General features: G+C 61.7%; 51 protein-coding genes. 27 read left to right on the top strand and 24 right to left on the bottom strand.

Annotated features, from left to right (window positions below):
* Positions 1–306: 306 nt before the first annotated feature.
* From CHU95_RS01940 to CHU95_RS01930, 3 genes are all read right to left on the bottom strand, one after another.
* Complete coding sequence (locus tag CHU95_RS01940; protein WP_094453195.1) at positions 307–732, bottom strand: DUF1489 family protein; 426 nt, start codon at positions 730–732, stop codon at positions 307–309.
* A gap of 105 nt (positions 733–837) precedes the next feature.
* A complete protein-coding gene (locus tag CHU95_RS01935) occupies positions 838–1179 on the bottom strand; it encodes an acyl carrier protein (protein ID WP_094453193.1) in 342 nt (113 codons plus the stop codon).
* A 135-nt stretch (positions 1180–1314) separates the two neighbouring features.
* The gene (locus CHU95_RS01930; protein WP_133065380.1) at positions 1315–3048 is read right to left on the bottom strand and encodes a monovalent cation:proton antiporter-2 (CPA2) family protein; all 1734 of its coding nucleotides are present in this window, start codon (positions 3046–3048) and stop codon (positions 1315–1317) included.
* A gap of 111 nt (positions 3049–3159) precedes the next feature.
* Here CHU95_RS01930 and CHU95_RS01925 point away from each other — a divergent pair, with 111 nt between their 5' ends.
* The gene (locus CHU95_RS01925) at positions 3160–3363 is read left to right on the top strand and encodes a hypothetical protein (protein ID WP_133065379.1); all 204 of its coding nucleotides are present in this window, start codon (positions 3160–3162) and stop codon (positions 3361–3363) included.
* Between the two features lie 3 nt (positions 3364–3366).
* On the opposite strand, the gene CHU95_RS01920 is transcribed toward CHU95_RS01925, so the two are convergent.
* A complete protein-coding gene (locus CHU95_RS01920) occupies positions 3367–4512 on the bottom strand; it encodes a helix-turn-helix domain-containing protein (RefSeq protein ID WP_094453187.1) in 1146 nt (381 codons plus the stop codon).
* Positions 4513–4681: 169 nt separating this feature from the next.
* Here CHU95_RS01920 and CHU95_RS01915 point away from each other — a divergent pair, with 169 nt between their 5' ends.
* Positions 4682–6649, top strand: a complete 1968-nt coding sequence (locus CHU95_RS01915; RefSeq protein ID WP_094453185.1) for an SGNH/GDSL hydrolase family protein — start codon at positions 4682–4684, stop codon at positions 6647–6649.
* A gap of 29 nt (positions 6650–6678) precedes the next feature.
* Here the strand turns inward: CHU95_RS01915 and CHU95_RS01910 are convergent, their stop codons facing one another.
* Entirely contained in the window at positions 6679–6861 is a 183-nt protein-coding gene (locus tag CHU95_RS01910; protein ID WP_133065378.1) for a hypothetical protein, read from the bottom strand.
* A 147-nt stretch (positions 6862–7008) separates the two neighbouring features.
* Here CHU95_RS01910 and CHU95_RS01905 point away from each other — a divergent pair, with 147 nt between their 5' ends.
* From CHU95_RS01905 to CHU95_RS01890, 4 genes are all read left to right on the top strand, one after another.
* Positions 7009–7362 carry a YciI family protein gene (locus tag CHU95_RS01905; RefSeq protein ID WP_094453181.1) on the top strand — a complete coding sequence of 118 codons (354 nt, stop codon included), beginning with the start codon at positions 7009–7011 and terminating at the stop codon, positions 7360–7362.
* Positions 7355–8626 (top strand): RNA polymerase sigma factor, encoded by a 1272-nt coding sequence (locus CHU95_RS01900; RefSeq protein ID WP_165771953.1) that lies wholly within the window; start codon positions 7355–7357, stop codon positions 8624–8626. The genes CHU95_RS01905 and CHU95_RS01900 overlap by 8 nt, the downstream gene beginning before the upstream one ends.
* A gap of 81 nt (positions 8627–8707) precedes the next feature.
* The gene (locus CHU95_RS01895; RefSeq protein ID WP_094453177.1) at positions 8708–9142 is read left to right on the top strand and encodes a CBS domain-containing protein; all 435 of its coding nucleotides are present in this window, start codon (positions 8708–8710) and stop codon (positions 9140–9142) included.
* A gap of 56 nt (positions 9143–9198) precedes the next feature.
* The gene (locus tag CHU95_RS01890; RefSeq protein WP_094453175.1) at positions 9199–9777 is read left to right on the top strand and encodes a universal stress protein; all 579 of its coding nucleotides are present in this window, start codon (positions 9199–9201) and stop codon (positions 9775–9777) included.
* Between the two features lie 19 nt (positions 9778–9796).
* Here the strand turns inward: CHU95_RS01890 and CHU95_RS01885 are convergent, their stop codons facing one another.
* Positions 9797–10759: a fused DSP-PTPase phosphatase/NAD kinase-like protein gene (locus CHU95_RS01885; RefSeq protein WP_245837812.1), complete on the bottom strand. Its 963-nt coding sequence runs from the start codon at positions 10757–10759 to the stop codon at positions 9797–9799.
* An 82-nt stretch (positions 10760–10841) separates the two neighbouring features.
* On the opposite strand from CHU95_RS01885, the gene CHU95_RS01880 reads away from it, so the two are divergent.
* From CHU95_RS01880 to CHU95_RS01870, 3 genes are all read left to right on the top strand, one after another.
* Positions 10842–12149, top strand: a complete 1308-nt coding sequence (locus tag CHU95_RS01880; RefSeq protein WP_133065377.1) for a hypothetical protein — start codon at positions 10842–10844, stop codon at positions 12147–12149.
* Between the two features lie 239 nt (positions 12150–12388).
* A complete protein-coding gene (locus CHU95_RS01875) occupies positions 12389–13444 on the top strand; it encodes a retroviral-like aspartic protease family protein (protein WP_165771952.1) in 1056 nt (351 codons plus the stop codon).
* A 148-nt stretch (positions 13445–13592) separates the two neighbouring features.
* Positions 13593–14225, top strand: coding sequence for an outer membrane protein (locus CHU95_RS01870; RefSeq protein ID WP_094453169.1), 633 nt, complete (start codon positions 13593–13595; stop codon positions 14223–14225).
* Here CHU95_RS01870 and CHU95_RS01865 read toward each other — a convergent pair whose 3' ends face one another.
* A complete protein-coding gene (locus tag CHU95_RS01865; RefSeq protein WP_094453167.1) occupies positions 14226–15557 on the bottom strand; it encodes a DNA polymerase IV in 1332 nt (443 codons plus the stop codon).
* Between the two features lie 135 nt (positions 15558–15692).
* Here CHU95_RS01865 and CHU95_RS01860 point away from each other — a divergent pair, with 135 nt between their 5' ends.
* Complete coding sequence (locus CHU95_RS01860; RefSeq protein WP_094453165.1) at positions 15693–16097, top strand: response regulator; 405 nt, start codon at positions 15693–15695, stop codon at positions 16095–16097.
* A 36-nt stretch (positions 16098–16133) separates the two neighbouring features.
* Complete coding sequence (locus tag CHU95_RS01855) at positions 16134–17534, top strand: PleD family two-component system response regulator (protein ID WP_094453163.1); 1401 nt, start codon at positions 16134–16136, stop codon at positions 17532–17534.
* Positions 17535–17555: 21 nt separating this feature from the next.
* Here the strand turns inward: CHU95_RS01855 and CHU95_RS01850 are convergent, their stop codons facing one another.
* Both CHU95_RS01850 and CHU95_RS01845 read right to left on the bottom strand, forming a co-directional pair.
* Positions 17556–18026 carry a protease complex subunit PrcB family protein gene (locus CHU95_RS01850; RefSeq protein ID WP_165771951.1) on the bottom strand — a complete coding sequence of 157 codons (471 nt, stop codon included), beginning with the start codon at positions 18024–18026 and terminating at the stop codon, positions 17556–17558.
* 61 nt (positions 18027–18087) lie between these two features.
* Positions 18088–19269 (bottom strand): M20 aminoacylase family protein, encoded by a 1182-nt coding sequence (locus CHU95_RS01845; RefSeq protein ID WP_094453159.1) that lies wholly within the window; start codon positions 19267–19269, stop codon positions 18088–18090.
* Positions 19270–19691: 422 nt separating this feature from the next.
* Between CHU95_RS01845 and CHU95_RS01840 the strand changes: the two genes are divergently transcribed.
* Complete coding sequence (locus tag CHU95_RS01840) at positions 19692–20504, top strand: MipA/OmpV family protein (RefSeq protein WP_165771950.1); 813 nt, start codon at positions 19692–19694, stop codon at positions 20502–20504.
* Positions 20505–20548: 44 nt separating this feature from the next.
* Here the strand turns inward: CHU95_RS01840 and CHU95_RS01835 are convergent, their stop codons facing one another.
* Both CHU95_RS01835 and CHU95_RS01830 read right to left on the bottom strand, forming a co-directional pair.
* The gene (locus tag CHU95_RS01835) at positions 20549–21868 is read right to left on the bottom strand and encodes an ATP-binding protein (RefSeq protein WP_245837810.1); all 1320 of its coding nucleotides are present in this window, start codon (positions 21866–21868) and stop codon (positions 20549–20551) included.
* On the bottom strand, positions 21865–22584 hold the full coding sequence (locus CHU95_RS01830) for a response regulator (RefSeq protein WP_094453155.1): 720 nt from the start codon (positions 22582–22584) through the stop codon (positions 21865–21867). The genes CHU95_RS01835 and CHU95_RS01830 overlap by 4 nt, the downstream gene beginning before the upstream one ends.
* A 197-nt stretch (positions 22585–22781) precedes the next feature.
* Here CHU95_RS01830 and CHU95_RS01825 point away from each other — a divergent pair, with 197 nt between their 5' ends.
* Both CHU95_RS01825 and pdxR read left to right on the top strand, forming a co-directional pair.
* Positions 22782–23084: a hypothetical protein gene (locus CHU95_RS01825; RefSeq protein ID WP_094453153.1), complete on the top strand. Its 303-nt coding sequence runs from the start codon at positions 22782–22784 to the stop codon at positions 23082–23084.
* Positions 23085–23314: 230 nt separating this feature from the next.
* Positions 23315–24844, top strand: a complete 1530-nt coding sequence (gene pdxR, locus CHU95_RS01820) for a MocR-like pyridoxine biosynthesis transcription factor PdxR (protein WP_094453151.1) — start codon at positions 23315–23317, stop codon at positions 24842–24844.
* 241 nt (positions 24845–25085) lie between these two features.
* Here pdxR and CHU95_RS01815 read toward each other — a convergent pair whose 3' ends face one another.
* The 4 genes from CHU95_RS01815 to CHU95_RS01800 form a co-directional block, all read right to left on the bottom strand.
* Positions 25086–25580, bottom strand: coding sequence for a YbaK/EbsC family protein (locus CHU95_RS01815; RefSeq protein WP_094453149.1), 495 nt, complete (start codon positions 25578–25580; stop codon positions 25086–25088).
* Positions 25581–25602: 22 nt separating this feature from the next.
* Positions 25603–26409, bottom strand: coding sequence for a pyrroline-5-carboxylate reductase (gene proC / locus CHU95_RS01810; protein ID WP_094453147.1), 807 nt, complete (start codon positions 26407–26409; stop codon positions 25603–25605).
* A 73-nt stretch (positions 26410–26482) separates the two neighbouring features.
* Positions 26483–26986 carry a type III secretion system chaperone family protein gene (locus CHU95_RS01805; protein WP_094453145.1) on the bottom strand — a complete coding sequence of 168 codons (504 nt, stop codon included), beginning with the start codon at positions 26984–26986 and terminating at the stop codon, positions 26483–26485.
* Positions 26987–27201: 215 nt separating this feature from the next.
* Positions 27202–27462, bottom strand: a complete 261-nt coding sequence (locus CHU95_RS01800) for an accessory factor UbiK family protein (protein WP_094453143.1) — start codon at positions 27460–27462, stop codon at positions 27202–27204.
* A 159-nt stretch (positions 27463–27621) separates the two neighbouring features.
* Between CHU95_RS01800 and lgt the strand changes: the two genes are divergently transcribed.
* Genes lgt through pgeF form a run of 3 tightly spaced genes read left to right on the top strand, consistent with a single transcriptional unit; the run spans position 27622 to position 30325 of the window.
* Positions 27622–28452, top strand: coding sequence for a prolipoprotein diacylglyceryl transferase (gene lgt / locus CHU95_RS01795; RefSeq protein WP_094453141.1), 831 nt, complete (start codon positions 27622–27624; stop codon positions 28450–28452).
* Positions 28449–29564, top strand: coding sequence for a class I SAM-dependent methyltransferase (locus tag CHU95_RS01790; protein ID WP_094453139.1), 1116 nt, complete (start codon positions 28449–28451; stop codon positions 29562–29564). The genes lgt and CHU95_RS01790 overlap by 4 nt, the downstream gene beginning before the upstream one ends.
* On the top strand, positions 29561–30325 hold the full coding sequence (gene pgeF / locus CHU95_RS01785; RefSeq protein ID WP_094453137.1) for a peptidoglycan editing factor PgeF: 765 nt from the start codon (positions 29561–29563) through the stop codon (positions 30323–30325). The genes CHU95_RS01790 and pgeF overlap by 4 nt, the downstream gene beginning before the upstream one ends.
* On the opposite strand, the gene ftsE is transcribed toward pgeF, so the two are convergent.
* The 4 genes from ftsE to CHU95_RS01765 all read right to left on the bottom strand — a co-directional run bounded on the left by ftsE (position 30326) and on the right by CHU95_RS01765 (position 33711).
* Positions 30326–31024: a cell division ATP-binding protein FtsE gene (gene ftsE, locus CHU95_RS01780; RefSeq protein WP_094453135.1), complete on the bottom strand. Its 699-nt coding sequence runs from the start codon at positions 31022–31024 to the stop codon at positions 30326–30328. It lies immediately after the preceding gene.
* A gap of 174 nt (positions 31025–31198) precedes the next feature.
* Positions 31199–32044, bottom strand: coding sequence for a hypothetical protein (locus CHU95_RS01775; RefSeq protein ID WP_094453133.1), 846 nt, complete (start codon positions 32042–32044; stop codon positions 31199–31201).
* A gap of 186 nt (positions 32045–32230) precedes the next feature.
* Positions 32231–32761: a molybdenum cofactor biosynthesis protein B gene (gene moaB / locus CHU95_RS01770; RefSeq protein ID WP_094453131.1), complete on the bottom strand. Its 531-nt coding sequence runs from the start codon at positions 32759–32761 to the stop codon at positions 32231–32233.
* A gap of 26 nt (positions 32762–32787) precedes the next feature.
* Positions 32788–33711, bottom strand: a complete 924-nt coding sequence (locus CHU95_RS01765; protein ID WP_094453129.1) for a 4-(cytidine 5'-diphospho)-2-C-methyl-D-erythritol kinase — start codon at positions 33709–33711, stop codon at positions 32788–32790.
* Between the two features lie 166 nt (positions 33712–33877).
* On the opposite strand from CHU95_RS01765, the gene pepF reads away from it, so the two are divergent.
* Entirely contained in the window at positions 33878–35791 is a 1914-nt protein-coding gene (gene pepF / locus CHU95_RS01760) for an oligoendopeptidase F (RefSeq protein WP_094453127.1), read from the top strand.
* Positions 35792–35855: 64 nt separating this feature from the next.
* Here pepF and CHU95_RS01755 read toward each other — a convergent pair whose 3' ends face one another.
* On the bottom strand, positions 35856–36950 hold the full coding sequence (locus CHU95_RS01755; protein WP_094453125.1) for a branched-chain amino acid aminotransferase: 1095 nt from the start codon (positions 36948–36950) through the stop codon (positions 35856–35858).
* A gap of 283 nt (positions 36951–37233) precedes the next feature.
* Here CHU95_RS01755 and CHU95_RS01750 point away from each other — a divergent pair, with 283 nt between their 5' ends.
* The gene (locus CHU95_RS01750; RefSeq protein ID WP_207762339.1) at positions 37234–40770 is read left to right on the top strand and encodes a glycosyl hydrolase 2 galactose-binding domain-containing protein; all 3537 of its coding nucleotides are present in this window, start codon (positions 37234–37236) and stop codon (positions 40768–40770) included.
* Positions 40771–40846: 76 nt separating this feature from the next.
* On the opposite strand, the gene CHU95_RS01745 is transcribed toward CHU95_RS01750, so the two are convergent.
* Positions 40847–44344 carry an indolepyruvate ferredoxin oxidoreductase family protein gene (locus CHU95_RS01745; protein WP_094453123.1) on the bottom strand — a complete coding sequence of 1166 codons (3498 nt, stop codon included), beginning with the start codon at positions 44342–44344 and terminating at the stop codon, positions 40847–40849.
* A gap of 353 nt (positions 44345–44697) precedes the next feature.
* Between CHU95_RS01745 and CHU95_RS01740 the strand changes: the two genes are divergently transcribed.
* From CHU95_RS01740 to CHU95_RS01730, 3 genes are all read left to right on the top strand, one after another.
* A complete protein-coding gene (locus CHU95_RS01740) occupies positions 44698–45948 on the top strand; it encodes a pentapeptide repeat-containing protein (RefSeq protein WP_094453121.1) in 1251 nt (416 codons plus the stop codon).
* An 81-nt stretch (positions 45949–46029) separates the two neighbouring features.
* On the top strand, positions 46030–46518 hold the full coding sequence (locus CHU95_RS01735; protein WP_094453119.1) for an RNA pyrophosphohydrolase: 489 nt from the start codon (positions 46030–46032) through the stop codon (positions 46516–46518).
* A gap of 11 nt (positions 46519–46529) precedes the next feature.
* Positions 46530–48350, top strand: coding sequence for a tetratricopeptide repeat protein (locus tag CHU95_RS01730; protein WP_094453117.1), 1821 nt, complete (start codon positions 46530–46532; stop codon positions 48348–48350).
* 5 nt (positions 48351–48355) lie between these two features.
* On the opposite strand, the gene CHU95_RS22010 is transcribed toward CHU95_RS01730, so the two are convergent.
* The 3 genes from CHU95_RS22010 to CHU95_RS01715 all read right to left on the bottom strand — a co-directional run bounded on the left by CHU95_RS22010 (position 48356) and on the right by CHU95_RS01715 (position 53360).
* On the bottom strand, positions 48356–48667 hold the full coding sequence (locus CHU95_RS22010; protein ID WP_133065376.1) for a hypothetical protein: 312 nt from the start codon (positions 48665–48667) through the stop codon (positions 48356–48358).
* A gap of 181 nt (positions 48668–48848) precedes the next feature.
* Positions 48849–51776 (bottom strand): TonB-dependent receptor domain-containing protein, encoded by a 2928-nt coding sequence (locus CHU95_RS01720; RefSeq protein WP_094453113.1) that lies wholly within the window; start codon positions 51774–51776, stop codon positions 48849–48851.
* A gap of 321 nt (positions 51777–52097) precedes the next feature.
* Positions 52098–53360 (bottom strand): YihY family inner membrane protein, encoded by a 1263-nt coding sequence (locus tag CHU95_RS01715; RefSeq protein ID WP_165771949.1) that lies wholly within the window; start codon positions 53358–53360, stop codon positions 52098–52100.
* Positions 53361–53468: 108 nt separating this feature from the next.
* On the opposite strand from CHU95_RS01715, the gene fabI reads away from it, so the two are divergent.
* The 5 genes from fabI (at position 53469) to CHU95_RS01690 (ending at position 57248) form a co-directional block, all read left to right on the top strand.
* The gene (gene fabI / locus CHU95_RS01710) at positions 53469–54323 is read left to right on the top strand and encodes an enoyl-ACP reductase FabI (RefSeq protein ID WP_245837807.1); all 855 of its coding nucleotides are present in this window, start codon (positions 53469–53471) and stop codon (positions 54321–54323) included.
* A 7-nt stretch (positions 54324–54330) separates the two neighbouring features.
* Positions 54331–55419, top strand: a complete 1089-nt coding sequence (aroC, locus tag CHU95_RS01705) for a chorismate synthase (protein ID WP_094453109.1) — start codon at positions 54331–54333, stop codon at positions 55417–55419.
* Between the two features lie 2 nt (positions 55420–55421).
* The gene (locus CHU95_RS01700) at positions 55422–56279 is read left to right on the top strand and encodes a phytanoyl-CoA dioxygenase family protein (RefSeq protein ID WP_094453107.1); all 858 of its coding nucleotides are present in this window, start codon (positions 55422–55424) and stop codon (positions 56277–56279) included.
* A gap of 75 nt (positions 56280–56354) precedes the next feature.
* Positions 56355–56702: an ArsR/SmtB family transcription factor gene (locus CHU95_RS01695; RefSeq protein WP_094453105.1), complete on the top strand. Its 348-nt coding sequence runs from the start codon at positions 56355–56357 to the stop codon at positions 56700–56702.
* A gap of 12 nt (positions 56703–56714) precedes the next feature.
* Entirely contained in the window at positions 56715–57248 is a 534-nt protein-coding gene (locus tag CHU95_RS01690; protein ID WP_094453103.1) for an SRPBCC domain-containing protein, read from the top strand.
* Positions 57249–57327 lie beyond the last annotated feature (79 nt).

Below are 57327 nucleotides of genomic sequence, written 5' to 3'. Positions count from 1 at the left end.
CTTTTTTTGGTTTTTTTCGCTGCTATCAAGAGCCCCGAAAATCATCATCAAAAGCTACCGACGAAGTCGATGGTCGCACCGCAGTCATTAAGAACTGCTTAACAAGCACCAACAGCCAATGGCCAACTGTACGTTAACTTGTATCACCAGTCATACTGGCTCAAGAACCGTTGGATACTGGGAAAACCCACCATCCAGGCCTCATTTGTCCCAACACCCAAAGGCGCCGCTTCAAACGGGAGCCGGGGTATAGACCCGTCGACTTGGCGCTGCAACAACTATTTTCGCACCTACCGCATTTTCTGTTCACACCAACCCTAACGCCCGCAGTTCGGCCAGGAGGTGTTCGGGCAGAGGATCGCCCCCCTGCCCTTCTCCCAGATCCGCCGGCGCGTCTTCTGGCTTCAGATAGCGCCAGCCCTGGAAAGGGCGCTTGGGCATGGACACGGTTTCGATCAGTTCCGGGTCCATCAGCATGCGACAATAGTCGATGCCATCACCATCACGGACCATGTCAAAGCCGACAAAGCGCTGTCGGCACTGCACGAAGCCCTTGACCACCCAATAAATGCATCCACCATCTAGCAGTTCCGCTGCCCGGGTCGGCGCCCGCCTTGTGTGGGTGGGCACGACGGGGCGCCCTCGCCAAGTGATCTGGTGATCACGGCGCCAGTCGCGCATTGACTGAAGGCTTTCGGCCCCAACTGCCAAACGCAGGAGATGGATCGTCATATCGGCATACGCCCGGATGAGTAGTCGGGTTGGTCGTGTGATCAGCGTTTCAAATGAGGGCATTTGACGCGACGACACGCATGGACGCCTGATATGGACCGAGGTTCAGGCCCCGGCAAGCGGGTTTGAAGCACGACAGCGGCCTTCGAAATCCGCAGAAATGAATTCCGGCTTTTTGAACAGACCGCGCAGCCACGCCGCCAGCATGCACAGTTCTTCGAGCTTCAGCACTTCATCCAGCGTGCCGGAGGGAAAACGCACTTCGAAGCTTTCGGCAATGATCTCCAGCACCTCTTCCACCTGCTCGATGGCGAGGCCACAATCTGTTTCCAGCATGGCAGTGCGGGTCAGTATCTTCTCGTCCACACCATATTCATCGCGGATCAGCTTCACGATCCAGCGGAACATATGCATCCAGTTCGATACGCCTTCGATGGACCGGCTCACGATCCCGCTCCCGTCAGTATATGGCCGAACCCGGCTAGACCTTTCGGGTGCCGTGCGTCCGCGCGAACCATCGCACTATCTGACAAGAGCGTTAATCTTTTTTTGTGGCGCGGAAGGATAGGCCCAAAAACCTGTTCAGGTCTGGCCATCGCTGGCCCTGGTCATGCCATGGTCGGTTTCGCGATAGAGCGTCACCAACTCATCAACCGCAGCAGACGGCACGCCCAGTGATTCGAGCGCGCCCCGCGCCAGGACCAGACTGCTCTCGAAGGTTTCCGGCACAACCGCCTCCACGCCCAGGGCCAGTAGGGCCGCAGCATGCACGCGGTCACGGGCGCGGGCAAACAGGCGCAGGCTTGGCCAATGATCACGGAAAGCTGCAACGGTGCGGGCGGCGGCCTGGGGGTCATCCAGCGTGATGATGGCCGCCACGGCGTGTTCGGCGCCCAGCCGTTTCAAGGTTTCATGTCGGGCACTATCCCCATAAAGAACAGGCATACCTTTGATCGCATGCTGGCGAACCAGATCGGCATTCATGTCGATGCCGACAAAGGGAACCTGCTGGCGCGCCATCAGGGCGGCAACCGTCTGACCCACCCGGCCGAAGCCGCAGATGATGACATGGTTATGGGGTTCCGCCTCGTCACCTCCCCCCATAGCAGCCGGGGCCGAAGGCGGAACGAACCGGGCGACAAGCCGGTCAGCCAGAGCCGGCAGAAACGGCGTGACGGCGATAGAAAGACCCACCGTGGCCGCCAAGGTCTGCCCCCAGCCATTATCGATCAACCGGCCGGCAACAGCGGTTGTGATAATGACAAAGGCGAACTCGCCTGCCTCGCCCAGCAACAGGCCGGTCCGGATGGCGACATCCCGTGGTGCGCCAAAGGCCCGCGCCAGCAGACCCGCGGTCAGCGCCTTAACGGTGATCAGGCCTAGAACGCCCAGGAATATCCAATGCGCCCGATCGGCGATGGCGGCGACATCGATACCCAGGCCCACCGACAGGAAGAACAGACCCAGCAAGAGACCCTTGAAGGGTTGCATATCTGATTCGGCCTGATGCCGGAACTCTGTCCCCGCCAGCACCAGCCCGGCCAAAAAGGCACCCAATGCCGACGACAGGCCGCCCAAGCCCGTCGCCCAGCCGGTACCCAGCACGATGAGCAGGGCGGTGGCGGTGAACAGTTCGGTACTGCGGGTTGCTGCTACTGCCCTTAGCAACGGCCCCAGGGTGAAGCGACCGAGCAGGAGGATCAGGGCTACGGCCAGCGCTGCCTTACCCATCGCGATGGACAGCGCCAACGGCACTGACTGCGCAGGCGGCCCCGACAGAGTGGTGGCCAGCAGCAACAGCGGGACGACGGCGAGATCCTGTAACAGCAGTACGGCGAAAGTTACCCGACCGGTCGGCGACGCCACCTGCCCGCGCTCAATCAACAACTGCACAACCACCGCCGTGGAGGAGAGAGCAAGCCCACCGCCCAGCACGGCCGCAACCGGGAAATCAAGCCCCAACGCCATGCCAACAAAAGCCAGCAGTACCCCGGTCACCAGAAACTGCGCCAGCCCAAGCCCGAATACCCAACGACGTAAGGCACGCAGACGCTCGCCCGACAGTTCCAGACCGATCAGGAAAAGCAGGAAGACCACACCCAGCTCAGCCACCGCCCGGACATCTTCCTCCAGGCTCACCACACCGAAGCCCGAAGGACCGAGAATCAGCCCGCCCGCCAGATAACCCAAAACAGGGCTGATTCTGAAACGATGAAGGAGTAAAATGCAGGCGACGGCGACGGACAGGAACATCAGCGTCTCTTCCACGATGGAAAGGCCGTGAGCCGCATGCCCTGCGATAACCGTTCCTTCCAAGACCGTCCCTCCCCTGCAGGGTCAATACCGGAGACATGGGTAGCAGGGGATGGTTGATTTGCCGAGAGTGGAACCAGCGCAGCCCCGCTTTTCACAGAAATGGAGGCGATCATGCCGATGCCGAACAGCACCTCTCCCCGTCTGGCCGACAGCGAATGGCGTCAGGCGCGGATGAAGCCCGGTCCGATGCAACACCCCGCCGCCCGTCAATCCCATGCCAATGCCGCCGGGGACGCCGATCTGCGCATGCGAGAATGGAAGGCGGTGCGGCCGACCGACCATGTGCGCCGCATGGCCCAGGTCGGGCAGGCCTGACTGTCAAGCCCTGGCGCGAAAGGCGCTCGGGGTTTGTCCAGTCCGTTTCTTGAAGGCAGCATTGAAGGCCGATTTACTGTTGAAACCGGCCTCCAGCGCCAGATCGAGCACTGGCCGATCCTGCAAGGCGGGGTCGGCCAGCGCCTGCTTCACGGCGTCCACACGGAATCCGTTCACAAAGTCGAAGAAGTTTATCCCCCGCCCTTCGTTCAAGGCCTGGGACAGGTCGTTGACGCTGGCACCGACATGCCGGGCCAGATACGGCAGTGTCAGGCCGCTTTCTCGCCACAGCCCGTCCTGCTGCATGGCATAATCAGCCTTGGCCAGAAGGCGGGTAATATCCGTCTCCGTCAGAGCCGATTTGCGGTATTTGGCGACGGGCGCCGTCAGAAGAGCCATCACCCGCTCACCCACCTCCCGCGGCGGCACAAATGCATCGGCCCGACCCAGCGCCAGCAATGATAGCCCATAGGTAGCCAGCAGATACGCAATGCCCGCCGCCAGCTCCACCACCTGCTCCCCCCCGAACAGGGTAAGGATAAGTGACAGGGTCAGCACCGCCCACATCAACAGCAGACCCCGTGACAGCAAGGACAGCCAGGCCAGATGGACCGCACCGGCACCATTCGGCGCCGCCTTTACGGCGTCCACCCGCCTGATTGCGCCCCAAAGACAGGCCCCCAGAAATAGTATCAAGGACGGCAAAAGGACGAGCGCTCCGGCGCCCGCCAGCAGTACCAACCAAGCTGACGCCCCCCCGCCCGACAGGGCTGTCTCCAGGCTTGCCGGGGACAGGAACAGCCATGGAACCATCAACAGGGCCATCAACAGAACAGGCAACCACAGACGCACAGGTGCTTCGACACGGCCGCCCGGCAAGGCGGTGACGATATGGCAGAAAGCCAAAGGCCCCATCGGCGCAACCAGCCAGATATTGATGGCGATGAAGGCAGGGTGATCGCCCAGGGAAGACAAGCCCCCGGCGATATCCAGGATATTGTTCAGCGCAAACAGGCCGAGCAACGCCGCCAGCCAACGGTTCGACAAGGTGCGACGTTCGGGCCGGGCGAGAAGCAGCGGCACCATAAAAATGACCTGTGCCGCGATCAGCAGCGACAGGGCCGCATTGGCGATCTGGAACGGCTGCACTGCCCCCTCCCGTCTGGTCGTGCGGACGCTACCGCGAGCCTTGGGCGGTCGTCAAACCTCTGGAGAGAGGTCCTGGCCTACAGGATCGGACGACGGACGAGGCGCAAAAGGGCAGGTAACGGACCACCGGCGCAGTGGCCGGCCCCGACAATAGCCAACGACCGAGATCATGATCCGTGTGACAGCCACCCACCGTTTCGACCGCCCCACCCTGTCTGTTCGGGCCCTTCTGGCCTGCGGGACGGCGTTGATCACCCTGGCGCTGACCGCTGATGCCACCGAGCAGCACCCCAGCACCCTTCCCGCCGGCCGCGGCGCCTATGTGTTTGGCGACAGTTCGTCGGAGATGGGCAATCTCTACCTGACGCCGGGTCTGGTCGGCGCAGCGTTCCCCACCAGCTATATTGCCAATGGCTGGACGCGGGAAAGCAACGGGCCTATCTGGAACGAACTGCTGGCCCCCGGCATGCGGCCGGTGAATGCCGGCGGGCCCTATGGCAACCGCGTTAACTTTGCCCATTCCAATGCCACAACGGGGATGGGCAACATCACCGTCACCGACCTGAACGAATATGATTATGGTGTGCTACGGCAGTTGGGACGGTTCCAGGGATTGCTGGCCGCACGACAGATCTCCGTACAGCCGGGCGACCTGTTCTTCATCAATGCCGGCCCTAACGACCTGATGAACGCCCTGTTCGCGGAGGAGGGCGACCCAGCCGCCACCGTGGCGTCTCTGGTATCCAACCTGACGGGCACCTCCCGCAACTTGTTCCAGGCCGGTGCCAAGCATGTCTTCGTCTGGGACATCCCCCACATCGAACAAGCACCGCAGTTCAATTCAAGCACGATCCCCCCACAGGCCCAGGCCGGACTGGCGCAGATAAGGGGCGCAATGAAGGCCCTGTCGGACACAGCGCGGACCGCGCTGGACACCGGCTTGTCGCAAGTTGCCGTGCCCGCCGATGCCAGTCTGGTCACGGTTCGCCTATCGAAATTGCAAGAACATCTTTCGAGCAATGCCAAGCAACTGGGCTTCACCCGGCCGGCGACGGAGGGATGCATCGATATCTATGCCGAAACGGTCTGTTCCAGTGACCGGGCCGTGCAGAATCAGTTCCTGTTCATTGACAATCTGCACCTGACCGCTCCAGCCCAGGCCTATGAGGCTGCGTATTATGCGACCCTGGTGGATCAGGTCCTGGGTGGGGTCAATCGGCGCGCAGCGCGACTGTCGGATATCGGTATCGATGCCGGGCGATTGGCCGCCGACCTGGGGCAGGCGGGCATGGCCGGAGCGGATGGTAAGCGGCAGGGGTTTGGCCTGTTCGCTGATAGCGGTTGGCGCCGCCGCGATGCTGGAGGTGATGGCGCCTTGGCGCAGCAGACGGTGAAGGCCGCCATTGCCGGTATGTCCTATGCGGATCACGATGGCTGGCGCATTGCGTTGGGCGGCGGGCCGTTGGAAGGTACAGGCCGGTTCCAGGCAGGCGGCGGCTTTGATCTGACGGGTGCCATCGCCAGCGTGCAAGTGACCAACAATATTGGCCGTTTACAGCTGCGCTCCAGCCTGGGGCATGCATGGTTCGATCTGGACAGAATCACACGCCCTGGCGGCATTCCCACGCTGACCCCACGTGGCGACAGCCAGGGTGAGGCCAGCAGTTACGCCTTCACTGCCGCTTGGCACGTTGATATGGGCGATCTGTTCATTGAACCTGGCCTGGGATTCGGGCTGGATGAGGCTTCGGTCAAATCCTATGCCGAGCGGAACGGGGCCGGGTTGGAGATGAAGATTGACCGGATGAAGCGCAGTGACTGGACCGCGACAGCCAGTCTGAAAGCAGGTTTCAGGCCAGTGAACCTGTCACCGAATATCCGCCTGTCGGGTCAGGTGGAAGCCTCCTATACCCGTCATCTGGACCGGCCCGGCACCGCGACCCTGGCCGACCTGATCGACAACACAGCCCGGCCGGTGAGCCTGTTTGTCGGCGACGGTCCCCGCGACCGAGTGTCGGTAGCACCAACGCTCTCCCTGTCAGGGGGCGACAGCACTACCTTATCCGTAAGCTATGCCACCCAAATAAGGGGGGACAAAGGCGATGCCGTGCGCGCTGGCCTTGCCTGGCGATTCTGAGTAGAAAATGGGGCGGCGGGATGCCGCCCCTAACCCTGCCTGTCCTGGAGATATTGCTGTTCGAAATCCGACAGCATTTCCTTCACATCCGCCAAAAGTCCTTTAACCAGCCGGCGGTCGGGTTCGGTGCACAAGGTTTCGTTCATGGCCTTGCCTAACTGCACCGACGCCAACGCCAGCAGCTTTACCGCCATACGGTCTTCAAGTTTCATCACCATCCCCGAGAGCGACCCTGATCCCTCACCCATAGTGGGGTGTGAAAAATTTTTCGACAATCCTGTCGAAACGCGGAAATCTCAGCCGTCAGGAGGATCAGACACAGCGATTGGCGCTGCGTCTGGCCGATAAGGGAGTGTTCCATGGCCAAATTCATGCTGATCCTACGTGAAAACCCCGCCACATTTGCCAGCCTGTCCCCTGACGATCTGCAGGCGATCATTCAGGAATACAGCGCCTGGGCCCAGAAACTGGGGATGGAAGGCCGGATGGCAGGCGGAGAGAAGCTGCGCGATGAAGGTGGACGTCATCTCACGGCCCGGTCGGGCAGCTTGGTGGCCATCGATGGCCCCTATGCCGAAGCCAAGGAAGTGATCGGCGGTTTCTTTATCATTGAGGCAGCGGACTATGCCGATGCCGAGGCATTGGCGACCGACTGCCCACATGTAAAATATGGCGTGGTCGAAATTCGGCAGGTCGATAACATCGATGGCTAATCCGGCGGGGGGGCTGATTGAAGGTCTGTTCCGCACAGAAGCCGGGCACCTGACGGCCCGGTTGGCCCGATTGCTGGGTCCGGGCAAGCTGGATGAAGCCGAAGAGATCGTACAGTCAGTTCTGACCAAGGCCCTGCATGTTTGGCCCCGCACCAGCATTCCCGATAATCCCATGGGTTGGCTGTGGCGGGCGGCGCGGAACGAAGCGGTGGATGGCCTGCGCCGCCGCCGCTTCACAGCCCCCATCACACCGGAAGATCTGGCTGACAGCCTGCCCGACCCCACGACAGGTGGTGATGATCCACGCTTTGTCGCCGAATTGTCGAATGAAAAGCTGGGCCTGATATTCGCCTGCTGTCACCCGGTGCTGGCGGTGGAGGCACGGGTGGCGCTGACGTTGAAAGCCGTTTGCGGCCTGGGTACCGGACAGATCGCACGGGCCTTCCTTCTGTCGGAACCAACCGTTGCCCAGCGGATCACGCGGGCCAAGGCACGGCTGGCCGACGCGAGAGTGCCCTTTGCCATCCCAGCGGGCAGCGAATTGCCCGGGCGACTGGAGGCCGTTCTAGGAACGCTGTATCTGCTGTTCAATGAGGGGGTGGGCAGCAGCGACGGCGAGGAGTTGATCCGCGCTGACCTGGTGTCAGAGGCACTGCAGCTTGCCAGACATCTGGCCGACCATCCGGTAACAGGCCGACCGGAGGCAGAAGCCATGGCGGCCCTGACCTGTCTGACGGCGGCGCGCCTGCCCGCGCGGCAGGGTGCTGACGGTTTGCCAGTGCTGCTGGCTGACCAGGACCGGGATGCGTGGCACCAGGGTCTGATCGCCGCTGGTTTCCGCCATTTGAAGGCCAGTATGGCGGGGTCCACGGAAACACGCTGGCATCTGGAGGCCGCGATTGCCGCCGCGCATGCGGCAGCCCCTACCTGGGGCGACACCGACTGGCCGCATATTGTCATACTCTATGATCGGCTGATCCGTCTGGCGCCCGGTCCCGTTACCCTGCTGAACCGGGCGGTGGCGGTGGGAGAGCGCGACGGGCCGTCGGCTGGGCTGTCAGCCCTGGCCCCGCTGGAAGGTGATGGGCTGATCGCCCGTTATCCCCTCTTTGCGGCGACAAAGGCGGCAATGCTGGAACGGCTGGGTGACCGGGCAGGTGCGGCAGAACAATTGCGGCAAGCCCTGGATATCGCCGACCGAGTAGGGATCAACCAACCCGATCGGCGATTGCTGGCAGCCCGGTTGGACAGGATGATGGAATAAGGCTTGCGCGTGCGGCGCAACATCGCGTTCCCTTAGGGCAGCGGGTCGATAACTCGCGCCAAGGGAAGGAAAGGACCGCTCATGCATGTGTCTGCCATCCTCAAGAACAAGGGCGCCACCATCATCACCACGCGTCCCGATGAAAGTGTCGGCTCGGTTAGCCATGTCCTGCATGCCAATCGTATCGGTGCGATGCTGGTGCTGAACGAAGCCGGGGGGATTGTCGGCATTCTGTCGGAGCGTGACATCGTCCGCGGCCTGGCCCTGCACGGAGCCGATGTTCTGGACAAGCCCGTCTCTGCGCTGATGACCGCGAAGGTCGTATCCTGCACGCCGGCCGATACGGTTGCCTCCGTGATGAGCCGGATGACGGAGGGCCGTTTCCGGCATATGCCCGTGGTGGAAAATGGCATCCTGGTTGGGGTCATCTCTATCGGCGACGTGGTCAAGTTCCGCCTGGCCGAATACACGCATGAGGTGGAAAGTCTGCGGGACTATGTGGCGGGTCGGGGCTGAACCCGCCCTGGTGTTTGTTCAAGTGCACGTCCCCTGCCCCGGTTGACAGGAGAACGATGATGCTTGTTTCCATGAATGGGGGTTTGCGGTCGCGGCACGCAGAGGGGGCGACACCACCTCAATCAGCCATCCCATCGCTATCCCCGGTCGCAACGCGACGAACAGAGCCGAGTGACCGGTTCAAATTCCTGGTCTGTGTAGATGGAAGCACGCAAAGCCGCGCCGCCTTGCGTTTCGCCGCTCTGCGTGCCCGCAATACCGGTGGCATTCTCGCGTTGCTGCATGTCTGTGAACCGGTGGACTGTCAGGGATGGATGCGTGTGGCCGATACGATGGAGGCCGAACAGCGGGAAGAGGCTGAATGCCTGCTCCAAAGCATGGCAGGAGAGGTCTGGGCCCTCACTGGCCTAATGCCCGAACTTAACTTCCGGCGCGGTACCATTGGCACGGAAATCCTGGACGCCATCCAGGAGGATGGAGATATTCACGCGTTGGTCGTTGGCGCCGCCCCAGCATCGGCGCGGCGAGGACGATTGATCTCTTGGTTGGCTGGCGAACTGGCCGGGTCGCTCGACATCCCATTGGTGATTGTGCCGGGTAATCTTACCGACCGGCAGATCGACAGGTTAGCCTGAAACCCAACTGTCTGGTCGGTCACTCCCGGCCCAGCAAGCGGTCCATCAAAAGATTGGCCCAGCGGCGCGACCGAAAATCAGCCTTCATGGCAACCGGATCATAATCGCGTTCTACCCACTGATAGAATTCGTCAACAGTGCGTCCGCCGGTGGCCATGAACTGTTCAAAGAAATGGTCGAGGATACCTGTCTTTGATTGGCGAAGATGACCGTATCTCCACGAAAGCTGGCCCATCGCCTGCTCTAAAGGGAGCCCAAGACCCACGAACTGATAAAGCACACTCATCAGACCGACCCGGTCAGCACCGGCTTTGCAGTGCATGACGGTCGGTCCTTCCAGGCGACAGAAAAGCTCGCGGGCGGCGACCAGATCTTCCTTGCGCGGTACATCCCGTGAACGTACCGGGAAATCGATCAGTTCGATCCCCAGTCGCGCGCACGCACGAACTTCAAAAAAATAGGAACCGCAGGTGATCCGCCGGCCACGCAGATTGATGATGGTCCGGATTCCCATCTTGGCCAGATCTTTCATCTGCCCTGGGGTCGGCTGACTGGACCGGTACAGATTGGGGCCAATAGGGTGAAAATTGCGGTAAACCATGCGGATGAAAGCATGGTCGTTAAACATCATGTCAGCATATCGGCGTGCCAGTGCGCGTCGGCATTCGGACTGAGCCCATTCCGGCACCCCGATCACCGCATGCCGCAGATGTGTTTCTTCATACCGCATGCCCATTCCTTCGCCTTGGCCAGCAGGGCTGCACCATTTGGCGCAAGCCGGCCGACAATCCAATACATACGATAATGGCCCGAAGCGGCGCGAGCGCAAAAACATGCTCATTTGGTTATGATTCTTTGACGGCGGCACGCATCGCTGAGGACAGGGTATCCTGCCCGATGATCCGTCATTGGCAGCCTTGGTAGTGTGAGCGACGTTCAATAGTTGGTAAGCCGCGCCTTTGCTGGTGCTTTCCCCCTTCACGTGCCCCCTTGCCATGCGCAGGGAACAAGCCTAGGGTCCCACCGCCCAATGTGCAGAGGGGTTGTTTCCCGTGGTTCCCAGCTTGTCTTTCTTCGCACCGCGCGTCCTGCGGCATCTGCTGCTTGCCGGCAGCGCTGCGCTGTGTCTCACAGGTGGCGCTGCCGCCCAATCCACCGATCAGCAGCAGCCACAGGCCGGTAGCGGGCTTATACTGCCTGGCGCGGTAATCTCGCCGCAGCAATCGGGCAGTCCTGCCGCCGGCACCATTGGAGGCGGCCCCGCGGCTGGCACGATCGGCCAATCTTCCGCACCCGCGCCATCCGCCGGCACAGTGGGTGGCGCAGCGCAGGGAGCGCCAGCCGCACGTCCTGCCGCAGCGACAACGTCGCCGCCCAAACCGGCCAAGCCAGGTGTGCCCAAAAGCGAATGGCAGGTTGGTCCACAGGTGTTCTCCGATGGCAGCTTCAAGATGTGTGGCGCCTCGGTAGAGTTTGACAACAACTTGCATTTGATTTTCCTGCGCAACCCCGCGAAGCGGGTTCAGATGGTCCTAGGCATTCCTGGTGCCCAGATGCCGACCGGTCAGCGGGCCGCTCTCAAGGTTTCCATCGACGGGAAGATCAACCGAGAATTGGGGGCTGTCGTCAGCCAGCCGAACGCCTTGGCCATCGGCCTTGGTGATGATGCCGAGTTGCTGAAGGGCCTGACCACTGGCAATGTGCTCACCATTGAGGTACCGGGTGACACTGCGTCCTTCCAGTTGAAGGGTACAACAAAGGCCATGAACGACCTGACGACCTGCGTCGATCAGGGTGTGGCTGGCACCCTCAAGCTGCCGGAACCAACGGAACCGGTGATCGCCCCCACATTGGCCAAGCTGCTGGTCGATGCCGGCCTGTCCAATGCTCGCGCGATCCCAATTGACAAGATCCCCCCGCAGCAGCGCCCCGGTGACTATGCCTGGCAGATCGGCGATAAGGTTCTGGGCGCGGTCCGCAGCTTCCCGATGGGAGAAGCTGCCGGCGATTTCAACAAGGTCGCTGACACCTATATGGAACAGTTGAAGAAGAGCTGTGAAGGTACTTACACCCCTGCGCTGGGGGCTGCGGAGAAACTGCCTGCTTACCAACTTCGTTCCGGTACCGTATCGTGTGATAGCCAGGGCAACAAAATCCATGTTGCCCTGGTCATGCAGCTCATTGAGCTACCGAAACAGCCGGGGCAAGAGCAAGCGATCCGCGTTCTGAACGTGTTTTCGCATGAAGCGACGGATGCGGAAAAGGCGCAGGCGGACGCTGCCGCAGCCGGGATCGTCAAAGTGCTGAAGGAGAAGGGCAAGGAACCTTTACCGGCACCCGGCGCGCCGACGCCAGCAGCAAAAGCCAATTGACGGTAGAGTCATCTGTCTGAATAGATCATAGAAGAAGGCTGGGCCACCAACCCAGCCTTTTTTATTGCAGACTTGCAACCATGATGGAGAACTCTGGTTCCCTATACCCTCCATAAAGCGGACCTTCTCAGGCTGAGCTATGCCGTGATTACTGGGATTGACCGAAGCATTCTGGAATAGACTGCTCACAGGTCGCGGTACCCATGACCGAAGGTGCCGACCACCAGGGAGGGACGGCAATGACACGAACAGTCCCTAAGACCAGCAGGTTGACCCGCCGCATCATCAGTGCGGCGGCATTGCTGTTACTGGGCTGCATGCCGGTGACAGCCGAGATGTCCCCGCCCCCGCCACCACAGCCGTCCGGCCCTGTCTATGCCATTCCGACCCGGCCCGACCGTGCCGGCCGCGTATTGGCGCCGGTGGTGGTCGATGGCTACGGCCCGGTGCGTTTCCTGGTAGATACCGGCTGTTCCGGCACCATGATCGGGATGGATATTGCCCGCGCCCTGGGGTTCAGTGCTCCACCCAACGCTCCCGGCATGGCCGTCGGGGCGGATGTCACAGTCACCGGCAATCTCATGCGGGTACATGATGTGCTGGGTCCGCTAGTGATGCCCACAATGAAGGTGGGGCGGATCGACATGGGACGGTTTGTGGCGACAAACATGGTGACGCCAGTCTTGTCCTTCGGCGACATGTCCGGCGCCGGCGGCGTGTTGGGAACCAACAGTTTGCAAGGCAAGCGCCTGTCGGTGAACTTCCGACGGGACGAGATCAGGATTGAACATTCCCGGCGCTTCGCCCCGACAGGATACGAGTCGGTCAAAGGCCGCGTGCATCCGGCAGGTCTTGTGATCGTACCCTTGGAAATCGGGGGAATACAGGTTAATGGCCTTGTCGATACGGGCGCGGAACGGTCTATGTTCAACCCCGTCCTGCTGAACGCCTTGAAAGACCGTGGCAAACCGGCCAGCCTCATTGGCCAGACGGAAGTGATCAACCTGGCTGGAGAAACGCGTATCGGCCATGTATTCCTTCTGCCGCGGGTTCGGATCGGGCCGGTTTCCGTGACAGGTCTGCCAGCGACACTCATTGATGCCCACGCCTACACAGCCTTAGGCCTGGAAGATGAACCGGCCTTTATCCTGGGAATGGATGTGCTTGGGATCAGTGATGGATTTGCGCTTGATTTTGGCACCGGTACACTACACCTGCGGATGCGGGTGGCCGCGGCCGGCGCTCCGCCGGGTCCTTCCCGCTTGGGCGACCGCGGCACCAAGGCCAGCGAGTGAGGCAAGCCGCGCACCCAGGTGGGAATAGAATTCCGTGTCGGGACTGACACACATGGCAGAGGATCGGGTTTCGAGGGAGCGTTCACCCCGGTCTAAGCATGACTTCGCCGACGACGTCGGTTATTAGAAAAGAAGTCGGAGTTATGTCATGAAGTCGCTGAAGACCGCCCTCTTTGCTGTTTGTTTCGTTTTTATAGCCACCCCTGCCCTTACGCAGGAGGCGGGCATCCCCGATTCCGACCTGCCAAACGCTTATCTCCAGGGATTATCAGGCCGCTATGTCGGCGGCACCGCCGGTAATGCCACTACATATGGTTTGGGTGCTGCCAACCCCGGCCTTTCAACGGCAGCCAATGATTGGCACCCGATGGAAAGTTTCCGGCTCGAACTGGAATATGCCTACCGCGACCGTGATTCGGCCCTGCTGACAGCCCCTAGCGTTGATGGTGTCATTGGATCACTGGGGACGATGGCCAATGCCCGCGTCAACCTGAAGGTCACAGACTGGCTCACACCCTATGTGGGGATTGGCATGGGCTGGACGCGGACGGAGGCAGAGCGGCTGGCCATGGGCTATACCGACGCGCGTGCCGAACATTTCGCCTACCAGGGTATGGTCGGACTGTCGGTGCCGGTGGGGGGCAGCTTCTCCTTCTTCGCCGATGGCCGTTATGTGCGGGGCAACGAGACGAGTTTCACCGCCACGGATGATTTTGCGACGCACGGCACGGCCCAGACTTGGTCCGCTCTGGCCGGTCTCCGTTTTACTTTCGGGAAATAATCACCCTTCGCCGGCCTGGTTAGGGTCGCTGCTGCTACCGACCACAGGCAAACTGCGTCCTTTGGTTATCGCGTGTCCGCCCAGCTTTGCCCGCACTGCGTCTATAGCACGTTCCACCTTGGCCCTTTGCTGCTGGCCTGGATCAGCCAGGTCAGGAGGGTCCGCATCACGGGGATCGGTTAGGTCGTGGCACCCGATGCCCAACAGGCGAAACCGGCGGCCATCACACTCAGTCCGTAGCAAATCACGGCCTACGCGAAAGATTCTATCTGCCAATTGTGTTGGCGACGATAGTCGTTGACTGCGTGTGATGAGCTTAAAGTCCGGGGTCTTCAGTTTCAGGGTGACGGTCAGACCGGCATGATCCCCTGATTTCATACGCTTTGAGACCTTTTCGGCCAGCGGCCACAGTTCCCGTTCAAGGTCTTCAAAAGACCAGAGATCATGGTTGAATGTGGTTTCCGAAGATATGCTTTTCAGCGGGCTGTGCGGGGTAACGCGGCGATCATCCTGCCCGCGTGAAAAATGATAGAGGCGCATACCCATAGAACCATACCGCCGGACCAGTTCCTTCATCTCCATGTCCCGAATCTGGCCAATGGTGCGGATGCCTTCCGCCGCCATCTTGGCAGCCAGCGCCTTGCCAACGCCCCAAATCATGCCCACGGGCCGGGGCGCCAGGAAAGCCAAAGTCTCGGCCTCACCAATGATGGCGAATCCACGCGGCTTATCCAGATCACTGGCCAGTTTGGCCAGGAATTTGTTGTGCGACAGGCCGATGGAAGCGGTGACCCCGATCTCCGTCTCGATACGTCTCACCAGTCGCACCAAGGTACGCGCGGGACTTCCGTGATGTAAGAGTTCGGTCCCCGTCAGATCCAGGAAGGCTTCATCGATTGAGATCGCTTCGACCAGGGGTGTCATCTCCTGCATCAGTGACCGGACCGCGCGACCGACACCGACATATTTCTGCATGTCTGGTTTTATGATGACAGCCTGCGGACACAGTTGCAGGGCTTTGAACATCGGCATGGCAGAACGGACACCATAGAGTCGGGCTATATAGCAGCAGGCCGACACCACGCCGCGATGCCCACCGCCGACAATCACTGGCTGATCGGCCAGTTCCGGCCTGTCACGTTTCTCCACACTGGCATAGAAGGCATCGCAATCAATATGGGCGATAGACAGCCTATGCAATTCGGGATGTTTCACCATGCGAACCGACCCACAATGTCGACAGCGGCGGGCGTCCACCTGCGGGTGCCCGCAGTCACGGCACAGCGTATCGGTCACAGCACTGGAATGGAGTTTTTGGGGATCTGCGGGCATGATGAATGATGACAGGCGCTAACGAATGGTTAAGGGTTGGAGCCTTCTAATGACCGGGAGGTCGGTGGCAGGACTGCCGATAGCCATTGACTGGTGGTTCTGGCGGTTGAACAGGGACTAGGCGGAGCGGTGCCGATGAGTGTGGACGGTGTCCAAGATGGCGATCAGGCTGCGCAGCGCCAGCGCCGTATTCTCATCGTGGAGGATAATGAACTGAATATGAAGCTCTTCCACGATCTGCTGGAAGCGCATGGCTATGCAACCTTGCAGACCAAGGACGGGATGGAGGCCCTTCGTCTTGCCCGGCAGCACCGTCCTGATCTGATCTTGATGGATATTCAGCTTCCCGAGGTATCCGGACTTGAGGTTACCAAGTGGTTGAAGGAAGATGATGATCTGAAGGCGATCCCTGTGGTCGCCATCACCGCCTTCGCCATGAAGGGGGATGAGGAGAAAATTCGTGAAGGTGGTTGCGAGGATTACATCGCCAAGCCAATCTCCGTCGCGAAGTTTCTGCAGACGGTGCAACGTTTCCTTTGACGGCCCGGTGCATGCGGGCCGGTAGGTGTGAAAACCATGTCGGCTCGGGTTCTGGTTGTTGACGATGTCCTGCCTAATGTGAAGCTGCTGGCGGCCAAGCTGACCAGGGAATATTTCGACGTGGTGACCGCCAATTCAGGGCCGGAAGCCCTGGAACGTATCCATGCCCAACATCCGGATATCGTGCTGCTGGATGTTATGATGCCCGGTATGGACGGTTTTGAAGTCTGTGAAAAAATCCGCGCAGATCCGGCGACCATGCACATACCTGTGGTGATGGTCACCGCCTTGTCAGATGCATCCGACCGGGTCCGAGGACTGGAAGCCGGGGCCGACGATTTCTTGACCAAGCCGGTAAACGATGTGGCCTTGTTTGCCCGCGTCCGTTCCCTGGTCCGCCTCAAGATGATGACAGACGAGTGGCGGTTACGCGAAAGCACGTCAGGGCAACTTGGCATGCTCGTTTCAACCGACTCGGTACATACCCAGACGGCGGAAGCAGCCCGGGTTCTGGTGGTCGAAGACAGTGCCATCGACCTGGATAAGATTACGGAAACCCTGGCCCGTGACCGTGACGTTGTCACCGATACGGACACCTGTGCCAGCGGCCTTGAAATGGCGCTGTCGGAAGAATTTGAACTGATCGTGATCTCACTGACGCTGATGCGGGAGGACGGGCTCCGGCTCTGCTCGCAATTGCGCAGCCATGAAAAGACCCGCCAGATCCCCATTCTGCTGCTTGCCGATGAAACGGATATGGATAGGGTCGCCAAAGGGCTGGAGCTTGGCGCCAATGACTACCTGATCAAGCCCATCGACCGGAACGAATTGCTGGCACGCACCCGCACGCAGGTTCGACGCAAGCGCTATCAGGACAAGCTGCGCGCCAATTATGAGGCCAGCCTGTCCATGGCCCTGACCGATAGCTTGACCGGCCTGTTCAACCGCCGGTACCTGTCCGCGCATCTGCCGCGCCTGCTTGACCGGTCTGGTGGCAACAACAAGCCGGTATCGGCGCTGTTGTTCGATATCGATCATTTCAAGGTGGTCAACGACACCTGGGGCCATGGCGTCGGTGACGAGGTGCTGAAGGAAGTGGCACAACGCGCCAGCCGCAACCTGCGCAATTTCGACCTTGTCGCCCGCCTGGGCGGTGAGGAATTTGTGGTGATCATGCCGGACACCGACGCCAATCAGGCCGTGGCCGTGGCCGAACGTCATCGCCGCCGCATCGCAGAGGAACCTTTCACGGTATCGGCCCCGGTCGGCAAAATCGACATCACGATCTCCATCGGTGTCGCTTTGGCCGACTGGACACTGGATGCGGATGGCAAGCCGGAATCGGGCGACGCCCTGCTGCGGCGGGCCGACACAGCCCTTTATCAGGCCAAACGCAGCGGTCGCAACCGCGTGGTAATGGACGGCGCTGTGGAGTGAACGCCGTTATCAGCTCCGGCCTTACGGCAGCCGGTTGTAGCGGACCACGGATTCGCTGCGATCAACCAGAATGATGGCGTAGGGACTGGTCAGCACCTGGGCCGTGATCAGGCCTTCTGGCGGTGTCACCTCCCGATATTCCACGACCAGCCGATCACGCTGCCCGTCACGGCGTTCAGGCCGGAGTCGCAGGATATCCACCGAGTAACCGGTGGTCGTGCGGGTACCAAGGAACACCCCAAGCGCCATCTGATCTGGCGGCAACCGGCCCGGTGGGGATCGGCCAGCTAAATCCCAGAGAGCTGCCCATTCGGCATCGCTGCGCGCCACCAAGAAGGATTGAGATTGGGCACGGGCGTTCTCCGCACGCCACATGGCGCGGGCAGCAAGGGGCGGTGGCGCATCGCCGGACATGCCCGACACACCCCCACCCGCTTCTCCTGCCAGCCAAGCACCGGCGCCGGCACCACAACCGGCCAAGCTCAAACTCATCGCCAGGGCCAGTACGGATCCCCCGATCCGCCCTGTGTTGCAAACGCGAAGCGCCATGGGATCAGGCCGCCGCCGACAAGGCGGTTTCCACCAGCCGAGCCCAGTAACTGGTACCCAGCGGCAGGATGTCATCATTGAAGTCATAGGATGGGTTATGCAACAGGCAGCCCAAGGCGGCGCCACCCTGGCCCATCCAGACATAACAACCGGGCCGTTCCTGCAACATGAAGGCAAAATCCTCTGCGCCCATGCTGGGCCCCACATTGTCGTGGACCTTGTCAGGTCCCACCAGTTCGGCTGCCACGCGGGCGGCAAGCGCAGTCGGCATGCCGGCATGGTTGACGGTAGGTGGATAGCCGCGGCGATAGGTTAAGGTCGCGCTGGACCCAAAGGCGGCCGGCAGGGTCTCCACAATTCGGCGCAGTCCCTGCTCCAACTGGTCACGAACCTCGTGGCTCAAGGCGCGCACAGTTCCCCGCATGATCACTTCCTGCGGGATAACATTATAGGCGCTACCGGCATGGATTTGAGTGATGGAGATTACGCCGCTTTCGATCGGGCTGACATTGCGGCTGACAATCGTCTGAGTGGCCGTGACGATATGGGCCGCGATGACCACCGGATCGATGGCATGGTGCGGCAGGGCGGCATGCCCCCCCTTACCCGCCACCCGAATCTCAAACTGATCGGCCCCGGCCATGATCGGCCCTTCCTTGACCACCATTTCGCCGGGCGGCAGATCTGGCCAGTTGTGCATGCCGAAAACCATGTCACAGGGAAACCGGTCAAACAGCCCCTCCTCCACCATACGGCGCCCGCCTCCGGCGCCTTCTTCCGCTGGCTGGAAGATGAAGTTCACCGTTCCGCTGAAATTCCGCGTCTCCGCCAGGTAGCGAGCGGCGCCCAGCAGCATCGTCGTGTGCCCATCATGGCCGCAGCCATGCATCTTGCCCGGGACCTTACTGGCATGGGCGAAGGTGTTTCCTTCGTCCATATTCAGGGCATCCATATCAGCCCGCAGGCCAATGGCTTTGCCATTGGGACCGTCCTTGCCATGGAGCACACCTACCAGACCAGTCCCCGCGATACCGCGATGCACCTCAATACCGAAGGCCTGAAGCTTCTCGGCCACGAAATCAGAGGTCTTGAACTCCTCAAACGCAGTTTCGGGATTCTCGTGGATATGGTGCCGCCAAGCGGTCATGTCAGCATGGAAATCGGCGATACGGTTGATAATCGGCATGGTCGCTGAAACTCCGGCGGCGACAGGTGATGGACCCCGCCGGGGTCCGGTCCTGCCACCTTGATCACTTGTGGGTCGAGATTCGACGTTGGAGGTATTTTATCGGCTAACCCCGCGTCAGGGAACGATGAAACGCAGCGCATTACACAAAGATCGGCGGCGACCGACATACAAACATCGTGATCGGGGCGCCACCAGTCCACGCATCACAGGCGAAGGCCCGGACCGATTGCCCGTGACACTGGCAGGCCGATGCGCGCGCCTGCCGCAGCCTGGGTTGATGGCTAAATAAGAAATTTTTGATCACTGTTCATTCTGGTGATCTGCATCACATCAAGCGCTCAGGCCCTTTGTCACAGTCCCGGCGCGGTAAAAGCTGGGGCAACGGGCCGATGCCGCGATCAGACGATCGGAGAGAAAAGATGAACACCCGTTCGACCGGGCGCTTGCGGATGGTGGCAGCGATGTCCGCCCTGCTTTCGCTGACCTGTGCCACAGGCGCCTCTGCTCAGATGCAACGCCCTGATGATGGCTGGTATGTGCGACTTGGTACACTTGGTTTTGTCGCACCAGAATATGAAGGCTCAGACCAATACAAGGTCCGACCCGTTCCCGACATTGAAATCACCTATGACCGTTTCTTCCTGTCCCGGCAGGGGCTCGGCGCCAACTTGATCAGCACTGATAGCCTGACGCTTGGTGCCTCCGTCGCCTTTGACGGGGGGCGCAAATCCCGGAAGGACAAGGCCCTGACAGGTTACCGCAATGTGGGCGACACGGCGGTGGGACATATCTTTGCGGAATACACCATCGACCGGCTGATGCTGTCGGCGGATGTCGGGACGGACCTTCTCGGCGATGGGCATAAGGGGACCGAGGCGACTCTGTCGGCCACCTGGATGTTCAACCCGGTCGGGCGCACCCTCCTGATGGTCGGTCCCTCGCTGACCTGGGCCAGCAACGACTACATGGATTCGTTCTTCAGCACGACCATCGACCGGCTCGACCAGACCAAGATCGCCCCTGGCTCGCGCACTGGCTATGATGCCGATGCTGGCTTTAAGAATGTCGGCCTGACCGCCATCATGATCCACCCATTGGACAAGAACTGGTCAATCACGGGGCTTGCCGGTTATTCTCGCCTGCTTGGCGACGCGGCCGACAGCCCGTTCGTGAAGGACAATGGCAGCCGCGATCAGTTCATGGGCGGCCTGGGTCTGTCCTACACCTTCTAAAGGCCGTGAGGGGCGGGTCATCTGCACCCGCCCCTCCTGTCTTTTCAGGCCGTACCGGGCTCCATCGGCAGAACCACAGTCACCCGCAATCCACCTTCGGAGCGATTCGCCAGACGGATTTCGCCGCCATGCGCCCGAACGATGTCATTGGCCACCGACAGGCCAAGACCCGTACCGCCAGTATCGCGCGACCGCGATGCTTCCAGCCGGAAGAAGGGCCGAAACACATTTTCAAATTCCATCTCCGGAATACCCGGCCCATTGTCATCAATGGTTATTGTGACATTCTCCCCGGTCATGGCCAGCGCCACCTGGGCGGTTTGACCATATTTGACGGCATTTTCCATCAAGTTACCCAGGGCACGACGCAACGCCATGCGCCGCCCGGCGATGGGGATGGAGAAGGGGGCCGGGATCACGCCCACCGGCTTGCCGGCATCGCGCATATCCTCGCCCAGACGGGCTAGCAAAGCGTTCAGTTCCAGCGGCTGGATGGCTTCCTTGGCCGCCTCATCCCGGGCAAAGGCCAGGGTCGAGCCGATCATGGCCTCCATTTCCGACAGATCTTCCAACATCTTGTCGCGCACGACATCATCATCAATGAATTCAGCGCGAAGGCGCAGGCGGGTCAACGGTGTGCGCAGATCGTGGCTGACCGCTGCCAGCATACGGGTCCGATCTTCCACAAAGGCGCGCAAGCGTCGCTGCATCTTGTTGAAGGCCGCCGCAGCCAAACGCACCTCACGCGGACCGGCTTCGTCCAACGAGGGCGCGTTCATGTCGATGCCCAGCCGGTTGGCCGCTGCCGCAAAGCGCCGAAGGGGGCGCGTCGTGAAACCCAGAACCCAGGCCGACAGCAGGATCGCCACCGCCGCCGACCCGCCCAGCGACGCAATGAAGCCCGGCTCCCGCAGCGCATCTGTTGCCGTCACCGGTGCGTGGAACCGCATCCAGGTGCCGTCCTTCAATTGCCGCGACACTTCGATGACATTGGGCTGCGGCGGTGGGGGTACTGGCATACCGAAAGGCGGTATCGATACGGCCGGGGACATTTCTGGCTTACCAGGGGTTTTCGGCTTTTTCTCATACACGTCTAGAAGGACCGTATGCCCGGCGCTGGTGCGCACGGTCAGTTCACGTTCCTTCAGACCACGCAATACCGCCAGACGCACATCCGTGGGCTGTTCTTCGATCACCTGGGCGAATCCGGCCAGGCAATTGGCGAGTTGCCCACCTTCTGCATCGGCCACGGCCTCTGCCCGGTCCGAGCGATAAAGGCCCAGCGCAATCGCCTGTGACAACAGGATGCCGCCGACCAGCACAGCAAAGATCGAATAGGACATGCGGTCGGTCAGCGCCCTCATGGTGCCTGCACCTCGGGTGAGAAGATGTATCCGCCCGACCGCACCGTTTTGATGATGGTGGGTTCAGCGGGATCGACCTCGATCTTTCGGCGCAGGCGGCTGATCTGCACATCAATCGACCGGTCAAATGGACCGGCCGACCGGCCCCGCGTGATCTCCAGCAGGTCGTCACGGGACAGCACCCGCCGCGGGCGGGTGGCCAGCGCGACCAGCAATTCATATTCCCCGGCGGTCAAGGTCACTTCCTCACCCTTTGCGTCCGTGAGACGGCGCTGTGCCTGATCCAGCACAAATCCGGCGAAGTTGATGGCGCCGGCTGTTGCCTGCGCCGTCCCGGTTGGGGTCGACGCACGGCGAAGCACGGCCTTGATACGCGCCACCAGTTCCCGCGGATTGAAGGGTTTGGGCAGATAATCATCGGCACCGATCTCCAGCCCCAGGATACGATCCGCATCCTCCCCCATGGCCGACAGCATCACCACAGGCGGCCCCCCTTCCGCGCGCACCGCGCGGCAAAGTGACAGCCCATCCTCGCCCGGCATCATCAAATCCAGGACGATCAGGTCGATGTTGCGGTCAGCGAGATAGCGACGCATCTCCTGCCCGTCCTTGGCCGCCGTCACACGGTAGCCATGGCGCGTCAGGTAGCGCGTCAGCAGATCGCGAATTTCACGGTCGTCATCGACGACCAGGAGGTGTGTGCTGCTCTCGGTCATGGCTTCATCATAATCGAAGGGCAGCCGGGCTGCCGATGGGCATGTTGTTACCACAATGTAACGTCTGGGCCGTTGGAAACACAGTGTTTCACAAGCCCCCGTTCATCGTCATGCACCGGTAAAGCAGGGGTGTTCAGATATGTTCGTCGCCGGAAACAACCGGCAACCCGAACAGCAGAGAAGAAGAGGAAGCAACAATGCGTACCCTGATCGCCCTCGCTTTCGTCGCAGCCCTTGGCGTCACCGCAGCCCATGCCAGCGACAGCGCCCAAGTCGCGGCAAAGGAACCCGCCGCCAGTGTCGCCCGCACTGAACCCGTCAGCACCGCCGAGGCCCGTGATATCGCCCGGACCTGGTTGAAGACCAATAACTACCGGTTCGGTCGCGTCGGCGACATTCGCCAGAAGGATGGCCAGTTCCTGGTGGAGCTGAAATCGGCCGACGGTATCCGCTTCGCCACGTTGAAGATCGACGCCGCCACCGGCCAGATCGGCGGCTAATCCCTGTCTTTGTCCAATCATCGCCGGCAAGCCCCGTCGCCGGCGATGGTGGAGCGGCCTTCCCCGGTTGTCCGGCCGCTCCGAGGTTGGCCGGCGGGCCCTCGGGCTACCCCATCATGCCCGGCCCGCCGGCTTACCCGATCCACCCGCCATCCACGGAACGTCACCGGGTCTAGCGTTCCGACCGAGGTCCGCAATGAAGCCCGGTTGATCACCCGAGGTATCCGCGCATGAAACTGAGCCAAGGCCCCCTGCTTTCCCTGTTCGATGGTCCCGACGGCACGCCGTTGCAACAGCGCCTGTTTGACCGTCTGCGCGGCGCCATCGTGAATGGCGCCATCCGTCCTGGTGAAAGGCTGCCATCGACACGCACCCTGGCCACTGATCTTGGCGTGTCACGCAACACCGTCGTAGCGGCGATCGACCGGTTGACGGCGGAGGGGTATCTTGAAGCGCGGATCGGTTCCGGCACCTTTGTTTGCCGCAACCTGCCCGACGATGCCATGGCCCCTGCCGTGCGCCTCGCCCCGAATAATGCAGCACGCAGCGTCCCCGCCGCAGCGCCCAAACCGGCGGTACCCGTGCCTGCCGCCGGTGCGGAGCTTTTGCCATTCGAGCCGCGTGTTCCCGCCTATGACCAGTTTGATATCGACACCTGGCGACGGTTGCTGGCCAAGCGCTGGCGCGATGCCGGTGGTCTGCTCCTGGGCCATGATACGGCCGGGGGGTGGATGGCCCTGCGCCGCGTCCTGGCCGGACATTTGCAGACCAGTCGGGGCGTAGCCTGTGATCCGGAGCAGATCCTGATCCTGCCTGACCGACGGTCGGGTCTGGAGTTTGTCGCGAACCTTCTGCTGACAGCAGGTGACACCGTCTGGCTGGAGGAGCCCGGCTGCCCTCTGCAAGCGCTGACCTTTGGTCAACGCGGCTATACTGTCGCGCATGTTCCAGTAGATGCGGATGGGATTGATCCCGAACGTGGCGCCCGGATGGCGCCCGACGCGCGCCTGGCCCTGGTTACACCAGGATGGCAGTACCCGGTTGGCGGCACCATGCCCCTGCGCCGGCGCATGGCGGTGCTGGCTTGGGCCCGGCGCAGCGGTGCTTGGCTTCTGGAGGATGATCGCGACGGCGGATACCGCTATACCGGCCGGCCGCTGCCCGCCCTGCAGGGCTTAGACGAGAATGAACGGGTGCTGCATCTGGGTGCCTTGGACAATACGCTGGTGCCAGCCCTGCGCCTAGCCTGGCTGGTCATCCCGTCCTCCCTGGTGGCGGCAGCCCAGGCTCTGCGTGCCCGTATGGACCTACATGTCCCGCTGCCCGACCAGATGGCCGTTCATGACTTCCTGACCGAAGGCCATTACGCGAGCCATCTGCGTCGAACCCGCCGGCTTTATGCCGAGCGGCAGCAGGCGTTGCTGTTTGCCGCTGACCGGTACTGGTCGGGGGCCATCCATCTGGAAGCAGCGGGTTCCGGCTTGCACCTTCTGGGTCGACTGTCACCAGGTCTGGGTATCGACGATACCGGACTGTCCACCCTGGCCGCCCAGTCCCGTATGACTTTGCCCGCCTTGTCCGCCTGTCGGCGGGGGCCCGGCATTGCTGGTGACCCCGGCGCGGTGATCCTGGGTTATGCCGCCTTCACACCAGAACGCCTGACCCGCGCCGCCGAACGGCTGGGCAGCGTCATCGAGAAGGCACGCGGCACACAGGCGCATCGCATCATGGCCCCGCGCCGACTTGTCCCGGCGGAGTGAGGCATAAACAGTTGAAATGCGGGGATTTCGGAGGCGCGCACCGGCTAACTCCGAATTCTTGGCTGTTCTGTGCAACATGGTGAAACACAAAACAAAGCTGTGTTTCAGAGTTTAGGTCTTTTCCGCTCCGAAAGCGGATCGCTCCGAAAGCGGATCGCTCCGACTGAAACCCCGACACAGCAACGCCCTGGACGTCCCCGATGATATCAGAGACAGGGTGAGAAGTCAGCATTTCCCGCCTTCATACCACCTCCACCACCATACCACCCACGATCCCGGCAAGCGTGTCGGGTGCAATGGGAAAGACGGTGTTGGGGGTGCCGGCGGCGGCCCAGACGGTGGTAAAGTTCAACAAGTCCCGGTCGAACAGGGTGATCGGCGGGACATTGTGGCCCAGTGGCGGCACGCCGCCGATGGGATATCCTGTTTTCTGCCGAACAAAATCGGCATCGGCCTTGGCCAGTTTCTCCCCGCCCAGCGCAGCACCCAGGTGGCGGATCACCGACGCCTCGTTCACCCGGTTGCTGCCGGAGGTGACCACCAGGACCGGACGGCCCGTATCGCGGGTGCGGAACATGATTGATTTGGCAATCTGCGCCACTTCACACCCAATGGCCGCCGCTGCTTCGGCAGAGGTGCGGGTGGAGGCCGCAAACTCCAGAACATGAATGGGATGGCCCAGGTCGTTTAACAGGTTCTGGATTTTCTGCGCACTGGGGCTCAACGGTCCGGCCATCCCACCTTCTCTCCCTTTGAGTTCAGCCTGCCAATTCCCGCGAGCGGGCGGTGCCGGCGGCAATGGCGCGGGTCAACAGGTCCTGCATGCCCCCCGGCCCCTCAATCATCAGCACATCCAGCGCCGCTTCAGTCGTACCTTTCGGGCTGGTCACATTGCGGCGCAGTTGTTCGGCCGACTCATGGCTCTGTCGCAGCAATTCACCCGATCCCATCACCGTGGCACGGGCGAGCTGCATGGCAAGATCGGGCGGCAGACCCGCCGCAACCCCAGCCTTTGCCATGGTTTCCACCAACAGGAACACATAGGCCGGGCCACTGCCCGACAGAGCAGTCACGGCATCCAGCAGTTTTTCGTCGGCCACCCACGCCACCTCGCCCACCGCTGACAGCAGCGTACGGGCCAACGCCTTCTGCGCGTCACTTGCGTTGGCATTGGGCACAGCCGCGCTGATGCCACGGCCAACGGCAGCGGGGGTGTTGGGCATGGCACGGACAACGGCCGCGCCGCTGCCCAGGTGCTTTTCAAAATAGGCGATGGGCTTTCCAGCCGCGATGGACACAAACAGGGCCGACCCGGCGTAGCGGGCATAAAAGGGCAGCGCCTGGTCCATCATCTGCGGCTTTACAGCCAGAATGATGGCATCAGGCGCGAAGTCGTCCGGGATCTCGTTGGTGTCCTTGACCACCATGACATCGGTAGGCAGGCCCTTGGGCGTGCCAAAAGGCTCCACCACCACAATGGCGCCAGCGGCACCGGCAGTTTTCCAGCCGGCCAGCATGGCCCCGCCCATCTTACCGCACCCGACCAGCAGCAAACTCGCACTCATCCGGTGTTCCCCCCTTGTTTCCGGCGGGGTTGCGGGGTGTTTCCCCGGCATCTTGGAACCCCCACCCGGTTGATCAGGCCTCGCCGACCGTATCCAGAATGGCAGCCGACACGGCTTCGGCCGGAGTCTTGCCACCCCAGATCACGAACTGAAAGGCTGGATAAAAACGCTCGCATTCCGACATGGCGATGTCCATCAAGTCTTCCAACTGTTCAGCGCTGGCGGCACGGGCCCCGCGCAGAAGCGTCGTCTGTCGGAACATGGGCGTGTGCTGGTCGTGGCAGACATCGAAATGCCCCAACCACATCTTGGGATTAATCTCGGCCAGCAGCTCGGCAACGGCTGATTTGCGGCCCGGCGGAACCTTCATGTCATACTGACACGAGAACTGCATGGCGCTCACCTCCGCCTGCCACATGAAGAAAAGACGGTATTCGCACCAGCGTCCATTGATCTCCACCACCATCTCCTCCTCGGAGACACGATCAAAGGGCCATTCCTGGGCCACAACCATCTCTTCCAGCATGTCCAGCGGATTATGTGTCGACCCCTGGGTCTCGATATTCAAGGCCGTCATGCCGTCCCCCTCACTCCCAAATCCCAAGCCGCTCTGCCTTCCCCCAGGCGTCACGGCGGGCCACATATCGGGGTGTCCAGATATTGTGGCCCTGTCGGCGTTGGAACCACCAAGAATACGGTGCCAGCGCCATTTCGCAGGCGCAACCGGATTCCGGTTCCTCGCCGTTTCGTGAAACAGATCCGGTCGGTTGTCCGGCCGGCGTCAGGCCGATTTCAGCCCTCAGAACCCTTGGAAAGCTTGGCTTCCAGGGCCGCCAGCTTTTCCTCCAGAACCTCCTGCCGGGCCCGCGCCTCAACGGCGACAGCCTTCACCGCCTCGAATTCCTCGCGGCTGACAAGGTCCATCTGGGCCAGGATACGTTCGAACTGCTGGCGAATCTGCCCTTCGACCTCACCCCGGATACCGGAGATAGCGCCCATGGCGCCGCTGGCGACGCGGGCCAAATCATCGAACAGCTTGTTTTCCACCTGCATGGCGGGTCCCTTTCAAAAAAGCGCCGCATTATGGGGATAGGGCTTATCCCTGTCCATGGCGTTAGAGACGGGTCCGACCCGCGCCTTGCCGTCATGATCCCCAACCCTCTATATAGGTTGCGTCTTCCCCGCCGGGGATAGAGCGTGACGGGATATCGCATGATTTTGGCCATCCCCTTCCCCGACCTGGACCCTGTGGCCCTGGCGTTGGGTCCGATCTCGATCAAATGGTATGGACTGGCCTATGCCGTCGGTATCGCCTTTGCGCTGTGGTACTGCGTCCGGCTGGCCCGCAACAGCGGGCTGCGGCCGACCGAGGACGACCTGGGCGACTTCGTCGTCTGGGCGGCGGGCGGCATCCTGATTGGCGGGCGGCTGTTCTCCATCCTTTTCTACAATCTCGACACCTATCTCCAGGACCCGCTGGAGGCGCTGCGGGTCTGGCATGGCGGCATGTCCTTCCATGGCGGCTTGACCGGGGTAATCGTTGCGATTCTGTTGTTCTCCCGCCGGCGCGGCTTCTCGCCTTTCGCGTTGGGAGACCTTGTCGCCTGTGCCGCACCGGTCGGGCTGCTGCTGGGACGGCTGGCCAATTTTGTGAATGCAGAGCTCTGGGGGCGCCCCACCGACGTGCCTTGGGCCATGATCTTCCCCACCGATCCCGCCGGGCTGCCCCGCCATCCCAGTCAGCTTTATCAAGCGGCACTGGAAGGCGTATTGCTGTTTGCGGTCATCTTCTTCCTGGCGCGCAACCCGGTCATCCGGTCACGTACCGGGACCCTTTCAGGCATTTTCCTCATCGGTTATGCCATCGCCCGCATGGTGGGCGAGTTCTTCCGGCAGCCGGATGCCCAATTGGGTTTCCTGGCCTTCGGCACGACCATGGGACAGTTGCTGTCCGTGCCCATGCTGATCATCGGTGTGTGGATGGTGCTGCGCGCCCCGTTCGGCAGGCCCGTACCCGCCCCAGCCCGTGCGGCCGGAAAATGACGGGTGCGCTGCATGACCTGTTGCGCCGGCGTATCGCGCTGACCGGTCCTATCAGCATCGCCAGTTTCATGGGCGAGGCTTTGGGCCATCCCCAGCATGGCTATTACATCACCCGCGATCCACTGGGGGAGCGGGGAGATTTCACCACCGCGCCTGAAATTTCACAGATGTTTGGGGAATTGGTCGGTGCCTGGCTGGCCGATTGCTGGATCAATCAGGGCGGCGCCAATCCGGTACATCTGGTGGAACTGGGGCCGGGGCGCGGCACCCTGATGGCTGATGCGCTGCGCGCCACGGCACGGGTGCCGGGGTTCCATCAGGCGATCCGCCTGCATCTGGTGGAAACCAGCCCGGCCCTGCGCCAGCGACAGGCGACGATGCTGTCCGGCTTCAAGCCCACCTGGCATGACAGCCTGAGCAGTGTGCCCGAGGGGCCCATGCTGCTGGTCGCGAACGAGTTCTTCGACGCCCTGCCGATCCGGCAGTTCATCCGAACCCCCGCGGGCTGGGCGGAGCGGAAGGTGGGACTGAACCGGGACGGCAAGCTGGCCTTCACCTTTGACCCGGCCCCTGGCGGGGCGCTTTTAACGCCCCTGCATCGGACGGCGGACGTTCCGCAGGGTGCAATTGCCGAAACCTGCCCTGCGGGCCTCGCCGTAGGGGCAGAAATCGGGCGGCGATTATCGCTACAGGCCGGGGCCGCCCTGATCATAGATTACGGGTATGACGGCCCCGCCATCGGCGATACATTACAAGCCCTTCGTGGCCATCAATATGTACCGGTGTTGGACGATCCCGGCACAGCCGACCTGACGGCCCATGTCGATTTCACCGCCTTGGCCCAAGCGGCACGGCAGGCCGGGGCGCGGGTACATCCCGGTGTCGGCGACAGTATCGAACAAGGCAGCCTGTTGTGCGCCCTGGGAATAGAGGCGCGCGCCGCCACCCTTTGCGCCCGTGCGACGCCAGCACAGCAGGCGGATATCCAGGGGGCACTGACCCGCCTGACATCGCCCGGCAGCATGGGCAAGCTGTTCCGCGCCATCGCCATCACCAACCCGGCCGGCCCCGTGCCCGCCGGGTTTCACCGCCCGACCGGAGATAGCGCATGATCACGCTTGACCTTCTGACCGCTGTTCCCGGCCTGCGGCATGGTTTCTTCACCCGTACCGACGGGGTCTCCACCGGCATCCTGGCCGCGATGAATTGTGGCTACGGGTCGAACGATGATCCCGCCAATGTCACCGCCAACCGGGCTCGTGCCATGGGGTTGCTGGGTGTGCCAGCATCGGCGCTGACTACGGTTTATCAGGTTCATAGCCCCGATGTGGTGACGGTAACAGAACCGTTCCCGCACGGTGCCGCCCCTAAGGCCGACGCCCTGGTCACCGACCAGCCCGGTATCGCACTGGGTATCCTGACGGCGGATTGTGTCCCGGTCCTGTTCGCAGACCCCGTTGCCCGGATCATCGGAGCCGCCCATGCGGGATGGAAGGGCGCGGTGACGGGGGTACTGGAGGCCACCATTGATGCGATGATCACCCTGGGCGCCCAGCGCGCGCGCATCCTGGCCGGGGTTGGCCCGCATATCGGCTGGGACAGCTATGAGGTGGGGCCGGAATTCCGGGAGCGGTTGCTGGCCATCCAGGCCGACAATGACCGTTTTTTCCGCCCCTCGCTGCGGGCTGAACACTGGATGTTCGACATTGGCGGCTATGTGGATGGGCGGCTGCGGAGTGCGGGGATCACCCAGGTCGAAACGACAGGGCTGGACACGTTGGTCCGTGAGGACCTGTTCTTCAGCTATCGCCGCGCCTGCCTGCGCCAGGAACCTGATTATGGTCGGGGCCTATCGGCAATCTGTCTGGTGTGATCAGACCGGCTCATCCAGGCCTTCACCTGGTTTCAACCACCAGGAGGCCTCAGCCAGCTTGCCCTCAAACAGTTCCAGCATCGGACGCTTGATCTTGTCGATCAGCGGCCAATCGTGGGTCGCAACAATGACGGTCGTGCCCTGTTTGTTCAGCTCAATAAACAGCCGCATGATCTTCATCGACATGTCACGGTCGATGTTACCCGTCGGCTCGTCGGCCACGATCAGCGATGGGCTGGTGATGACGGCCCGCGCAATGGCGATCAACTGTTTCTGGCCGCCGGACAGGGTTGCCGGCAGGGCATTGATCTTGTCCGACAGGCCCACCCATTCCATCAGTTCGGTGACGGCTTCCTTGATGTGTCTTTCCCCATGGCCGGCAATGCGCAGGGGCAAAGCGACATTGTCATAGGCGCTCATATGGTCCAGCAGGCGGAAATCCTGAAAGACCACGCCGATACGCCGGCGCAGTTCATGCAGACGGTCGCGCGGCACCTTGGACAGAGGCTCCCCGAACAGGGTGATCAGCCCGCGTGACGGGCGTTCAGAGAGGTAAAGCAGTTTCAACAGGCTGGACTTGCCAGCACCGGTAGGGCCGGTCAGGAACTGAAAGGAACCAGGGGCAAGTTCGAAACTGAGGTCGCGCAGCACCTCCGGCCCATTGCCGTAGCGCAACCCGACATTTTCGAAACGGACCAAACCGCGATCCTCCCTGATAAAATCGGCCCCGTTCACGTGTTGGAAACGGGGCCGAACCTGGCATTAGCGGGGCTTCCTCCTATGCCTGCCCCCCGCACGCACCGACTGTTTTTGCGGTACCGGTGCAGAGGGAGGCGGCGATGGTGAGGCCAGTAACGCCGGCGCCGGTTCCTTTCAGGAACAGCCGGCACCCACCGCTTCAACGCCCTCATTGTGGCTGCTGTCGCGCACAGGCACCAGGCCCACCTTCTCGAACGCGGCCAAGGTCTCGTCCGCCCAGCTCTTCAGGTCGGTCAGACCGCCATGGCCGGTCCAGACATCGATACCGAAGCGCTTTTCCAAGTCGACCTCGGTCATCTTCAGCGCTTCGCGGACCGAAATCAGTTCGCGTTCCAGCAGGGTCCAGATATCGCTTTCGCAGCGCTTCATGGTGACGATATGAACGCCCATGCCCTGATAAGCCTTCAGGCGCTTGAAATTCGGGTCGTTCTCATAGGCACCGAAACCGCCCGACACCTCGTTCAGCACGACATAGCGGCGGCCGATGGGCAGCCACTCATTCTTGTCGAAGCTGTACTGGATCAGGCCGCGCGCGTCCTCGATGGCCTGGCTTTCGGCCTTGGTGGTGACCACAAGGTCGATCGGCGGCGAGTTGCGGCGGCGCAGCAGCGAACCGGCATTACGTGCCTCAGCCCAGGCGAACAGTTCCGCCGCGACATTGGCACCGACATCGATGATATAGCCGCCTTCCAGAACCGTACGGCCGAATTCGTCCCAGTACTTGATCGCCAGATTCGGGTCGGTGGAGCTTTTGACCTTGGTCAGATCCTCGCCGATGCCCAGTTCCTTCACATTGCGGAACAGGCGGCCGAATTTGGAGCGCTGGTTCAGGCTGTCGCTGTCCGCGGCCGCCAGCTTGACAGGCACGCCCTTCTGCTCGTGCTGAAGCACCAGCATCTGGGCCGTCAGGGTCTTGCCCTGCCCACCCGTCTTCGCCATCGAGATGAAGGTCCGCGTCATGCCAGTTCTCTCCTGCGCCCAGCCTTTAACATTCCGGTGCGAAAGCGGGAACGGGACCACGTCCGACCCGCCGCTTTCGCAGCGGCGGAATCGTTACCCGTTTTCGTCTCCACCTTCAATGCTGGCGGGCGGTTACCCGATGATTTTAGATGAAATCGATGAGATCAGCGGCAAAGCCGCGTCCGTCTACTTCTCCTGCAGGCGCGGCATCAGTTCAACCAGGTTGCAGGGGCGGTGGCGGTTGTCCAACTGCCATTTCAAGATCAGGTCCCAGCCGTCGCGGCAGGCACTGGGACTGCCCGGCAGGGCAAACAGATAGGTGCCCCTGGCCACCCCCCCGGTGGCGCGCGACTGCAGCGCCGAGGTGCCGATCTTCTGATAGGAGAGCATGCGGAACATCTCCCCGAAACCATTGATTGTCTTATCGAACAGGCTTTCAAAGGCCTCCGGTGTCACGTCGCGGCCAGTCAGACCGGTACCGCCAGTGGAGATCACAACATCGACACTGGCATCATCAATCCAGACCCGAAGTTGATCAACAATCGCGCGAACGTCATCGCGCACGATGGCGCGGGCGGCCAGGACATGGCCATCACTGGTCAGCCGTTCCACCAGCGTATCGCCGGATTTGTCATCCGACAGACCACGTGTGTCCGACACAGTCAGGACCGCGATATTCACGGGCAGGAAACGGCGGGATTCGTCAATACGGGACATCGATTCTCACTCCTGATCTCACTTGTTCACGGCCAGTCCAGAAGGGTTGCCCCTTCAATGACCTCCAGCCCCGACAGATCGTTCAACAGCGCCGCCGGTTGCACCCACCAGCCGGGCCGCACACCCGACAGCAGTTCGGCGGCAGCCACAGCATGGTCGAAATCGACATAGAGGCCGAAACAGGTGGCGCCACTGCCCGACATGCGGGACAGAAGACAACCGGTCGTCGAATCCAGGGCTGCCAGGACCTGGGTGATGACAGGGCTCAACCGTTCGGCGGCAGGCGACAGATCGTTGTGCCGCCCGTCCTTCAGCAAACCCGCCAACCCGCGCACATCAGAGAAAGACGTGGTCAGCCGTGCGGACGGGGAAAACGGGCCGCTGCGTGCCTCAAACACGGCGGGGGTGGGCATGGACACGCCGGGATTGACAAGGACAACCCAGCAATCCTCGGGTAATTCCGGGGCCGGAGACAGTTGTGTCCCCGTACCGCCAAAATAGGCCGTACGCGAACCAACACAGACCGGCACATCCGCCCCCAGCCTGGCTGCCAGATCGGTGACAGCCGGATGGTCGATGGGCTCGTCCCACAGGGCGCACAAGGCCCGCAGTGCGGCGGCAGCGTCGGCGGACCCGCCACCGATACCAGAGGCCAGCGGCAGATTTTTGGTCAGCTTCACTGTCACGTGCGGCTTGCGATCCAATGCTTCCGCCAGACGCTTCACCGCCTTGGTGACCAGATTGCTGTCCGTGTCCTCCAGGAGCAGCGGCAGGGAGTTGGGACCGTGAAGTTGCAAGCTGAAATAAGGCGTGCTTTCCACCTCCACCAGGTCATGGGCGCTGGCAAAGGCTACGAGGCTGTCCAACAGGTGGTAACCATCCTCCCGCCGGCCCAGCACATGCAGGTACAGGTTCAACTTGGCAGCAGCATAGGCGCGGATGACGGTCATGGCGGCAGCGTCCGAAAGTTACGGCGTTGGCATTCTGGCAGAGGCCGGGCATTGAAACCACCCCGTTACAATTTTCCGCCCGGCATGATTTACCGGTCCTTATATAAGAGAAGCGCTAATGGCCGGCGCCTTATGGCGACACGGCCCCCAAACGGACAGGGACAACATGAAGCAGCCAATCCATCGCCCCCTCGTGGCCCGCCTGTTGGGCGCCTCCGCCATCGCCTTGGTGACGGCCCTGGCCCCACTGGGCACGGCCAGCGCCCAGGATGCCAAACCAGCCGCCAGCACACCCGCCCAGGTCGACCCGCGCCATGTCTGGGATGTGACGCCATTGTTCGCGGATGATGCCGCCTGGGATGCGGCCCGCAAACAGGCCCTGGCCGATCTACCGGCCCTGGAAGCGTTGAAGGGAACACTGGGCAAAGATGCGGCCACCCTGCGCGCCGGCCTGGACCGCATGTCGCAGGTGGGGCACAGGGTCGAGAAGGTTCTGGTCTACGCCTATCTGCATTACTCAACAGACACCCGCAACGACGCCTACCAGGAACGCTGGAGCCTGGCGCAAGCTCTGTCGGCGCAGGCACAGGCCGCGACGGCCTGGCTGTCCCCGGAGATCCAGGCCGTGGGCGCCGAAAAGATCGGTGCGTTCATTCAGGCCGACGCTGGCCTTGCCAAGCATGCATTTCGTTTGAATGACATGCTGCGCCTGAAGGCCCATACGTTGACGCCAGAGACGGAGGCAGCGCTGGCGGCCTATGGTCCCGTGCTGAGTGCCGCCAGCAACACCTATTCAGCCCTCGCCAACGCCGATATCGACTGGCCGGAGCTGACCCTGCCCGATGGGACGACGCGAAAGGTAAACCAGTCCGGCTATCAGTCCCTGCGCCAGCATGCCGACCGGGCCGTGCGCAAGGCTGTCTTCGACAGTTTCTGGACGAAATTCGGTCAATATGCCACCACCATGGGCAATACGCTGAGTGCCGCCGTGCAGACCGGGACCATTGATGCCAAGCTGCGCGGGTATCCGACAGCCGTTGCCGCATCACTGGCCAGTAACGATATACCAGAGACGGTTTATCGCACCCTGGTAGCGGAAGCGAACAAGGGCCTGCCGACCCTTCACCGCTATTTCAAGCTCCGGCAGAAGATGCTGAAGCTGCCCGACCTGCATTATTACGATATTTATCCGTCGGTCGTGGAACTGGACAAGAAGTTCACCCTGGATCAATCGCGCACCTTGACGCTGGCGGCTGTCAAGCCGCTGGGCAAGGACTATGTCGATCTGCTGGCCGACCTGACAGCAAAGCGGACCATGCATGTCTATCCATCGGAGGGGAAGGATAGCGGTGCCTATCACTGGGGAACCTATGGTGTTCACCCCTATGTCTTCCTGAACCACCAGGATGACTATAACTCCATGTCGACCTACGCCCATGAATGGGGCCATGGCATGCATTCCGCCCTTGCGCAGAAGGCCCAGCCCTATGAATTGGCCGGCTATTCGCTGTTCATGGCGGAAATTGCCTCTACCACGAACGAGATGCTGCTGACGGATTACCTGGTCTCCAAGGCCAAAACCAAACAGGAAAAGCTGTTCTATCTGGGTCAGTCGTTAGAGAATCTGCGCGGTACCTTCTTCCGTCAAACCATGTTTGCCGAATTCGAGCTGGCCACCCACGATGCCGTTGAGAGGGGCGAGGCGCTGTCCGGCAGCAAGATGAAGGATATCTATTGCGGCCTGCTGAAGAAGTATCATGGCGACGCCGAAGGCGTTATGAAGATCGACGAGAAATATTGCGCGGAATGGGCGTTCATCCCGCATTTTTACCGTCCCTTCTATGTATACCAGTATGCGACCTCGATCTCCGCCGGCACCTATTTTGCCGAACAGATTTCAAAGGGTGGCACCAAGGCCAGGGATAATTATCTGAATGTACTGAAGGCCGGCGGATCAGAATATCCGTATCCGCTGCTGAAAAAGGCCGGCCTGGATATGGCGACGTCCGCCCCCTATCAGGCTCTGGTGCGGCGTATGGATGCGACCATGGACCAGATGGAAAAGCTGTTGGCGGAGTAAAGTTCGCTAAGGGGAGCAACCGTAAAGGGGGTGACCGTGGTCGCCCCCTTTTGCTTACCGCCCTTCAGACCACAACCTTGTGACGCCAACCCATTGTATCCGGTGCCTGGGCCCGCTGGATGGCGGTCAGACGGGCGCGCAACGTGCGGGTGATCTCCCCATCCTCGCCACCGCCGATCGTAAAGCTGCCTTCCTTGTGGCGCACCGTACCGATGGCGGAAACAACAGCGGCAGTGCCGCAGGCGAACACCTCCCGCAGCCGGCCCGACGCGGCATCCGCCTGCCATTGGGCGAAGGAATAAGGCGTCTCGTTCACAATCATGCCATCGGCGCGGGCCAACTTGATAATGCTGTCGCGGGTGATACCCGGCAGGATGGTGCCGGTCAGGGGCGGGGTCTGTAGCGTACCGTCATCGAAGACGAAAAACACGTTCATGCCGCCCAGTTCTTCCACCCACTTCTTCTCAGCCGCATCCAGGAAGACCACCTGGTCGCAACCGTTTCGGATGGCCTCTGCCTGGGCAATCAGGCTGGCGGCATAGTTGCCACCGCACTTGGCAGCACCGGTACCACCCGCCGCCGCACGGGTATAATCCTGCGACGCCCAAACCGATACGGGCTTGGCTCCGCCCTTAAAGTAGGCGCCGACAGGACAGGCGATGACGCAGAAAACATAGCTGCCCGCAGGCTTCACGCCCAGGAAGCTCTCATCGGCGAACATGAAGGGACGCAGATAAAGGCTGGCGCCATCGCCACCCGGAATCCAGTCCACATCAGCCCGCACCAAAGCCTCTACCGCCTGCAGGAAAATCTCTTCCGGTAGCGCAGGCATGGCCATGCGTTCTGCTGACCGGTTGAACCGACGGGCATTTTCCAGCGGCCGGAACAGCAGCACCTCACCATCGGGGGTGCGATAGGCCTTCATCCCCTCAAAGATTTCCTGCGCGTAATGCAGGACAGCGGCAGCGGGGTCGAGCGTAAAGGCCTCCCGCGCGCGCAACTGCCCGTCGTGCCAGCCCTTATCCGCCGACCAACGTACCGTGACCATGTGGTCTGTGAATATTTTGCCGAAACCCGGATCGGCAATCAACTTCGCCCGGACATCGGCGGGCGTCGGCGTGGCATGGGGAATGTGACGGATGTCGATCTTGGCAGTCATGTGCCCAAATTCTCCCGGCGGCAGGTGGCGCGCTTCTTGGTGGCGGCAGGATGGACCACAGCCGCGTCCGGGTCCATCCCTAAGCGCACCTGCCCGGCATGCCCATCCCGCAATCCGGAACCGGACAATCAGGGAAAGAGTCGAAGTCGATAGATCGGCCCTTTCCGAATTATGAAATTTGATTTATTTATCCTGACATCGCTGTCGATCTCCGTGAATGACAGCGTGCATCATGATCAAGGCCCCAAAAAAGGGGCCGGCGGCAATGGGAAGGAAACCGCGAATGAACAAGGCAGTTGTAGGGCGCTGGCTGCGCGCCTCCCTGATGACCACGCTGGCGATTGGGCTGGCCGTCCCCTTGGCCTGGGGACAGGCCCAGCAGGGGCTCGGCGGCAGTGGCGGTTTGGGGGCCGGCAGTTTCGGCCCGTTTGACGCGGAGTTCCCTGCTGGTGGCGATGGTATCGCCAAGCCGAAGCTGGAGGAAAAACAATCACCCGGTGCGCCTGTCCCCGCCAACGCCCCCTTCACCCTTTATGGCTGGGTACAGGCGGAAGCGGCCGGGGCCAAGGGCCGCACCCTTCTCGGCGGATTTGCCACAGCAGACGGCAAGGCGCCGGCCTGGTTCCTGGCACTGTCGGATGGAAAGCCGGCCGTGCTGGCTGGCGACACACTGATCACCGGCGGCAAGGCATTGGCTGCCGGGCAATGGGCCTTCATGGCGGCCAGTTTTGACGGATCAAACATACGCCTTTATGTCGATGGTAAGGAAGTGGGCAGCGGCGTTGCCAGAACACCGGCAGCCATGGCACAGATCCAACTGGCACCGCGCCGCAGCCGCACGGCGACCTTCGTTCCCAGCGACGCCATTGCATTCGCGGGTCGGCTGGCCGGTTTCTCTGCCGTGCCCCGCGCGCTTGTCCGCGATGAGGTGAAAAACCTCATTGGTGCCAAACCTGTTATCGATCTGATCAATTTTGAAAACGGCGCCCCGACCTGGCCTGTTCAGGTGCGGCAGATGTATGGGCAGGTCGCCCCGCAGGACCCCTGGACACGTCCCAAGGCCAAGACCGGTTTCTCGGCTCCTGTCGCCAAGCCCGTGGTGGAAACACCGGCCCTGGCCCCCAAGGCCAACGGGGAGTGGGTGCTGGGGGCGTGGAAGCTGGTCGAAGCGCCGAAGGTCGCCGCTGGCCCGGTTGCGTTGTCGCAACCAGGTTTCGATGCCAAGTCCTGGTACAGCGCCACAGTTCCCGGCACGGTGCTGACCACGCTGGTGGATCGCGGTGTCTATCCCGATCCGGATTACGGGCTGAACAATCTGGCGATCCCGGAAAGCCTGAACAAACAGGATTATTGGTACAGGACCGAATTCACCGTACCAGCCGATCAGGCGGGCAAGCGCCTGATGTTGTCGCTGAACGGCGTGAATTATCAGGCCGATGTCTGGCTGAACGGTCAGAAGCTCGGCAGCATGAAGGGCGCCTTCATCCGGGGCCGCTTCGATGTCACGGGCATCGCCAAGCCCGGCCAGCCCAATGCGCTGGCCATCCGGGTCAGCCCGCCGCCGCGCCCCGGCATCCCGCATGAGGAAAGCCTGACCTCCGCCGTAGGGGAGAATGGCGGCATCATGGCCTTGGACGGCCCGACCTTCGTGGCGTCGGAGGGATGGGATTGGATCCCGTCGGTGCGTGACCGCAATACCGGCCTCTGGCGCAATGTCACCCTGCATGCCAGCGGTGACCTGCGTCTGGGTGACACACAGATCGTCACCTCTTTACCCCGCAATGACGGCTCGCAGGCCGATATCACTGTAACGGTTCCGATTTCGAACCTGTCGGACAAGGCGATTAGCGCCAGTGTCACGGCCAGCTTTGGCGAGGTCACGGTCACCAAGCAGGCCAGCATTCCAGCCGGCGGCGGTACAGTCATCCTGTCACCCGCAGAGTTTGCGCAACTATCCGTGAAGAACCCCAAGCTCTGGTGGCCCAACGGCTATGGCGAACCGACCTTGCATGACATGAAGGTCAGCGTCGCCGCCAACGGCCAGACTTCGGACACCCGAGATATACGTTTCGGCATTCGGGAAGTGACCTACGAATTGTCCTTGATGGACCAGAAGGGGGCGCTGCGCCGGGTAGAGGTGGACCTGACAGACGCCAAAGGACGGGGCGAAATGATCGTCGATGTCAGCCATGAAGGCATCCGTAAGGTGCCGGATGGTTGGGCCGCCTCGCTTTATCCAGGCGCAGAGAATTCTCCCGCCGTGAAACCCGTGGACGCTGCTGGCCTGTCTCCCCATCTGCTGATCAAGGTCAATGGCGTGCGCATCGCGGCCCGTGGCGGCAACTGGGGCACCGATGACTGGCGCAAGCGGGTCGCCAGGGAGCGATTGGAGCCCTATTTCCGACTGCACCGCGAGGCGCATGTGAATGTGATCCGCAACTGGGTAGGCCAGAATACGCAAGAGGAGTTCTTCGAGCTGGCCGATGAATACGGTCTGATGGTGCTCAACGACTTCTGGGCCTCCACCCAGGATTACCAGTTGGAACCGCAGGATGTGCCGCTGTTTATGGCCAATGCCGCCGATACGGTCCGTCGCTATCGCAACCACCCCTCCATTGTCCTGTGGTTTGGCCGCAATGAAGGTGTGCCGCAACCCATCTTGAACGAAGCACTGGCCGATTTGATCCGTACGGAGGATGGCACCCGGCACTATACCGGCGCCTCCAACCGGGTGAATCTGTCGGGCAGCGGCCCCTATAATTACCGGGAACCCGAAACCTACTTTACCGAACATGCCCCAGGCTTCTCGGTGGAACTGGGCACGCCGTCCTTCCCCACCATCGAGGCGCTGAAAGCCACCATGCCGGAAACGGAGCTGTGGCCGATCTCGGATAGCTGGGCCTATCACGACTGGCACCAGACTGGAAATGGCGCCGTCCAGACCTTTATGGACGCCATGGCCATCAAGTTTGGCGCGGCCACCAGCCTGGAGGATTTCGAGCGCAAGGCCCAGATGCTGAATTACGAGGGGTACCGCGCCATCTTTGAAGGCATGAATGCCGGCCTGTGGACCAAGCATTCCGGCCGCATGCTGTGGATGACGCAACCCGCATGGCCCAGCACCATGTGGCAGATCCTGACCCATGATTACGACACGCACGGCGCCTTCTACGGGGTGAAAAAGGCGTCCGAACCTGTCCATGCGCAGTTGGACCTGCCCGACCACCGCATCACCCTGGTGAACAATACCCGGACACCGCTTAAAGGATTGACCCTGGTCACCAAAGTACGTTCGGTGCTGGGCAAGCCCCTGTCGGACCGGACGGACAGGCTGGACATTGCCGATGGCGCGGTCATCCACCCGTTCACGCTGGACCTGAAAGACGTGCTGGCCACCGAGAAGCTGGTACTGGTCAGTCTGGCGTTGACCGACGGTGCCGGTACTGTGCTGTCCCGCAACGATTATTGGGTTGCAGCCGATGCGCCGGCGCACCAACGCCTGAACGAGCTGCCGGCGGTGCCGGTCGGCTTGTCCGCGAAAGGCACCGTTGGCAGCAATGGTGAAGTGGCCTGGAACGTCACCTTGACCAACCAGGGCGCCGCACCGGCTTTGCTGGCCAAACTGACGCCGCAGAAGGCCGACGGCACCCGCATCCTGCCAGCCTATCTCAGCGACAACTACATCACCCTGCTACCGGGAGAGACGCGGCAGGTCACTGTCACCTACCCTGCCGCCGTTGCGGGCGCCGACACACCCAAGCTCGCGGTTCGTGGCTGGAACATCCAGCCGGCCAGCACCCCGGTCACCATAACGCCATAACTGGCACACCCGGAAGGTCCCTCACATAAAAACCCCCGCTGAGTGCGATCAGCGGGGGTTTCTTTTACGACCGAGATCACTCCGCCGCCGCACTGACCGGGGCGATGGGACGACGCCAGCGGGCCAGAAGCTCCGCTTCCTCCGCCTTGGCCTTGTGCAGATGTTCTTCCTTCACATGGCCAAAGCCGCGGATTTTCTCCGGAATGCTGGCGATATCCACGGCCAGGTGCATGTTGGCGGGGGACAGGCCGGCCAACAATTCTTCCACCACCGCGATATAGTCGGTGATGAGCTGCCGTTCCATCACCCGCTCCGGGTTGCGGCCGAATATGTCCAGGCTACTGCCGCGCAGGCCCTTCATCTTAGCCAGCATCTTGAAACCCAGCATCATGGCCGGCCCGAATTCCTGCTTTTTCAGGTGGCCGGTGATGGGGTCGCGCACAGATGTGGCCGGCGGAGCCAGGTGGAATTTCAGCTTGTAATCGCCCTCAAACTGGCTGGCCACCTGCGCCTGGAAGCGGCCATCGCTGTAGAGACGCGCCACCTCATACTCGTCCTTGTAGGACATTAGCTTGAACAGGTAGCGGGCGACCGCGCGGGACAGGGCGTCGCGGCCCGGTGTACGGTCGGCCTCGATGGTCTGCACCCGGGTGACCATGGCCTTATACCGGCCGGCATAGGCGGCATCCTGATAGTCGGTCAGATAGGCGATGCGGCGTTCCACCATCTCCGCCAGCGTTTCGGATGCACGACGATGGCCGAAGGCCCCCGTCTTTTCCGGCTTCGGGATGGCCGCGTCGATAACGCGGCCCAGGTCGATGGCGGCGCGGCGGCCCCAGCGGAAGGCATCGGTGTTCATTTTCACCGCCGCCCCGTTCAACTCAATCGCCTTTTCGATGGCCGTGGCCGAGGTCGGGACGAGCCCCTTCTGATTGGCATAACCCAGCATGAACATATTGGTGGCGATACTGTCCCCGCACAGAGCGGTAGCGATCTTCTGCGCGTCGATGGCCGACACGGCCTCCGCCCCGCCCACACCGGAGGCAATAGTGCGGGTCAGGCTGCCCGACGGCACCGTTGCATCGGCATTGGCGATAAAGGCCGCCGTCATCGTCTCGGCCGTGTTCACGACGGCGCGGGTGCGGCCCGGCGCCATCTTGGACAAGGCATCGGCATTGGCCGCCACCACAATATCGCAGGCCAACACCAGATCGGCGCCGCCGGCCACGATGCGATTGGCATGAATGTCACCGGGCCGTTCGGCAATGCGCAGATGGCTGGTCACCGACCCGCCCTTCTGCGCCAGACCGGCCATATCCATGGCGGTGAAGCCACGGCCTTCCAGATGGGTGGCCATGCCCAGGATAGCACCGATGGTGACCACGCCTGTACCACCGATCCCGGTGACCAGGATGTTCCAGGGCTTGTCCAGGGTCGGGATCACCGGTTCCGGCAACATACCCCAATCGTCGGCCTTGGCCGCTGCCGGCTTCGGCTTTTTCAGGCTTCCGCCCTCCACCGTCACAAAGCTGGGACAGAAGCCTTTCAGGCAGGAAAAATCCTTGTTGCAAGATGACTGGTCGATCTGACGCTTGCGCCCGAACTCCGTCTCCACCGGCACCACCGACAGGCAGGAGGATTTGGCCGAGCAGTCGCCGCAGCCTTCACAGACCAGTTCATTGATGACCACACGCTTGGCGGGATCGGGATACTTGTTGCGCTTGCGGCGGCGACGCTTTTCGGCGGCACAGGTCTGTTCATAGATGATGACCGTGACGCCCTTTTCCTGGCGCAGGTCGCGCTGCACCTGATCCAGTTCGTCGCGGTGGAAAATCTTGGTGCCATGGGGCAGGCCCCGGCCCAGGCCGTACCTTTCCGGTCCGTCGCTGACCACCACGATGCGCTTCACGCCCTCGGCATCCAACTGCTGGGCGATGTCATAGACGGACAGGGTACCGTCCACCGGCTGGCCACCCGTCATGGCGACGGCGTCGTTATAAAGGATCTTGTAGGTGATGTTCACTTTGGCCGACACGGCGGCGCGCACGGCCAGGATACCGGAATGGAAATAGGTGCCATCACCCAGATTGGCGAAGACATGCTCTTCGCCGGAGAACGGCGACTGCCCGATCCACTGCACCCCTTCGCCGCCCATCTGGCTGAACACTTCCGTGTTGCGGCCCATCCAGGTGACCATGTAATGGCAGCCGATGCCGGCCAGACCACGGCTGCCATCCGGCAGGCGGGTCGACGTATTGTGCGGACAACCGGAGCAGAAGAAGGGCGTGCGCACTGTGGTCGATGAGGGCGTGTTCTGCTGCACGCGATGTTCCATGCGGGCCAGCCGCTCCGACACATACTCATTGGGGCCGAAGGACAGGATACGCCCGGCCAGGACGCGGGCGATGTCCACGGGGTTCAGTTCGGCCTTCTCCGTGAAAAGCGGCTTGCCCGTATGGTCGGTCTTGCCCAACACGCGCGGGCGGCGGTCCCAGTGAAACAACTGCTCCTTGATCTGGGTTTCCAAGACGGAACGCTTTTCCTCCACCACCAGCAGTTCCTGCGTGGTCTGGGCAAAGGCGCGCATGCCTTGTGGCTCCAGCGGCCAAGCCATGGCGACCTTATAGATGCCCAGGCCCCATTCGCGGGCCATTTCCTCGTTGATCTCCAACTCGTCCAGCGCTTGCCGGACGTCGAGGTAGGACTTGCCGATGGTCACCAGGCCCAGGCGGGGGGCGGCATGGCCGAACACGACCTTGTCCAGGCGATTGGCGCGGGCGAACGCGCGGGCGGCGTCCAGCTTCCAATCGATCATCCGGGCTTCCTGGATCAGCGGCGTGTCATGCAGCCGGATGTTCAGCCCGCCGGGCGGCAGCTCAAAATCGGTCGGTTCATTGATGATGATGCGGGTCGGGTCGATATCGACAATCGCCGTGGTGTCGATCGTGTCGGCGATGCAGGTAAAACCCACCCAGGCGCCCGAATAGCGCGACAGGGCAAAGCCCACCAGACCCATGTCGAGGAATTCCTGTACCCCGGCCGGGTTGATGGTCGGCATGAAAGCATGAATGAACGCCTGATCCGACTGGTGCGGCAGGGTAGAGGATTTGCAGCTATGGTCGTCACCGGCAAAGGCCAGGACGCCGCCATACCGGCTGGTGCCCGCGAAGTTGGCGTGCTTCAGAGCATCAATGGACCGGTCAACACCCGGCCCCTTGCCATACCAGATGCCGAACACGCCATCGACCTTGGCGCCTTGCCACAGGTTCACCTGCTGGCTGCCCCAAACGGCGGTGGCGCCCAGTTCTTCATTCACGCCGGGTTGGAAGTGGATATCACCCTTGGCCAGAAACTTCCGGGCCTGCCACAGCGCCTGATCATAGGCACCCAGCGGCGACCCACGATAACCGGAAATGAATCCCGCCGTCTTCAGCCCCGCCACCTGATCGCGCTGCCGTTGCAGCATGGGCAGACGCACCAGCGCCTGGGTGCCGGTCATGAAAGCCCGGCCTTGCTGAAGGGTGTATTTATCGTCAAGAGCGACGGTCGCAAGCGTGCGGGCGGCGTTGGCCACTTTTCTTACCCTCCCCTATCGGACCGTTAGGATGAGTCCGATTATTGACCCTGTTCGGGCCTTACCGTAACTGGGAAAATAGGTCAATTCTACTGACTTATTTTCAGTCCGAAATTGGGGCTTTGACGCGCAGTTTCGTGCATGGATTTCCGGAATTCCAGGTGCATTATTACTGCTGCGATGCACCATTGCACTGCATCAGAAAAGAGCCGATTCGTCCGCCCGACTGGCACGGGGATCAGGCCACCGAAACTATGCTTTCGGCCATTGGTTTCAAACGAGCCGCTGAAACCCTTTCGTGGTAATCAGGTTTCCAGAAGGGCACAAAACAACATCCCACAGAAAGGGCGGCAGTGGCGGATCTTGACCTTCAACAGTTGCTGGCTCTGCATCAGCGCTTTCTGGAGGGGCGTCCCGGTGGCAAGCGCCTGGAGCTTAAATCCCAGGACTTGCGGGGGGCCAGTCTGCCCCATGCCGACATGCGCAACGCATTGTTGAGTGGGGCCAATCTGGAGGAGGCCGTTCTGCGCGTCGCCACACTCGACGGAACAGATCTGTTCGGTGCCAATATGGCCCGCGCCGACATGGTGGGGGCCAGTCTGATCAGCGCCGACCTGCGCGGGATCAATCTGGCGGGCGCCAACCTGCGCGGCGCCTGTTTTGACCGCGCCGACCTGCGACAGGGGCAGTTGGTCATCTGGGTTGGTAAGGTCAAGCAGCAGGTGGTGCAGACAGCCAATCTGGCCGGGGCCGACCTGTCCAATGCGTCACTGGCGGGAACCGATCTGTCCGGGGCCGACCTGCGCAATGTCAATCTGGCCGGCGCCAACCTATCAGGCGCACATCTGTTCGCCGCCAATCTGTCCGGCGCTGACCTGCGCGGCACCAGCTTCGCCGACGCGAAGATGAAGGCGGCGATCCTGGACAATGCGCAGGTAACCGGTGCTGATTTCGCACGCGCCGACCTGCGCGATGCCCGGTTGCGCAATATCTCGCCTGATGCCGCCAATTTTAAGGTCGCCTACACAGACGGCGCTGTGTTCAGCGCCGATCACGGCAAATTGGCACCCGAAGTGCGCGAGGCCATCACCCAGCATCAACGCTGGATCGTCAGCAACGGGCGCGAAGGTATGCGTATGGTGATGCTGAAGGCCGACCTATCGGGGGCCGACCTCACCGGCTGTGACCTGTCGGGCGCGGAGATCACCTATGGTCGCTTTGAAAAGGCCAACCTGCGCGGATCCGTATGGCGCATGGCCAAACTAACCGGGTCCAGCTTCCGCGGGGCTGAAATGCGAGATGCCGTTTTTGACGGCGCCAACCTAGCCCGCGCCGACCTGCGGGAAGCCAGTCTTCTGGACAGCCAGTTCGGCCCAGTCCCACTGCATGGGGCCGATGGCCGTGCGACAGGCCGTGACTGGCCCGCCGACCTGCGGGAGGCCAATTTGGCCGGTGCCGATGCGCGCGGGGCCAATTTGCGCGGCGCGCGGCTGGATGGGGCCAATTTCAGCGATGGCAACTTCGCGGCGGCCGATTTGCGCGGCGCCAGCCTGGATGCCAGTGCGACCAATGCGCCGGAACTGCGACGGGCGCGGTGGGCATGATGCATCGCCACAGGTGACGCCGGCCCCGTCGCTGGGCTACGGTGCAGACCAGCATGCGACAGCAATCCAAAGAATGACCAAATGGCGAAGCACAAGCCCGATCCAACCACCCTGCCCTACCGCCCCTGTGTCGGCATCATGCTGATCAATAATGAGGGGCACATTTTTGTTGCTAAACGAACCGATACGCCCGACGCCTGGCAAATGCCGCAGGGCGGTATTGATGACGGGGAAAGCCCGGCCCAGGCCGCCCTGCGTGAACTGGAAGAAGAGATCGGCACGGCCAAGGCCACGATCCTGGCCGAGAGCGGCCAATGGCTGTCCTATGACCTGCCGCCCCACCTGCTGGGCAAAGTCTGGGGCGGCCGCTACCGTGGCCAGACCCAGAAATGGGTGGCCTGCCGGTTCACCGGAATCGACGCCGATATCAATATCGACACCGCGCATCCGGAGTTCGACGCCTGGCAATGGGTGCCGCTGAACAAGCTGACCTCCATGATTGTGCCCTTCAAGCGCGCCACCTATGAGCAGGTGGTGGCTGAGCTGGGCCATCTGGCCGTTCCGGTCTGAGGCAGGTAGCCATGGCGGTCTTCTCTGGGCCGACAGCCCAACAGATCAGCCGGCTGCTGCAAGCTGGCCTTGCGGCACAAAAAGCGGGTGAGGCCGCCCAGGCCGAGCGGGCATACCGACAGGTCCTCGCTATCGACGCCCGCAACCCCGACGCTTGGCAGTTGCTGGGTCTGTTAGCCAAAACGATGGGAAGGGCCGATCTGGCCGCCGATTACATGCGCCGGTCGCTGGACACCAACCCCCGGCAACCAGGCGTGTGGAGCAATCTGGGCAATCTGCATCTGGCGGAGGGGCGGCCGGCAGAAGCCCTTTCCTGCTATGATCGGGCCATCACCCTTGCAGCCGGTAATGCAGAGTTTCTTTATCACCGCGCCAAGGCGCTGCACGCGCTGCGGCGGCTACCAGAGGCGGAAACAGCCTGTTCAGACGTGCTGCGACTAGCACCAGGTCATGTTCCCAGTCTGTTGATGCAGGGCCTGATCCTAACGGATGCCGAACGTCTGCCGGAGGCGGAAGCGGCGCTGCGACAGGCGCTGACCCTGGCGCCCGATCATCCGCTGGGGCTGATCAACCTGGCTTCGTGCCTGCGTAACCAGCACCGCTATGGGGATGCTGAACCCTTGGCGAGACGGGCGACCCACATTACCCCCCAGGCCAAGGAAGGCTGGCTGTTGCTTGGCAATCTGCTGGGGGATCTTGGCCGTTATGAAGAAAGCATCGAGGCTTTCCAGGCGGCCATCGCCCGCGACCCGCTGGAACGAGATGCCCATCGCAATCTGGCCCGGCGGTTGTGGACGCTGGGTCGGCTGGATGACGTTTTCAATGCGATCTATGCGGTGATGAAGGCACAACCAAAATCGCCCCGCGCCCTGGATATCGCAGCCGAATTACAAGCCGAATTTGGCTTTGTCGAAGCAGCGATGCAGAACTGTGCATTGGCTCTGACCTTCGCGCCCGACGATCCACCGCTCCTGCGCCGTCAGGCCGCGCTACTGCTGCGCGCTGACCGGCCCGCCGACGCCGTGCCCGTGCTGCGCCGTCTGCTGGATACGCAAGGAGACACCATAACCCTGCGCAACGATCTGGCGCTGGCGCTGCTCCGGTCCGGTGACCATGCGGGTGCCCGTGACCAGGTGCTGCAGACATTGACGCGATGGCCTTATGACCAATATGCGCTGGCCTTGCTGGGCACGTTGCAGCGGCTGGCTGGGGAACCAGGGCCTGACATTGACGGTCATGTGGCGATAGTCGACCTGCCGGCACCTCCCGGCTGGACGGACCTCGACAGTTTTCTGAAGGACTGCCTGTCCCTGCTGGACCGGTTGCATGATACGGTGAATGAGCCCATTCACCTGACCTTGCGCAAAGGTACGCAGACCAGCGCCAACCTGTTTGCACAGCGACCGGACCCGCCACTTGTTGCCTTGCGCGACCAGATCCTGGCAGCCGTCAGGGGTTATGTCGATGCCATGCCCGCCACCAGTGACCACCCGTATTTCGGACGTCGCGGCAAGGATCTGGCCTTTGCTGGCTCTTGGTCATCACGGTTGCGCAATGGTGGGTTCCATACCCACCACATTCATCCTGAAGGCTGGATCAGCGGTGTCTATTACCTTCAGGTGCCACCGGCAGCCGCGGCCGAAGATCAATCGGGCTGGCTGACCTTCGGCGTCCCCAATGTGGGGCCAGAGATCAACCTGCCCGCCTTGTACAGCGTCCAGCCCAAACCAGGGCGTCTGGTACTGTTCCCGTCCTACTACTGGCACGGCACCGTGCCATTTCAGGACACCGTGCCGCGCATCACCATCGCCTTCGATCTGATCGCAACCTGAAAGCATTACCGTCTGCGCCCGATCTCCACATCCAGAATCAACGACGGGCCATAACCATAGTCACGGTAGATGACGGTTACTGGCGGACGCGGCGGCGGCGCGTAATAGTAATAATGTACTGGCGGCGGAGGCCGCCGATAATGATGATGATGGTGGTTGCGACCACCCCGATAATCATACCCGCGTTCACCATAGTAATGGTGATGGTGGTGAGGGTGCCTGTCGCGGTCATGACGGCCGCCAGCCCATGCATCACCCACCGGTGCCATTGTCATCAGTGCCGCCGCCAGGGCGGCCAAGGCAACCATGCGTTTCATCTTCATCTCCAACCCAAGCCATGGACATGAAGAAAGGTTGATGCGCCAACAGGGCCGGAATGGGGCGCCGCGGTGACCGGAAAGCGCCGGCCGCTGTGACCTTTGCAAGCCCATAGCCCAAAATGAAAATGGCGGGGCCGAAGCCCCGCCATTCCCATACTCATGTCCTGCGAGGACCAGATCAGAACTTAACCTGGGCGCCCATGAACACGTAACGGCCCATCGAGTCATACACGCCCGGATAGGTGTTGCCGTTACCGAACACAGCAGCCAGCACGCTGGACAGCGGCGGATCCTTGTCGAAGACGTTGTTCACGCCAGCCGAGAAGGACAGGTTTTCAATCGGGCTGTAGGTAGCAGCCAGATCAAAGTAGTTGTACGCCTTGAACTTCTGGTTCAGGGCCGCAACATTGCCGCGGAGCAGCGGGTTGGACGACGTGCCTTCCGCCTTGACCGAGTCGATGTAGCGCCACGAGACCGAGAGGTTCGCATCCCACGGGGTCGCCCACGTGGTGCGCAGACGGTGACGCCATTCCGGCGTCGGCACGCCGCAGTTAGCGCCATGCAGGCCCACGCAGTCGTAGGTGCCTTCGCCCGGCAGCGGCTCACTGGTCGCGGTATCCATCCAGGTACCAACGAAGCTGAACGCCACCGAACCCATGTCGTTCACGCCGACATCGTCCAGGTCAAAACGGTAACCCAGGTCAACGTCGATACCGGAGGTCGACAGCGACGCAATGTTGACGTTGGTTGCCAGAACGTTAGCCGTCGTACCCAGCCACAGCGAGCCGGTGACCGGGTCACGGGTGATCAGGTCGCAGAAGGCGCGGTTGCCAGTGGTACCGCAACGGTTGACGGCCAGGGCCGACGGCACCGTCGAGATAACGTCCTTGATCTTGATCTTGAAGTAATCAACCGTCAGCGTCAGACCATCGATCATCGCCGGGGTGGCGACAAAGCCGATCGAGTAGGTGTCCGAGGTTTCGGGCTGCAGGTTCGGGTTACCACCGTCCAGCGAGTTATACTGGCCAGCGGTGTTTTCCACGATGCGGCCATACTGAGCGGCGGTCACGCCCATGTTGGCGCACTGTGCGGCCGTGAAGGTCGGCGTGGTGCCGGCGCACGGATCGCTGTCCATGTTGAACAGGCCCAGGCCCTGCGGCGTGAACAGTTCCTGGACGTTCGGGGCGCGGACGGCGCGGTTGTAGCTACCACGGATACGCAGATCGTCGATCGGCGCCCAGTCACCCGCCACCTTATAGGTGTCGGTGCCACCGAAATTCGAGTAATCCGAATAACGGTAACCCAGGTCCAGGGTCAACTGCTTGACAAACGGCGCATCTTCCACCAGCGGAACGCGCAGTTCGCCGAACAGTTCGGTCACGTCAAAGCCACCGGCGACGCCCAGGGTCGGACCACCCTGACCGGCCAAGTCGCCCGTAGCGAAAGCCGTATCGACCGTCCGCGACAGGTACTCTTCACGATATTCCGCACCCAGGGCGATAGCGATGCCCGTGGTGGCGGTCGGCAGGGTCATGCCGTAATCGCCCAGATCCTTCGACACAGAGCCCGAGGCCATCTTCTGCTCGGTGTAACCGCGCTGGAAGCCAGGGGTCTGCAGGAATTCCAGGGCCGCATCGGTCACGCCACCGGGCGTGAAGATGTTGTAGGGGGCGCAGCCGTTGGACTGATCACGGCAAACGATGTTGCCGCTGGCGTCACGGACAGCGTCCAGAGCCTGGGTGCCGCGGCTGAGGGAGAAGTCGTTGTAGTAGGTCTGGGCAAAGTTGACGCGAGCATACTGAGCCGAAACGTCATAGTCCCAACCAGCGACGTCACCCTTGAAGCCGCCAACCATGCGCCAGGAAGTGTGCTGCAGGTCAGACTGACGACCGCCACCCTCGACGTTACGACGCAGCAGCGTCATGGCCACGGTGTTGGAGGTACCAGCCAGCGAACCGCAATAGGAAGTCCGCTGGGCCGCGGTCAGCATCGGGTTGTCGCAGCGGATATTCGCTGCAACGCCAAACAGACCGGACGGAGCAATCTGGGCAACCGTCTGGTTGTCCATGAACATCAACTGCGTATAGGCCGTGATGTTTTCGTGGATTTCGTACTTGCCGAACGCGCCCAGGGTGTAGCGCTCGTCCGGACGCTGGTAGTAGTTCAGCGGGCCGAAATTGTACGCGCCCGTCGCCGCGGTGTACCGGGCAACCGTACCATTGGCCTGGACCTGCGCGTCAGACGGGGCCGTGCCGCCGCCAATGGCCGTTGCCAGAATGCGGGTCGGGAAAGTCGTGCCGGAACCGGAGCAGTTCCAGACGCCATTGCCAGCCGCCACCGTACAAGCGGAATAGTCGCGCTCGGACTGCAGAATGGCGTCGATCTTACGATAGCCGGCATACAGGGTGACATTGCCCTTGCCGTCTTCGGTGGACGCACCCATCACGACGGTCGCGTCGCGGGTGAAGCCGTCCGTCACGCTGTCATCAGGCAGCGGGAAATTACGTGCACGAACGGTGTTCTGCACGAAGTCATTGTCGTTGTTATGCTGATAGAAGGAGAACTGATAGTCGAAAGCAACGCCTTCGAAATCGTCCTTCATGATGAAGTTCACAACGCCAGCGACAGCGTCCGAACCATACACGGCAGACGCACCACCGGTGGCCACTTCCACGCGCTCAATCAGGGCGCCCGGGATCTGGTTGATGTCAGGCGCAGACCCGCCGGCACCCGGCGAACCCGGCGGCAGACGACGGCCGTCGACCAGAACCAGGGTACGGGTCGGGCCCAGGTTGCGCAGGTCGATGGTGGCGGTACCGGTCGAACCGTTGGAGACCTGGCTGGTCTGAGCGGCGAAAGCCTGCGGCAGGCTGTTGACCAGGTCTTCGACGCGGGTCGTGCCCTGGTACTTGATTTCGTCCTGGCCGACCACAGTGATCGGGGAGGTCGCAACCAGGTTCGGCGACGCAATGCGCGAACCGGTCACAACGATCTCTTCAATCTCCTGGGCCATCGCCGGAGCGGCGGACATGGCGACAACGCCCATGGCGGCACCGGCCATCAGAAGGCCGCGGATCGACCGCGCGGAATATACGGACTGCTTCATCTATCTCTTTCCCTTTTCCAGGCGCCCGTTGGTGGACACCGATTGGGTTGCCCCAGACTCCAGACCCCCGTTCAGGGCCGGACTCACCCGCCGTGGCCTCGGTCAAAGACCCAGGTCCCGGCAAGCCGCATAGCTGCTGCCCGCAAATAACAATCTATTCTCTCGCGCTTGCAATAGGTGTTTCACATTGGTGACTCCACATTGCTAATGACCGTTGCATCTTTGCACTTGCGTAGGCCGTAAGGCAGAGTTTCCGCGCCTTGCCGCTATGGCCGCCTGTAACCGGCGGGCACCGCCCTGTAACAGGCCGGTTTCAAGGTTTCAGGCCGGTTCCGGACCGTCCTTCTGGTCATATTGCGACGCAAAAATCGTTGCCAGCGAAACGTTCAGCATGTCGTGGCCCGCTTGTTCGGCATTTGTGATCATGGCGACCGTTTGTGGCGCCCAAGCCGCATCCAAGCGGCTGGCCATGGCATTTTCGCCACGAATCGCAAGGTCAAGTGCGCGCCGGAGGTCCGCAAGGGTCGCCTTGTGCAGATCGCGCGACACCATCCACGCCCCACGCCCGGAGCGGTCCACCCAATGGACCCGGCGCAGGGTTTCCAGCATGTCATCAATAACGGCCCCGCCGACAGGCACGCGTCGGGACAATGCCTCGCGCTTCATACCGACACCGTGCCGACTGGCCTGATACAGGGTGTCCAGGACGGCCAGCGCTACCATCAGCCTTTGCCCGGTCGACAGCCCCCCTTCCTCTCCGTTCAAGCGCCCGGCGCGCCATTCCGGTAAAGAGGCCGCCAGTTCGGCCCCAAACAGGATTACGGACCAGAACAGGTAGAGCCACAAAAGGAAGATGGGCACGACCGACAGCGCACCGTAGATCGCCTCATAGGTGGGAAACAGCGTGAGGTAGAAGGAGAAACCCGACTTGGCCAGTTCCGTCGCCACCCCGGCCACCACCCCACCGGCCAATGCATCCTTCCATGCCACCTCGCGATTGGGGATCGCCACATACATAAAGGTGAAGGCTGCGGTTTCAAACAGCAGCGGGATCAACGACAGGGCAAAGGCCAGTCCCGGATCGCCATCGGCCTTCATTCGCGCCAAGACACCCAGCCCCAAAGACAGAGAGGCCCCCAACAGCAGCGGGGCCATGGTCAGCACCGCCCAGAAAGAGAGAAGCCGCGTCAGCAGCGGCCGTGGTTCCGCAGCCCGCCAGATCGAATTCAACGCCCCTTCGATAGCAAAGAACAGCAAGATGGCCGTGATTGTAAGGCCAACCACGCCAAGCCCCGTTAAAGCGCCAGCCTTGGCCACAAAGGTCCCGGCATAAGATTGGATCTGATCGCCCACCTGCGGCACCAGACTTTGAAACAACAGGGTTTCCGCCTGCTGCCGCAAGCGGCGGAAGGCCGGAAAGGCCGTGAAGATGGCAAACACCACCGTCAGCAGCGGCACCAGCGCCAGCAGGGTCGTGTATGTCAGGGCCGACGCGGACACAAATCCCTTGTCACGGCTGAACCGGCGGGCGGCATAGGCCAGGATCATATGCCCGTCCCCCAGCAGTGCCAACAGGTTGCGCATCCAATTACCCGAAAACCCTGCCCCGCCTGCCATGCGTTTGACCCCCGACTTCGTTCGTGTAGGATGCGCTCCGATTTATGGCCGACCGGCCATGGCGGAGAGAAGAGAATGACGAACAGCGCCACCACCCCGATCAGCAGCGGCCTGATGGCCGGCAAGCGCGGCCTCATCATGGGCGTCGCCAATGACCGTTCCATCGCCTGGGGCATCGCCCAGGTCGCAGCCCAGCACGGCGCCCAGCTTGCCTTCACCTACCAGGGCGACGCACTGCTGAAGCGCGTAAAGCCGCTGGCCGATCAGGTGGGGTCTGATATCCTGCTGCCCTGTGATGTCACGGACGAGGCCAGCATTGACGCGACCTTCGAAACGATCAAGGAAAAGTGGGGCGGCCTGGATTTTGTGGTACATGCCATCGCCTTTTCCGACAAGAACGAGCTGGACGGGCTGTACCTCAATACCACGCGTGGCAACTTCCTGAAGAGCCTGGATATTTCCTGCTATTCCTTCACTGCCATCTGTCAGCGCGCCGTACCTTTGATGAAGGAAGGCGGCAGCCTGCTGACCCTGTCCTATTACGGGGCGGAAAAGGTGATGCCGCACTATAATGTCATGGGTGTCGCCAAAGCAGCGCTGGAAGCCAGCGTCAAATATCTGGCCAACGATCTGGGCCCGCAGGGTATCCGCGTGAACGCCATCTCCGCCGGCCCAATCAAAACGCTGGCCGCCAGTGGCATCGGCGATTTCCGCTACATCCTGAAATGGAATGAACTGAACGCCCCGCTGCGCCGCAACGTCACCATCACTGACGTGGGCAATGCCGGCCTGTTCCTGCTGTCCGATCTGGGCAGCGGTGTGACGGGTGAGAACCTGCATGTCGACAGCGGCTATCACACTGTTGGCATGGTGCAGGTCGATGCGGCCGCAGAGACCGGCAAACTGCTGGCCGGCATGGGCGAGGGCTGATTCCAAAATGGCGGGCAACAGCTTCGGCACCCTGTTCCGGTTCACCACGTTCGGCGAAAGCCATGGCCCGGCCATCGGCTGTATCGTGGACGGGGTGCCGTCGCGCCTGCCCCTGGATGAGGCGTATATCCAGACCTTTCTGGACAAACGCAAACCCGGTCAGAGCAAATATGTGACGCAGCGGCGCGAGCCGGATAGCGTTCAGATCAAGTCCGGCGTGTTCGAGGGCCTGACCACGGGCACCCCAATCATGCTGTTTATCGAAAACGAGGATCAGCGGTCCAAGGATTACGGGGATATCAAGGACAAGTTCCGCCCCGGCCATGCCGACTTCACCTATGATGCGAAATACGGCATCCGCGATTATCGCGGCGGCGGTCGGTCGTCGGCCCGCGAAACAGCCAGCCGTGTGGCCGCCGGTGCTGTGGCCCGGCGCGTGCTGGAAACCGCGCCCGGTGGCGGCATCAATATCCGCGGCGCCATGGTGCAGATGGGACCGCACAAGGTCGACCGGTCCCGCTGGGACTGGGCGAGCGTGGACCAGAACCCGTTTTTCTGCCCCGATCCGGTGATGGCCGCGCAGTGGGCCGACTATTTGGACGGAATCCGCAAGGCTGGATCGTCGGTGGGTGCGGTGATCGAGGTGGTGGCCAGCGGCGTGCCCGCCGGCTGGGGCGAGCCGATCTATGACAAGCTGGACAGCGACCTGGCCCAGGCCATGATGACCATCAATGCCGTCAAGGGCGTTGAAATCGGCGCCGGGTTCGACGCCGCTGCCCTGACCGGCGAAGAAAATGCCGACCAGATGCGGGTCGGCCCGGATGGTAAGCCGCATTTCCTGTCCAACCATGCCGGCGGCATCCTGGGTGGCATCTCCACCGGACAGGATATCGTGGTTCGTTTCGCTGTCAAACCGACCTCCTCCATCCTGACCCCACGTCAAACGGTGGATCGTTTCGGTAACGAAGCGGATATCCTGACTAAGGGCCGCCACGATCCCTGCGTCGGCATCCGCGCCGTGCCGGTGGGTGAGGCGATGATGGCCACCGTCCTTGCCGACCATTTCCTGCGCGCCCGTGCCTTGGGACAGAACTGACCATGCCGCACCTGAACCGAGATCAGATCGACGCCTATCACCGGGACGGGTTCCTGGTGCTTCCGGGTTTTGCCAGTGATGCCGCCTGTGACGCGCTGATGGCCCAGGCAGGCCGACTGGTTGATGGGTTTGATGCGGACGCCCATGCCTCGGTCTTCTCTACCGTGAACCAGCAGAAGATGTCCGACGATTATTTCATGTCGTCGGGCGACCAGATTCGTTTCTTCTTTGAAGAAGAGGCCTTTGATGCGCAGGGGCGTCTGCGTCAGGAAAAGCATCTGTCGATCAACAAGCTCGGCCATGCCCTGCATGACCGCGACCCCGTCTTCGACCGGTTTTCCCGTGATGCGCGCTTAGGCGTGATCGCCAGCGATATCGGCATGGAAAAGCCCCTGCTGATGCAGTCCATGTATATCTTCAAGCAACCGCATATCGGCGGCGAGGTGGTGTGCCATCAGGACAGCACCTTCCTTTACACGGAACCAATGAGCGTGGTGGGCTTCTGGTTCGCGGTTCAGGATGCGACCCTGGATAATGGTTGCATGTGGGCGCTGCCCGGCGGGCACAAGGATGGGCTGAAAAAGCGCTTCAACCGCGCTGCGGATGGCGGCGTGACGATGGAAGTGCTGGATGACAGCTCCTGGCCCGACTGCACGCCGGAAAACGGTTATGTCCCGCTGGAGGCAAAGCGCGGCACCTTGATCCTGCTGCACGGGCTGTTACCGCATCTGTCGGGACCGAACCGTTCCGATCGGTCGCGCCACGCCTACACGATCCATGTGGTCGATGGCGCCTGCGATTACCCGGCCAGCAATTGGCTACAACGCCCTGCCCACGACCCGGCACGCGGTTTCGCCTGATACTGACTGTCTTCAATATGGGGGGGCTCAGCGCCCCCTTGACTCGCCCCCAAATATGTAACCTACTAGTTACCTATGAGGGATGATCTGTACCAACTCAACGAGGCGGCGACGGATGCCGTGTTCCAGGCTCTGGCCAACCGGGAACGGCGGCGGATGCTTGACCTGATCCGGGGCAATCCCGGCTGCATCGTTGCCGACCTTCTCTCTGCGTTCGAGATGAGCCGGATTGGCGTGCTGAAGCATCTGCGCGTGTTGGAAGAGGCGGATCTGGTCGTGTCGGAAAAGGCGGGGCGGGAGCGGCGGCTTTATGTCAACACCCTGCCGCTGCGCGCCATCCATCGCCGCTGGTCGGATGAGTTTGATGATTTCTGGGCCGGCAAGCTGCTGGACCTGAAGGACAAGATCGAAGCGGGTTCATAACAGGGGGACGGTATGGGGGATGAGAATAAGAAGGTGTTCCGCACCAAAATCAAAGGCTCGGTTGACGCTATCTGGCGGGAACTGACCAAGACCGACACACCACAACAGGCCGTGTTTAACGCCCTGATGGTCAATACCGGCTTTTATCCTGGTGCGGCGGTGCAGATGCGCACCGCCGATCGCCGCCGTACCCTGGTGGTGGGGGAAGTGCTGGAATTCGATCCACCCCGCCGCTTCGCCCACACCTTCCGCTTCACTCAGTTCGACGATGCCCCCTGCACCGTGATCTATGAATTGGTCCCGCAGGCGGATGGAGTGGTGGAGGTGACCTTGACGGTAGAGAATATCCCCCATGGCACACGCACCGCGAAGGAAATGAATCAGGGCGGTACATCCATCCTGGGCAATCTGAAATCCCTTGTTGAAACAGGGACCGTGCCGTTCGGCACCCGACTGATTTACGCCTTGTTCGCGATGATGGGCTTTGTCTTGCCCAAGCGGACATTGGCTGAAAACTGGCCTTTACAGGACCGCGACGCCGCCTGAGCAACGAAAGCAACAAAGACAGGGAGAGCAAAGATGTCTGAGCTGGACCCGTATGGCTGGACAGGTTTGGTCGGTCGTT

The organism is Niveispirillum lacus (assembly GCF_002251795.1).
GTDB lineage: Bacteria > Pseudomonadota > Alphaproteobacteria > Azospirillales > Azospirillaceae > Niveispirillum > Niveispirillum lacus.
Note: the sequence above shows the minus strand (reverse complement) of the source record. Positions and strands in the feature narration are given on the sequence as shown.

Excerpts from the sequence above, each read along its gene's own strand:
- CHU95_RS01940 (WP_094453195.1), bottom strand. The coding sequence starts at position 732 with ATGACGATCCATCTCCTGCGTTTGGCAGTTGGGGCCGAAAGCCTTCAG.
- CHU95_RS01925 (WP_133065379.1), top strand. The coding sequence starts at position 3,160 with ATGCCGATGCCGAACAGCACCTCTCCCCGTCTGGCCGACAGCGAATGG.
- CHU95_RS01915 (WP_094453185.1), top strand. The coding sequence starts at position 4,682 with ATGATCCGTGTGACAGCCACCCACCGTTTCGACCGCCCCACCCTGTCT.
- CHU95_RS01910 (WP_133065378.1), bottom strand. The coding sequence starts at position 6,861 with ATGAAACTTGAAGACCGTATGGCGGTAAAGCTGCTGGCGTTGGCGTCG.
- CHU95_RS01905 (WP_094453181.1), top strand. The coding sequence starts at position 7,009 with ATGGCCAAATTCATGCTGATCCTACGTGAAAACCCCGCCACATTTGCC.
- CHU95_RS01900 (WP_165771953.1), top strand. The coding sequence starts at position 7,355 with ATGGCTAATCCGGCGGGGGGGCTGATTGAAGGTCTGTTCCGCACAGAA.
- CHU95_RS01895 (WP_094453177.1), top strand. The coding sequence starts at position 8,708 with ATGCATGTGTCTGCCATCCTCAAGAACAAGGGCGCCACCATCATCACC.
- CHU95_RS01890 (WP_094453175.1), top strand. The coding sequence starts at position 9,199 with ATGATGCTTGTTTCCATGAATGGGGGTTTGCGGTCGCGGCACGCAGAG.
- CHU95_RS01875 (WP_165771952.1), top strand. The coding sequence starts at position 12,389 with ATGACACGAACAGTCCCTAAGACCAGCAGGTTGACCCGCCGCATCATC.
- CHU95_RS01870 (WP_094453169.1), top strand. The coding sequence starts at position 13,593 with ATGAAGTCGCTGAAGACCGCCCTCTTTGCTGTTTGTTTCGTTTTTATA.
- CHU95_RS01865 (WP_094453167.1), bottom strand. The coding sequence starts at position 15,557 with ATGCCCGCAGATCCCCAAAAACTCCATTCCAGTGCTGTGACCGATACG.
- CHU95_RS01860 (WP_094453165.1), top strand. The coding sequence starts at position 15,693 with ATGAGTGTGGACGGTGTCCAAGATGGCGATCAGGCTGCGCAGCGCCAG.
- CHU95_RS01855 (WP_094453163.1), top strand. The coding sequence starts at position 16,134 with ATGTCGGCTCGGGTTCTGGTTGTTGACGATGTCCTGCCTAATGTGAAG.
- CHU95_RS01850 (WP_165771951.1), bottom strand. The coding sequence starts at position 18,026 with ATGAGTTTGAGCTTGGCCGGTTGTGGTGCCGGCGCCGGTGCTTGGCTG.
- CHU95_RS01845 (WP_094453159.1), bottom strand. The coding sequence starts at position 19,269 with ATGCCGATTATCAACCGTATCGCCGATTTCCATGCTGACATGACCGCT.
- CHU95_RS01840 (WP_165771950.1), top strand. The coding sequence starts at position 19,692 with ATGAACACCCGTTCGACCGGGCGCTTGCGGATGGTGGCAGCGATGTCC.
- CHU95_RS01835 (WP_245837810.1), bottom strand. The coding sequence starts at position 21,868 with ATGAGGGCGCTGACCGACCGCATGTCCTATTCGATCTTTGCTGTGCTG.
- CHU95_RS01830 (WP_094453155.1), bottom strand. The coding sequence starts at position 22,584 with ATGACCGAGAGCAGCACACACCTCCTGGTCGTCGATGACGACCGTGAA.
- CHU95_RS01825 (WP_094453153.1), top strand. The coding sequence starts at position 22,782 with ATGCGTACCCTGATCGCCCTCGCTTTCGTCGCAGCCCTTGGCGTCACC.
- pdxR (WP_094453151.1), top strand. The coding sequence starts at position 23,315 with ATGAAACTGAGCCAAGGCCCCCTGCTTTCCCTGTTCGATGGTCCCGAC.
- CHU95_RS01815 (WP_094453149.1), bottom strand. The coding sequence starts at position 25,580 with ATGGCCGGACCGTTGAGCCCCAGTGCGCAGAAAATCCAGAACCTGTTA.
- proC (WP_094453147.1), bottom strand. The coding sequence starts at position 26,409 with ATGAGTGCGAGTTTGCTGCTGGTCGGGTGCGGTAAGATGGGCGGGGCC.
- CHU95_RS01805 (WP_094453145.1), bottom strand. The coding sequence starts at position 26,986 with ATGACGGCCTTGAATATCGAGACCCAGGGGTCGACACATAATCCGCTG.
- CHU95_RS01800 (WP_094453143.1), bottom strand. The coding sequence starts at position 27,462 with ATGCAGGTGGAAAACAAGCTGTTCGATGATTTGGCCCGCGTCGCCAGC.
- lgt (WP_094453141.1), top strand. The coding sequence starts at position 27,622 with ATGATTTTGGCCATCCCCTTCCCCGACCTGGACCCTGTGGCCCTGGCG.
- CHU95_RS01790 (WP_094453139.1), top strand. The coding sequence starts at position 28,449 with ATGACGGGTGCGCTGCATGACCTGTTGCGCCGGCGTATCGCGCTGACC.
- pgeF (WP_094453137.1), top strand. The coding sequence starts at position 29,561 with ATGATCACGCTTGACCTTCTGACCGCTGTTCCCGGCCTGCGGCATGGT.
- CHU95_RS01775 (WP_094453133.1), bottom strand. The coding sequence starts at position 32,044 with ATGACGCGGACCTTCATCTCGATGGCGAAGACGGGTGGGCAGGGCAAG.
- moaB (WP_094453131.1), bottom strand. The coding sequence starts at position 32,761 with ATGTCCCGTATTGACGAATCCCGCCGTTTCCTGCCCGTGAATATCGCG.
- CHU95_RS01765 (WP_094453129.1), bottom strand. The coding sequence starts at position 33,711 with ATGACCGTCATCCGCGCCTATGCTGCTGCCAAGTTGAACCTGTACCTG.
- pepF (WP_094453127.1), top strand. The coding sequence starts at position 33,878 with ATGAAGCAGCCAATCCATCGCCCCCTCGTGGCCCGCCTGTTGGGCGCC.
- CHU95_RS01755 (WP_094453125.1), bottom strand. The coding sequence starts at position 36,950 with ATGACTGCCAAGATCGACATCCGTCACATTCCCCATGCCACGCCGACG.
- CHU95_RS01750 (WP_207762339.1), top strand. The coding sequence starts at position 37,234 with ATGAACAAGGCAGTTGTAGGGCGCTGGCTGCGCGCCTCCCTGATGACC.
- CHU95_RS01735 (WP_094453119.1), top strand. The coding sequence starts at position 46,030 with ATGGCGAAGCACAAGCCCGATCCAACCACCCTGCCCTACCGCCCCTGT.
- CHU95_RS01730 (WP_094453117.1), top strand. The coding sequence starts at position 46,530 with ATGGCGGTCTTCTCTGGGCCGACAGCCCAACAGATCAGCCGGCTGCTG.
- CHU95_RS22010 (WP_133065376.1), bottom strand. The coding sequence starts at position 48,667 with ATGAAACGCATGGTTGCCTTGGCCGCCCTGGCGGCGGCACTGATGACA.
- CHU95_RS01720 (WP_094453113.1), bottom strand. The coding sequence starts at position 51,776 with ATGAAGCAGTCCGTATATTCCGCGCGGTCGATCCGCGGCCTTCTGATG.
- CHU95_RS01715 (WP_165771949.1), bottom strand. The coding sequence starts at position 53,360 with ATGCGCAACCTGTTGGCACTGCTGGGGGACGGGCATATGATCCTGGCC.
- fabI (WP_245837807.1), top strand. The coding sequence starts at position 53,469 with ATGACGAACAGCGCCACCACCCCGATCAGCAGCGGCCTGATGGCCGGC.
- aroC (WP_094453109.1), top strand. The coding sequence starts at position 54,331 with ATGGCGGGCAACAGCTTCGGCACCCTGTTCCGGTTCACCACGTTCGGC.
- CHU95_RS01700 (WP_094453107.1), top strand. The coding sequence starts at position 55,422 with ATGCCGCACCTGAACCGAGATCAGATCGACGCCTATCACCGGGACGGG.
- CHU95_RS01695 (WP_094453105.1), top strand. The coding sequence starts at position 56,355 with ATGAGGGATGATCTGTACCAACTCAACGAGGCGGCGACGGATGCCGTG.
- CHU95_RS01690 (WP_094453103.1), top strand. The coding sequence starts at position 56,715 with ATGGGGGATGAGAATAAGAAGGTGTTCCGCACCAAAATCAAAGGCTCG.